At 64.0% G+C, this 57,671-nt stretch carries 47 protein-coding genes and 4 tRNA genes; 22 read left to right on the top strand and 29 right to left on the bottom strand.

The genetic code is table 11. The features are described from left to right. Positions 1–5: 5 nt before the first annotated feature. Entirely contained in the window at positions 6–479 is a 474-nt protein-coding gene (mce, locus tag ACFWAD_RS29280; protein WP_037131968.1) for a methylmalonyl-CoA epimerase, read from the bottom strand. A gap of 107 nt (positions 480–586) precedes the next feature. Here mce and ACFWAD_RS29275 point away from each other — a divergent pair, with 107 nt between their 5' ends. The 3 genes from ACFWAD_RS29275 to ACFWAD_RS29265 all read left to right on the top strand — a co-directional run bounded on the left by ACFWAD_RS29275 (position 587) and on the right by ACFWAD_RS29265 (position 3,245). Then, the gene (locus tag ACFWAD_RS29275) at positions 587–1,780 is read left to right on the top strand and encodes an acetyl-CoA C-acetyltransferase (protein WP_378550231.1); all 1,194 of its coding nucleotides are present in this window, start codon (positions 587–589) and stop codon (positions 1,778–1,780) included. A 100-nt stretch (positions 1,781–1,880) separates the two neighbouring features. Beyond that, complete coding sequence (locus ACFWAD_RS29270) at positions 1,881–2,243, top strand: DUF3817 domain-containing protein (protein ID WP_230814089.1); 363 nt, start codon at positions 1,881–1,883, stop codon at positions 2,241–2,243. Positions 2,244–2,348: 105 nt separating this feature from the next. Continuing rightward, on the top strand, positions 2,349–3,245 hold the full coding sequence (locus ACFWAD_RS29265) for a co-chaperone YbbN (protein ID WP_378550250.1): 897 nt from the start codon (positions 2,349–2,351) through the stop codon (positions 3,243–3,245). A gap of 16 nt (positions 3,246–3,261) precedes the next feature. On the opposite strand, the gene ACFWAD_RS29260 is transcribed toward ACFWAD_RS29265, so the two are convergent. The 3 genes from ACFWAD_RS29260 to ACFWAD_RS29250 are packed head-to-tail and all read right to left on the bottom strand — an operon-like array spanning position 3,262 to position 8,935. Further along, a complete protein-coding gene (locus ACFWAD_RS29260; RefSeq protein WP_378550228.1) occupies positions 3,262–4,710 on the bottom strand; it encodes a neutral zinc metallopeptidase in 1,449 nt (482 codons plus the stop codon). Then, complete coding sequence (gene glgB / locus ACFWAD_RS29255) at positions 4,710–6,911, bottom strand: 1,4-alpha-glucan branching protein GlgB (RefSeq protein WP_378550225.1); 2,202 nt, start codon at positions 6,909–6,911, stop codon at positions 4,710–4,712. The genes ACFWAD_RS29260 and glgB overlap by 1 nt, the downstream gene beginning before the upstream one ends. Next, positions 6,911–8,935 carry a maltotransferase domain-containing protein gene (locus tag ACFWAD_RS29250; RefSeq protein WP_378550222.1) on the bottom strand — a complete coding sequence of 675 codons (2,025 nt, stop codon included), beginning with the start codon at positions 8,933–8,935 and terminating at the stop codon, positions 6,911–6,913. The genes glgB and ACFWAD_RS29250 overlap by 1 nt, the downstream gene beginning before the upstream one ends. 177 nt (positions 8,936–9,112) lie before the next feature. Between ACFWAD_RS29250 and glgP the strand changes: the two genes are divergently transcribed. Continuing rightward, the gene (gene glgP / locus ACFWAD_RS29245; protein WP_378550219.1) at positions 9,113–11,713 is read left to right on the top strand and encodes an alpha-glucan family phosphorylase; all 2,601 of its coding nucleotides are present in this window, start codon (positions 9,113–9,115) and stop codon (positions 11,711–11,713) included. Positions 11,714–11,781: 68 nt separating this feature from the next. Here glgP and ACFWAD_RS29240 read toward each other — a convergent pair whose 3' ends face one another. From ACFWAD_RS29240 to ACFWAD_RS29230, 3 genes are read right to left on the bottom strand one after another with little or no spacing between them, the layout of a single operon-like run. Continuing rightward, positions 11,782–13,830, bottom strand: coding sequence for an ATP-dependent DNA helicase (locus ACFWAD_RS29240; protein WP_019749155.1), 2,049 nt, complete (start codon positions 13,828–13,830; stop codon positions 11,782–11,784). A gap of 9 nt (positions 13,831–13,839) precedes the next feature. Then, positions 13,840–14,487 carry a nicotinamidase gene (locus ACFWAD_RS29235; protein ID WP_378550216.1) on the bottom strand — a complete coding sequence of 216 codons (648 nt, stop codon included), beginning with the start codon at positions 14,485–14,487 and terminating at the stop codon, positions 13,840–13,842. Then, a complete protein-coding gene (locus ACFWAD_RS29230; RefSeq protein WP_378550213.1) occupies positions 14,484–15,824 on the bottom strand; it encodes a nicotinate phosphoribosyltransferase in 1,341 nt (446 codons plus the stop codon). The genes ACFWAD_RS29235 and ACFWAD_RS29230 overlap by 4 nt, the downstream gene beginning before the upstream one ends. Positions 15,825–15,945: 121 nt before the next feature. On the opposite strand from ACFWAD_RS29230, the gene clpS reads away from it, so the two are divergent. The 7 genes from clpS (at position 15,946) to rdgB (ending at position 21,023) form a co-directional block, all read left to right on the top strand. Further along, the gene (gene clpS, locus ACFWAD_RS29225; protein WP_029255695.1) at positions 15,946–16,257 is read left to right on the top strand and encodes an ATP-dependent Clp protease adapter ClpS; all 312 of its coding nucleotides are present in this window, start codon (positions 15,946–15,948) and stop codon (positions 16,255–16,257) included. Between the two features lie 54 nt (positions 16,258–16,311). Next, complete coding sequence (locus ACFWAD_RS29220; RefSeq protein ID WP_378550210.1) at positions 16,312–16,902, top strand: DUF2017 domain-containing protein; 591 nt, start codon at positions 16,312–16,314, stop codon at positions 16,900–16,902. After that, positions 16,899–17,966, top strand: coding sequence for a P1 family peptidase (locus ACFWAD_RS29215; protein ID WP_378550207.1), 1,068 nt, complete (start codon positions 16,899–16,901; stop codon positions 17,964–17,966). Before ACFWAD_RS29220 ends, ACFWAD_RS29215 begins: the two co-directional genes overlap by 4 nt. A gap of 91 nt (positions 17,967–18,057) precedes the next feature. Beyond that, the gene (locus ACFWAD_RS29210) at positions 18,058–18,717 is read left to right on the top strand and encodes a rhomboid family intramembrane serine protease (RefSeq protein WP_378550205.1); all 660 of its coding nucleotides are present in this window, start codon (positions 18,058–18,060) and stop codon (positions 18,715–18,717) included. Between the two features lie 97 nt (positions 18,718–18,814). Beyond that, positions 18,815–19,573, top strand: coding sequence for a cyclic nucleotide-degrading phosphodiesterase (locus tag ACFWAD_RS29205; RefSeq protein WP_378449751.1), 759 nt, complete (start codon positions 18,815–18,817; stop codon positions 19,571–19,573). A 52-nt stretch (positions 19,574–19,625) separates the two neighbouring features. After that, complete coding sequence (gene rph / locus ACFWAD_RS29200; protein WP_003945332.1) at positions 19,626–20,411, top strand: ribonuclease PH; 786 nt, start codon at positions 19,626–19,628, stop codon at positions 20,409–20,411. A 3-nt stretch (positions 20,412–20,414) separates the two neighbouring features. Then, a complete protein-coding gene (rdgB, locus tag ACFWAD_RS29195; protein ID WP_378550202.1) occupies positions 20,415–21,023 on the top strand; it encodes an RdgB/HAM1 family non-canonical purine NTP pyrophosphatase in 609 nt (202 codons plus the stop codon). Positions 21,024–21,086: 63 nt separating this feature from the next. Here rdgB and ACFWAD_RS29190 read toward each other — a convergent pair whose 3' ends face one another. From ACFWAD_RS29190 to ACFWAD_RS29180, 3 genes are all read right to left on the bottom strand, one after another. After that, positions 21,087–21,467, bottom strand: a complete 381-nt coding sequence (locus ACFWAD_RS29190; protein WP_378550199.1) for a DUF3817 domain-containing protein — start codon at positions 21,465–21,467, stop codon at positions 21,087–21,089. Continuing rightward, positions 21,464–21,871, bottom strand: a complete 408-nt coding sequence (locus ACFWAD_RS29185) for a hypothetical protein (protein WP_021333455.1) — start codon at positions 21,869–21,871, stop codon at positions 21,464–21,466. The genes ACFWAD_RS29190 and ACFWAD_RS29185 overlap by 4 nt, the downstream gene beginning before the upstream one ends. A gap of 106 nt (positions 21,872–21,977) precedes the next feature. Beyond that, positions 21,978–22,955, bottom strand: a complete 978-nt coding sequence (locus ACFWAD_RS29180) for a phosphatidylserine/phosphatidylglycerophosphate/cardiolipin synthase family protein (protein ID WP_378550196.1) — start codon at positions 22,953–22,955, stop codon at positions 21,978–21,980. Positions 22,956–23,146: 191 nt separating this feature from the next. On the opposite strand from ACFWAD_RS29180, the gene ACFWAD_RS29175 reads away from it, so the two are divergent. After that, on the top strand, positions 23,147–23,866 hold the full coding sequence (locus tag ACFWAD_RS29175; RefSeq protein ID WP_378550193.1) for an aspartate/glutamate racemase family protein: 720 nt from the start codon (positions 23,147–23,149) through the stop codon (positions 23,864–23,866). Positions 23,867–23,913: 47 nt separating this feature from the next. Here the strand turns inward: ACFWAD_RS29175 and ACFWAD_RS29170 are convergent. Both ACFWAD_RS29170 and ACFWAD_RS29165 read right to left on the bottom strand, forming a co-directional pair. After that, positions 23,914–23,995 (bottom strand) — tRNA-Leu (locus ACFWAD_RS29170). 73 nt (positions 23,996–24,068) lie between these two features. Beyond that, positions 24,069–24,785, bottom strand: coding sequence for a hypothetical protein (locus tag ACFWAD_RS29165; RefSeq protein WP_378550191.1), 717 nt, complete (start codon positions 24,783–24,785; stop codon positions 24,069–24,071). Positions 24,786–25,204: 419 nt separating this feature from the next. On the opposite strand from ACFWAD_RS29165, the gene ACFWAD_RS29160 reads away from it, so the two are divergent. Both ACFWAD_RS29160 and ACFWAD_RS29155 read left to right on the top strand, forming a co-directional pair. Further along, positions 25,205–34,513 (top strand): fatty acid synthase subunit beta domain-containing protein, encoded by a 9,309-nt coding sequence (locus tag ACFWAD_RS29160; protein WP_378550188.1) that lies wholly within the window; start codon positions 25,205–25,207, stop codon positions 34,511–34,513. A 10-nt stretch (positions 34,514–34,523) separates the two neighbouring features. Beyond that, a complete protein-coding gene (locus ACFWAD_RS29155; protein WP_378550185.1) occupies positions 34,524–34,922 on the top strand; it encodes a holo-ACP synthase in 399 nt (132 codons plus the stop codon). 58 nt (positions 34,923–34,980) lie between these two features. On the opposite strand, the gene ACFWAD_RS29150 is transcribed toward ACFWAD_RS29155, so the two are convergent. Then, on the bottom strand, positions 34,981–35,682 hold the full coding sequence (locus ACFWAD_RS29150) for a TetR family transcriptional regulator (protein WP_003945379.1): 702 nt from the start codon (positions 35,680–35,682) through the stop codon (positions 34,981–34,983). A 290-nt stretch (positions 35,683–35,972) separates the two neighbouring features. On the opposite strand from ACFWAD_RS29150, the gene ACFWAD_RS29145 reads away from it, so the two are divergent. Further along, positions 35,973–37,322 (top strand): dipeptidase, encoded by a 1,350-nt coding sequence (locus ACFWAD_RS29145; RefSeq protein WP_378550182.1) that lies wholly within the window; start codon positions 35,973–35,975, stop codon positions 37,320–37,322. On the opposite strand, the gene bcp is transcribed toward ACFWAD_RS29145, so the two are convergent. Further along, entirely contained in the window at positions 37,319–37,792 is a 474-nt protein-coding gene (gene bcp / locus ACFWAD_RS29140; RefSeq protein WP_007733290.1) for a thioredoxin-dependent thiol peroxidase, read from the bottom strand. The two genes, ACFWAD_RS29145 and bcp, sit on opposite strands and share 4 nt — an antisense overlap. 145 nt (positions 37,793–37,937) lie before the next feature. Between bcp and ACFWAD_RS29135 the strand changes: the two genes are divergently transcribed. Further along, a complete protein-coding gene (locus tag ACFWAD_RS29135) occupies positions 37,938–38,159 on the top strand; it encodes a DUF3618 domain-containing protein (protein ID WP_003945299.1) in 222 nt (73 codons plus the stop codon). A 66-nt stretch (positions 38,160–38,225) separates the two neighbouring features. On the opposite strand, the gene ACFWAD_RS29130 is transcribed toward ACFWAD_RS29135, so the two are convergent. The 3 genes from ACFWAD_RS29130 to ACFWAD_RS29120 all read right to left on the bottom strand — a co-directional run bounded on the left by ACFWAD_RS29130 (position 38,226) and on the right by ACFWAD_RS29120 (position 40,006). Next, a tRNA-Lys gene (locus ACFWAD_RS29130) sits at positions 38,226–38,298 on the bottom strand. Positions 38,299–38,391: 93 nt separating this feature from the next. Then, the gene (locus tag ACFWAD_RS29125) at positions 38,392–39,822 is read right to left on the bottom strand and encodes an amidase (protein WP_378550179.1); all 1,431 of its coding nucleotides are present in this window, start codon (positions 39,820–39,822) and stop codon (positions 38,392–38,394) included. A 111-nt stretch (positions 39,823–39,933) separates the two neighbouring features. Then, positions 39,934–40,006, bottom strand: a tRNA-Lys gene (locus tag ACFWAD_RS29120). Positions 40,007–40,374: 368 nt separating this feature from the next. Between ACFWAD_RS29120 and ACFWAD_RS29115 the strand changes: the two genes are divergently transcribed. Then, the gene (locus tag ACFWAD_RS29115; RefSeq protein ID WP_378550240.1) at positions 40,375–41,544 is read left to right on the top strand and encodes an Ig-like domain-containing protein; all 1,170 of its coding nucleotides are present in this window, start codon (positions 40,375–40,377) and stop codon (positions 41,542–41,544) included. A 339-nt stretch (positions 41,545–41,883) separates the two neighbouring features. On the opposite strand, the gene ACFWAD_RS29110 is transcribed toward ACFWAD_RS29115, so the two are convergent. Continuing rightward, positions 41,884–41,956 (bottom strand) — tRNA-His (locus tag ACFWAD_RS29110). Between the two features lie 84 nt (positions 41,957–42,040). After that, positions 42,041–42,640: an oligoribonuclease gene (orn, locus tag ACFWAD_RS29105; protein ID WP_024487359.1), complete on the bottom strand. Its 600-nt coding sequence runs from the start codon at positions 42,638–42,640 to the stop codon at positions 42,041–42,043. Between the two features lie 120 nt (positions 42,641–42,760). Between orn and ACFWAD_RS29100 the strand changes: the two genes are divergently transcribed. After that, the gene (locus tag ACFWAD_RS29100) at positions 42,761–44,509 is read left to right on the top strand and encodes a helicase HerA-like domain-containing protein (protein WP_378550176.1); all 1,749 of its coding nucleotides are present in this window, start codon (positions 42,761–42,763) and stop codon (positions 44,507–44,509) included. Between the two features lie 19 nt (positions 44,510–44,528). Here ACFWAD_RS29100 and lysA read toward each other — a convergent pair whose 3' ends face one another. The 5 genes from lysA to ACFWAD_RS29075 form a co-directional block, all read right to left on the bottom strand. Continuing rightward, positions 44,529–45,872, bottom strand: a complete 1,344-nt coding sequence (lysA, locus tag ACFWAD_RS29095) for a diaminopimelate decarboxylase (RefSeq protein WP_378550173.1) — start codon at positions 45,870–45,872, stop codon at positions 44,529–44,531. 135 nt (positions 45,873–46,007) lie between these two features. Beyond that, positions 46,008–46,568 (bottom strand): hypothetical protein, encoded by a 561-nt coding sequence (locus ACFWAD_RS29090; protein ID WP_378550170.1) that lies wholly within the window; start codon positions 46,566–46,568, stop codon positions 46,008–46,010. A 49-nt stretch (positions 46,569–46,617) separates the two neighbouring features. Further along, the gene (cmrA, locus tag ACFWAD_RS29085; protein ID WP_019749133.1) at positions 46,618–47,421 is read right to left on the bottom strand and encodes a mycolate reductase; all 804 of its coding nucleotides are present in this window, start codon (positions 47,419–47,421) and stop codon (positions 46,618–46,620) included. 19 nt (positions 47,422–47,440) lie between these two features. Continuing rightward, complete coding sequence (locus ACFWAD_RS29080; RefSeq protein WP_378550167.1) at positions 47,441–49,471, bottom strand: FAD-dependent oxidoreductase; 2,031 nt, start codon at positions 49,469–49,471, stop codon at positions 47,441–47,443. After that, on the bottom strand, positions 49,468–50,058 hold the full coding sequence (locus ACFWAD_RS29075) for a PadR family transcriptional regulator (protein ID WP_378550165.1): 591 nt from the start codon (positions 50,056–50,058) through the stop codon (positions 49,468–49,470). The genes ACFWAD_RS29080 and ACFWAD_RS29075 overlap by 4 nt, the downstream gene beginning before the upstream one ends. Before the next feature lie 128 nt (positions 50,059–50,186). Here ACFWAD_RS29075 and ACFWAD_RS29070 point away from each other — a divergent pair, with 128 nt between their 5' ends. Beyond that, positions 50,187–51,548 carry an MFS transporter gene (locus ACFWAD_RS29070; protein WP_378449687.1) on the top strand — a complete coding sequence of 454 codons (1,362 nt, stop codon included), beginning with the start codon at positions 50,187–50,189 and terminating at the stop codon, positions 51,546–51,548. Here ACFWAD_RS29070 and ACFWAD_RS29065 read toward each other — a convergent pair. The 3 genes from ACFWAD_RS29065 to ACFWAD_RS29055 form a co-directional block, all read right to left on the bottom strand. Next, complete coding sequence (locus tag ACFWAD_RS29065) at positions 51,538–52,359, bottom strand: acyl-CoA thioesterase (RefSeq protein ID WP_378550162.1); 822 nt, start codon at positions 52,357–52,359, stop codon at positions 51,538–51,540. The two genes, ACFWAD_RS29070 and ACFWAD_RS29065, sit on opposite strands and share 11 nt — an antisense overlap. Positions 52,360–52,434: 75 nt before the next feature. Further along, entirely contained in the window at positions 52,435–53,274 is an 840-nt protein-coding gene (locus tag ACFWAD_RS29060) for an alpha/beta fold hydrolase (RefSeq protein WP_378449689.1), read from the bottom strand. 35 nt (positions 53,275–53,309) lie between these two features. After that, positions 53,310–54,005: a TetR family transcriptional regulator gene (locus tag ACFWAD_RS29055; RefSeq protein ID WP_378550159.1), complete on the bottom strand. Its 696-nt coding sequence runs from the start codon at positions 54,003–54,005 to the stop codon at positions 53,310–53,312. 168 nt (positions 54,006–54,173) lie between these two features. Between ACFWAD_RS29055 and ACFWAD_RS29050 the strand changes: the two genes are divergently transcribed. From ACFWAD_RS29050 to ACFWAD_RS29040, 3 genes are read left to right on the top strand one after another with little or no spacing between them, the layout of a single operon-like run. Next, a complete protein-coding gene (locus ACFWAD_RS29050) occupies positions 54,174–55,307 on the top strand; it encodes a ferredoxin reductase (protein WP_378550156.1) in 1,134 nt (377 codons plus the stop codon). A 35-nt stretch (positions 55,308–55,342) separates the two neighbouring features. Beyond that, on the top strand, positions 55,343–56,515 hold the full coding sequence (locus ACFWAD_RS29045) for a fatty acid desaturase family protein (protein ID WP_378449692.1): 1,173 nt from the start codon (positions 55,343–55,345) through the stop codon (positions 56,513–56,515). Between the two features lie 13 nt (positions 56,516–56,528). Further along, positions 56,529–56,774 carry a hypothetical protein gene (locus ACFWAD_RS29040; protein ID WP_283304040.1) on the top strand — a complete coding sequence of 82 codons (246 nt, stop codon included), beginning with the start codon at positions 56,529–56,531 and terminating at the stop codon, positions 56,772–56,774. 132 nt (positions 56,775–56,906) lie between these two features. Here ACFWAD_RS29040 and ACFWAD_RS29035 read toward each other — a convergent pair whose 3' ends face one another. Both ACFWAD_RS29035 and ACFWAD_RS29030 read right to left on the bottom strand, forming a co-directional pair. Further along, complete coding sequence (locus ACFWAD_RS29035; RefSeq protein ID WP_003945367.1) at positions 56,907–57,074, bottom strand: hypothetical protein; 168 nt, start codon at positions 57,072–57,074, stop codon at positions 56,907–56,909. 243 nt (positions 57,075–57,317) lie between these two features. Beyond that, the gene (locus ACFWAD_RS29030) at positions 57,318–57,461 is read right to left on the bottom strand and encodes a hypothetical protein (RefSeq protein WP_003945326.1); all 144 of its coding nucleotides are present in this window, start codon (positions 57,459–57,461) and stop codon (positions 57,318–57,320) included. Between the last annotated feature and the right edge of the window lie 210 nt (positions 57,462–57,671).

Below are 57,671 nucleotides of genomic sequence, written 5' to 3'. Positions count from 1 at the left end.
GTCTGCTAGTGGCTCGCGTCGGGTTCGACCAGTTCCACCAGGACGCCGCCGGCGTCCTTCGGGTGAATGAAGTTGATGCGCGAGTTGGCGGTACCGCGTCGGGGAGCGTCGTACAGCAACCGAACCCCGCGGTCGCGAAGCTCGGCGGAGATGGCGTCGATGTCGGTGACTCGGTAAGCAAGCTGCTGGAGTCCGGGGCCGCTTCGGTCGATGAACTTGGCGATGGTCGAGTTCTCGTCCAGCGGCGCGAGCAGCTGAACGGCAGTGGATCCGGCGGGGGAGCCGACGACGGAGAGCATGGCCTCACGCACGCCCTGAGATTCGTTGATTTCCTCGTGGGTCGACACCATGCCCAGGTGCTGCGTGTACCACGCGATTGCCACGTCGAGATCGGGCACCGCGATTCCGACGTGATCGATCGCGACGACGAGGTCGGAGGACAAAGGCGCGAGTGCAGAACTGGGGGAGGTCTGTGTCATACCTTTCACGGTAGCGCTACCGTTTGAGGAGTACACGTCGGGATGTGACTTGGCTCTTAGGCCGCACGGAACCGACGACTATGTCTCTTTTGCAGCCGGAGGAAATCGTGACCAGTTCTGTGATTGTTGCGGGAGCTCGTACCCCGATGGGTCGACTCCTCGGATCGTTGAAAGACCTCTCCGGGTCCGACCTCGGCGGCATCGCCATCAAAGGCGCCCTCGACAAGTCCGGAGTCGCACCCGAGCAGGTCGAGTACGTCATCATGGGACAGGTCCTCACCGCCGGCGCCGGCCAGATGCCCGCCCGCCAAGCCGCCGTCGCCGCCGGCATCCCCATGAACGTGCCCGCCCTGAGCATCAACAAAGTGTGCCTGTCCGGCATCGACGCCATCGCCCTCGCCGACCAGATGATCCGCGCCGGCGAATTCGACATCGTCGTCGCCGGCGGGCAGGAATCGATGTCCCGCGCACCCCACATGCTCGAAAAAAGCCGCGAAGGCTTCAAATACGGCGACGTCACGATGCGCGACCACATGGCCTACGACGGCCTCCACGACATCTTCACCGACCAGGCCATGGGCCTGCTCACCGAACAGGTCAACCAACACGAGAGCGCCCACATCACCCGCGCCGAGCAGGACGCCTTCGCCGCCGCCTCACACCAGAACGCGGCCCGCGCCTGGAAAGACGGCTACTTCGACAACGAAGTCGTCCCCGTCTCCATCCCCCAACGCAAGGGCGAGCCGATCGTCTTCGCCCAGGACGAAGGCATCCGCGCCGACACCACCACCGAATCCCTCGGCAAACTGCGTCCCGCGTTCAGCAAGGACGGCACCATCACCGCCGGCTCCGCCTCCCCGATCTCCGACGGCGCCGCCGCCGTCGTGGTGATGAGCAAAGCCAAGGCCGAAGAACTCGGCCTGACCTGGATCGCGGAAATCGGTGCTCACGGCGTCGTCGCCGGACCCGACTCCACCCTCCAGTCCCAGCCCGCCCGGGCCATCGCGAAGGCCTGCGCCAAGGAAGGTATCGACCCCACCGATCTCGACCTCGTCGAAATCAACGAAGCGTTCGCCGCCGTCGGGATCGCCTCCACCCGCGAACTCGGCCTCGACCCCGCCAAGGTCAACGTCAACGGCGGCGCCATCGCCGTCGGACACCCCCTGGGCATGTCCGGTGCCCGCATCGCCCTGCACCTCGCCCTCGAACTGCAACGCCGCGGCGGCGGCATCGGCGCAGCCGCACTCTGCGGCGGCGGCGGACAAGGCGACGCACTCATCATCCGCGTCCCCAAGGCCTGAGTGTCTAAATACACCTGAACCAGCGCTCTCGCTCTGCGACGCCCCGTGGTTTTCCTCACACAACTACGGGGCGTCGTAGTTGTTCGGGCACAATGGCCTCATGGCGAACATCTTTGACGTATCCACTCCCGCGAAACGCTTCCGTCTGGTGGCGTGGTGGGAAGCTGTGACCTGGGCGGCCTTGCTGGTTGCCATGTTCTTCAAGTGGGTTCTCGGACACGAAGAAGCGATTCGCATCCCCGGAATGGTCCACGGCACCGCTGGCTTCCTGGTGTTCATCGTTGTTGCGTTGCTGACCGCGTGGTCGCTCAAGTGGGACATCAAGACGACGATCCTTGCTCTGATCTCGAGCGTTCCGCCGTTCGGCACCGTCATCTTCGAACGCTGGGCAGTGCGAAACGGCAAGCTCGGTGAGCTGTCCACGGAGTTCGAGGCTGCCAAGGGCAACGCGGCGCTCGTCTGAGTGCTGCATCCCTCTACGTAGCTTCGCGCAACTCGTGACAAACTGGGAGTCGTGACTCGACCAGGTTCCAGGCCCCCCGCGCGTTCGTCCGCAGTTGCTGCCGCCATGAGCGGCGCAGTCGACTTGTCCGCCTTCAAAGAGCGGGCCACGGCCCCACCACCGCCGCGTAACACCAGCGGCGACGGGGCCGTTTCTGCTGTCTCCGGGGCAGTGATCGAGGTGACCGAGGAGAACTTCGAAAGCGAAGTCCTGCTCAAGTCGAGCCAGGTCCCGGTCATCGTCAACATCGGTGGCCGCGCATACGAGCCCTCGGTTGTCTTCACCGAAGTTCTCGAATCGTTTGCAGCGCGTGCCGGCGGCAAGTGGATTCTTGCCAACGTCGACGTCGACGTGAGTCCTCGCATCGCGCAGGCTTTCGGCGTCCAGTCGGTGCCGACGGTTGTTGCCGTCGCGGCCGGTCAGCCGTTGGCCGATTTCCAGGGCGCTCAGCCGGAGGCGCAGCTGAGCCAGTGGTTCGACGCAGTGCTCCAAGCTGTCGAGGGCAAGTTGAGCGGTCCTGCCCCCGACGGTGACGAACCGGTGGAGGAGGTCGAGGATCCTCGATTCGTGGCCGCTGAAACCGCGCTGGACGAGGGTGATCTCGACGGTGCCATCGCCGCGTACCAGGTGATTCTCGACGCCGAACCCAACAATGCGGAGGCCAAAAGCGCTGTCCGCCAGGTGAAGTTCATGGCTCGGGTGCAGGGCGTCGACCCCGAGTCGATTGCGGCCGCGGATGCTGATCCGTCCAATCTCGAACTGCAGTTCGCAGCGGCCGATCTGGAAATGTTCGCGCAGCAACCCGAGGCGTCGTTCGCCCGCTTGATCTCGGTGGTCTCGCGAACTGCCGGCGATGACAAGGCCGCAGCTCGCACGCACCTACTCGAACTGTTCGAACTGTTCGACCCGGCAGAACCGATCGTCATCGCGGCCCGCCGTAAGTTGGCTTCCGCTCTCTACTGAAGTGGACCGGCAGCCGCTACTCCGTGTAGCGGCTGTCGCACACTTCCCGGCCACCGAGCACGCCGGTCCGGAACGCGTCGACGCGCGCAAACCCGCTCGGAACCGTCTCGCCGTTGACGTCACTGGCGGCGAGGCCGTCGGTCAGCAGTCCTGATACGGCTTCGTCGAGGTCGCCAGGGGAGAGCGTGACCTGAGCTCCGGATGCCGCGGCGTTGGTGGGGCTGAGCGCTGCGGTGATGACGCCGGACAGGCACGCGGCGCGCAAGGCGGTCTGCGGGGTGTCGAGTGATTGGCCGTTCTCCTTCTGCATCGCGAGGGTGTATCGCGACGCGAGCAGGACGTAGGCGTTGTAGTCGCCGGTGATGTTGGTCTGGATCAACTCGCGTCGTCCGACGCGGCCAGGCGTGCCGCGCTCGGCAAGTTCGTCGACGCTGATTCCGATGGTGTTCGTCGACGGGCAGTACGAGACAGGTTCGGTTGCAACAGCGTCGCTGCACCCGGTGTCTGCGCCGGTGAACACGACCTTCGGCGGCTCGGGTAGATCGAAGATCGCTTGGAAGGTCTTCACGAACTCGTCGAGGGTTGCCTCGGTGACCGGCAGTTCTCCGGAATCGTTGCCTTCGGCGAACTGCTGCGGGAGGTCTGCGCGTCGTGACTCGATCTCGTCGGCGTCCATTTTCGCGCAGGCGCCGGCGCCGTCGGTGAATCCGATCTGAGTGGCGGTGACGCGCTCGAAAGCCGAACCATGGTGGCTCTCAGGATCATTGGGGTCTTCGTCGCGGATGGCGACGGCCGAGGCCAACACCTTGTTGAGACCGTCGGAGGTGTTCATGGTGAAGTGTGCGGCCTTGTCCTCGGCGACGTGCCGCAAGAACGCTCCACCGAAACAGTCGGCTTGTTGTTCGCGCACCAGGGCGGCATCTCGTTTACCGCCGACGATCCCGGCTTTGCGCTGAACGGCGTGGCCGTACTCGTGCGCGAAGATGAAGGCAACGGCCACTTCACCGAACTTCTCGCGTACCTCGGGCAGCAGCAGTTCGCGATCCCAGCCGATGGTGTGATCGATGCTGCAATACCCGGCGTTGATGAGTTCTTCGGTGGTCTCTTCACAGAAGTCCGGGCCGTTCGATTCGGTGGGGTCCCACGAGATCAGCTCGTCCACCGGTTCGAAGGGCTTGTCGAACAGAGCCGGGTACTCGGCGGCCCAGTAGGTTTCGATGTCGGTGATGGCGTTGGCTGCCAGGGCGTCGATGTCCCCGCCGTCGGTGCCGGTGATCGCTCGGTCGGCATTGGGGGCTCCCGGGCGCAACCCACTCGGTCCCGCTGTTGCGTCGAGTCCGGCGACGCGGAACGGATCGTGATAGATCGAGACGGCGTGGCCACTCGTACCGTGGGCACAACCGGCGAGCAGTGCGGCCACTGCCAACAGTGACGACGTGACAATGACTACTCGCCGGCCGACCATCAACGCTCCAGACTTATCCAAATCGCTCCAGCAGCTGGCAGCGCCACCTGTGCGGAGGCTGGCCGACCGTGCCACGAACGCGACGTTGCCGTGACCGCTCCGAGGTTCCCGACTCCGGAGCCGCCGTACACCTCGGCATCGGTGTTGAGAATTTCCACCCATCGGCCGGGCTCTGGTAGCCCGACGCGGTAGCTCGAGTGTTCGCTGCCCGAGAAGTTGAACAGGCAGGCGACAATCGAACCGTCAGTACCGTAACGCAGAAAACTGAGGACGTTGTTCTCGGTGTCGTTGGCGTCGATCCAGGAGTATCCGCCGGGGGAGGTGTCGAGTGTCCACATGGCCGGATGGCGTCGGTACGCGGAGTTGAGATCGCCGACCAGTCGCTGGACGCCGCGATGGAGAGTGCCTGTGTACTGATCGTCGAGCTGCCACCAGTCGAGGCCGCGTTCTTCGGACCATTCCGCGCTCTGGCCGAACTCCTGTCCCATGAACAGCAGTTGCTTGCCAGGATGCGCCCACATGTACGCGAGCAGTGAGCGCAGGCCGGCCGCCTTGGCGAAGTCGTTGCCGGGCATCCGGGTCCACAGAGTTCCCTTGCCGTGCACCACTTCGTCATGGCTGATCGGTAGCAGGTAGTTCTCACTCCACGCGTACATCAGCGAGAACGTGATCTCGTGATGGTGGTAGGTCCGGTGCACCGGGTCGTGACCGAGGAACCCGAGGGTGTCGTGCATCCACCCCATGTTCCACTTCATGTTGAAGCCGAGGCCGCCGACATTGGTTGCCCGTGTGACTCCAGGCCACGCCGTCGACTCCTCGGCGACGGTAACGACTCCTCGATGATTCTTGTGGACAGTTGCGTTCATCTCCTGCAGGAACGCAACGGCTTCGAGATTCTCGCGGCCACCGTGAATGTTGGGAGTCCATCCACCTTCCGGACGTGAGTAGTCCAGGTACAGCATCGATGCGACGGCGTCGACGCGCAGTCCGTCGATATGGAACTCCTCGAGCCAGAACAATGCGTTGGCGACGAGGAAGTTCCGGACCTCGCGACGTCCGAAGTCGAATACGTATGTGCCCCAGTCTAACTGCTCGCCGCGACGCGGATCGGCGTGCTCGTACAGGGGAGTTCCGTCGAAACGAGCCAGGGCCCATTCGTCTTTGGGGAAGTGTGCAGGCACCCAGTCGACGATGACGCCTATCCCTGCGGCGTGCAAGTGGTCGACGAACCAGCGGAAGTCATCCGGGGTGCCGAAGCGGGAGGTCGGTGCGTAGTACGAGGTGACCTGGTATCCCCACGATCCACCGAACGGATGCTCGGAGACGGGTAGCAGTTCGACGTGGGTGAATCCGGTCTCGGTGACGTAGACGGCGAGTTGCTCGGCCATCTGCCGATAGTCGAGTCCCGGACGCCACGATCCGAGGTGCACCTCGTACACGCTCATCGGGGACTGCGAAGGATCGACACCGGCGCGGGTTTCCAGCCAGGCCGCGTCGTTCCACACATGGGAACTGGTGGTCACCCGCGACGCCGTCGCCGGCGGGACCTCGGTACCGAACGCCATGGGATCGGCCTTGTCGCGAACCGAGCCGTCGTGACCGTGGACCCGGAACTTGTACAGCGAACCGACTGCGATGTCGGGCAGGAAGATTTCCCAGACTCCGGTGGAACCGAGGACTCGCATGGGGGCGAATTGCCCACTCCACCCGTCGAAGTCGCCGACGACGGTCACGCCGCGGGCGGCCGGAGCCCAGACGGCGAACGAGGTGCCGTCGACGGGTCCGTCCGGTGTCTCGTAAGAACGCGGATGTGCGCCGAGGATGTCCCACAGTCGTTCGTGCCGACCTTCGCCGAACAGGTGAAGGTCGAGTTCACCGAGAGTCGGCAGGAATCGGTAAGGATCGGCTGCGAGAACCGTGTGGCCACCCGGGTACGTCACGGAATAGCGATAGTCGATCAGGTCGGGGTAGGGGACCAGAGCCGCGAAGATCCCGTTCGAAACATGTTCGAGAGGAAAGGTTTTGCCGCCGATGACGGCGTTGACGGACTCGGCGTTGGGACGCAACGCGCGAAGAACGGTGCCGTCGGCGTGGGGATGGGCGCCGAGGACACTGTGCGGATCGTGATGTTCACCGCGCGCCAACAGTTCCAGATCGTGATTGTCCGGTGCGATACCGGAAGTGGACTTCTCGGTTGACATCACTTGCCTCCACCTGCGCGGTGCGCGTTGCGTGCTTGGTAGGCCAGAGAGATCCGGGCCGGATACGGAACGGGTGGGAGTGCGAGGATGTGCGCCACCGAACGCCAGGGCTCGAGGCGGACGAAATTGGCTTGGCCCCAATTGAACTGCTCACCCGTCACCTCGTCGAGCACGGTCATGTGGTCGTGCCATTCACGTCCGAGTGCCGGCATGTCCAACCAGACTGTGCCCTCTTCTGCCGCGAACGGGTTGAGGTTGATCACCGTCAAGACGGCGTCGCCGGTCGCGGCGTCGAACTTCGAGTAGGCGATCAAAGCGTCGTTGTCGATGTGGTGAAAGTGCAGGTTCCGCAACTGCTGCAGAGCAGGATGCGCACGCCGGATGCGGTTGAGCGCGGTGATCCACGGCTCGAGAGATTCGCCTCGCGCTGCGGCTTCGGCGAAGCGGCGCGGACGAAGTTCGTACTTCTCGGAGTCGAGGTACTCCTCGCTGCCGGGGCGGACCGCTTGATGCTCGTAGAGTTCGTAACCGGAGTAGACGCCCCAGGTCGGCGCCAGGGTGGCGGCGAGAGCTGCTCGTAGCGCGAACATTCCGGGCCCACCGTGCTGGAGGGACTCGTGCAGGATGTCCGGTGTGTTCACGAAGAGGTTCGGTCGGGCTTCGTCGGCCTTTGCCGCCAGCTCGTTGCCGAATTCGGTGAGTTCCCACTTCGCCACTCGCCAGGTGAAGTACGTGTACGACTGGGTGAATCCGCGTCGCGCCAGACCGTACATGCGCGCCGGACGAGTGAATGCCTCAGCGAGGAACAGAACGTCGGGGTCGGTCTTCTTGACCTCCGAGATGAGCGTCTCCCAGAAGTTGGGCGGCTTGGTGTGCGGGTTGTCGACCCGAAAGATCTTGACACCGGCGCTGATCCAGTGTCGGACGACTCGCAGAATTTCCTTGTCCAGGCCGCGAGGATCGGTGTCGAAGTTGATCGGGTAGATGTCCTGATACTTCTTGGGTGGGTTCTCGGCATAGGCGATGGTGCCGTCGGGAAGGACGTTGAACCACTCCGGATGCTTCTTGGCCCACGGATGATCCGGGGCGCACTGCAGCGCGAGATCCAGTGCCACTTCGAGATCCAGCTTGCGGGCCGTGGCGACGAAGGCCTTGAAATCCTTGAGCGTGCCGAGTTGCGGATGGACTGCGTCGTGCCCGCCGTCGACCGAGCCGATGGCCCACGGCGAGCCGACGTCACCGGGTTCGGGGGTGAGGGTGTTGTTGCGTCCCTTGCGGTTGATCTCGCCGATGGGATGGATCGGCGGAAGGTAGACGACGTCGAAACCCATTGCGGCGATGCGAGGCAGATCCTCGGCCGACGTGCCGAACGTCCCGTGTTGCGGCACCCCGTTCTCGTCCCATCCACCGGTCGAACGGGGGAAGAACTCGTACCAGGATCCGAACAGCGCGCGGTTGCGATCGACGACGACGGGGTGAGACTCGCCCTTGGTGACCAGTTCACGGAGCGGTGTGGCGCGGAGCAGTTCGGCCACGTCGGAGGCGAAGGCCGGAGCGACGCGAGCAGTCAGTGCCTGATCGCTGCGCAGCGACGCGGTGACGGCTTCGAGCCTGGACCGGTTGGCCCGCGGCACCTCGTGCGCGGCCTGTTCGAACAGGCGCGCACCGATTTCCAAGTCGTTGGCCAACTCGGCGGCGCCTTGCCCGACGGCCAGTTTTGCTTCCACCGCGTGCTTCCAGGTGGCTATGGGATCGCTCCACGCCTCGATCCGGAACGACCACATGCCTTCGGCGGACGGCGTGAAGACTGCATCGACGGTGTCCGGTTCGGTGCCGGGATCCATCGGAATGCGCAGCGGCTTGGTACCGCGCGGACCACGCACGACAAGAGTGGCGGAAATGGCGTCGTGGCCTTCTCGCCACACGGTGGCGTGCACCGGGAAGACTTCGCCGACCACGGCCTTTGCCGGATAGTTACCCGAGATCTCGGGTACCACGTCGTCGATACCGAGGCGTCCTGACACGGGAAGCTCCATTTCTGATGATGGATCGCGGTAAAACTTTCTTTCGCCGCGTTCAACCGTAGTGGGTGCGGCGCCGGAGTGCTGATAACGACGAATTCGGGTCTGTCGGTGGTCAGGTCGGGTCGGGCATCAAGTTCCACCAGACAGAGTCCGACGAACTCGACTAGGGTTCGCGGGGTGAAAGCCTTGCGTCGGTTCACTGTCCGAGCCCACCTTCCGGAGCGCCTTGCCGCGCTCGGCCCCCTGTCCACCAACCTCCGGTGGTCGTGGCATCCCGAGACACAGGATTTGTTCTCGCGACTCGACCCCGAACTCTGGCAAGCAGTCCAGTTCGATCCGGTCCGCATGCTCGGGGAAGTCGACCCCGCCCGGCTCGACGAACTCAGCAGTGACGAGGCATTCCTCGGTGACCTCGACACTGCAGCAGCCGATCTCGACGCCTACCTGAGCACACCGCGCTGGTATCAGTCCCAGCAGGCCAAGGGCACGTCGCTGGCTGGCGGAATTGCGTACTTCTCCATGGAGTTCGGCGTCAGTGAAGTTCTGCCCAACTACTCGGGCGGATTGGGCATCCTTGCCGGCGATCATCTCAAGGCCGCGTCCGACCTGGGTCTGCCGCTCATCGGCGTCGGATTGCTCTACCGATCCGGCTACTTCCGCCAGTCCCTGACTGCCGACGGTTGGCAGGCCGAGCATTACCCGCCCCATGATCCTCAAGGGTTGCCTCTTCGTTTGCTGACGGACGCAGGCCCGGCTTCCGACGACGGATCGCCGGTCGTCATTCACGCCGCGATGCCCGGTGGACGAGTCCTGCGTGCGCGAGTGTGGATTGCTCAGGTCGGACGAGTGCCGTTGCTGCTGCTCGATTCCGACATCGCCGAGAACGACGCGGACCTGCGCGGCGTCACGGACCGTCTCTACGGCGGGGACCAGGATCACCGCATCAAGCAGGAGATCCTTGCGGGTATCGGCGGCGTCCGCGCGGTGCGTGCCTACACCGCGGCCTACGGATTGCCCGATCCCGAGGTGTTCCACATGAACGAGGGGCACGCCGGATTCCTCGGCATCGAACGGATTCGGGAACTTGTCACCACCAGCGGTCTGGACTTCGATTCGGCTCTGGCCGCGGTTCGCGCCGGAACCGTCTTCACGACGCACACGCCCGTTCCCGCCGGAATCGACCGCTTCCCGTCGGATCTGGTCCGTCACTACTTCGGTGGCGCGAACGGCGAGAACGAATCGACCCTGCTTCCCGGTCTGACCGTCGACCGCATCGTCGGTATGGGGCGCGAATCCGATCCGTCGATCTTCAACATGGCGCACATGGGCCTTCGCCTGGGTCAGCGCGCCAACGGCGTCTCGAAGTTGCACGGCATCGTCAGCCGCGACATGTTCAACGGACTCTGGCCGGGCTTCGACGCCGACGAGGTGCCGATCGGTTCGGTCACCAACGGTGTTCACGCGCCGACGTGGGCGGCGCCGGAGTGGATGGACGTGGCCAGGCGGATCGTCGGTCAGGAGCAACTCGAAGAAGCACGCGGGTGGGAGCGCCTGCACGAGTTGTCGGCCACCGAACTGTGGGAAACACGTAATGCGTTGCGCGGCAAGTTGGTCGACGAGGTGCGTCGTCGCGTCCGCGCGTCGTGGCTCGAACGGGGCGCCACCGAAGCCGAACTCGGCTGGACCGCTGGAGTATTCGATCCGAACGTCTTGACCGTCGGCTTCGCCAGACGCGTTCCGACGTACAAGCGGTTGACGCTGATGCTGCGGGATCCCGAGCGTCTGCGTGCGATGTTGCTCGACGAGAAACGTCCGGTGCAGTTGGTGGTGGCCGGCAAGTCGCACCCCGCCGACGACGGCGGTAAGGCACTCATCCAGCAGGTCGTGCGGTTCGCAGACGAAGCGGATGTGCGTCACCGCATCGTCTTCCTGCCCGATTACGACATGTCGATGGCCCGCTACTTGTACTGGGGCTGCGACGTGTGGCTCAACAACCCGCTTCGCCCACTCGAGGCGTGCGGTACTTCCGGCATGAAATCCGCGCTCAACGGCGGCCTCAACCTCTCCATTCGCGACGGATGGTGGGACGAGATGTACGACGGCGAGAACGGGTGGGCCATTCCGACGGCCGACGGTGTCCTCGACGACGTTCGTCGTGACGATCTGGAAGCCAGCGCACTCTACGAACTTCTCGAGCATGCGGTTCTGCCGACGTTCTACGACCGTGATGCTGCCGAACTGCCGACGCGCTGGGTCGAGAGGGTTCGTCATACCCTCGAGAATCTGGGCCCGAAGGTGTTGGCATCACGCATGGTTCGTGACTACGCGGTCGACTACTACGCGCCTTCGGCGGAATCTGCTCGCGCTGTGGTGGCCGACGATTTTGCCGGCGCCCGTGAGGTGGCCGAGTTCCGTCGCCGTATCGAATCGCAGTGGCCGTCGGTCGCCGTCGAGCAGGTGGACGGTTCCGGTTTGCCGGACACCCCGGAGATCGGTGCGACCATCTCGTTGAAGGCCAAGGTTCGCCTCGGCGGCCTGTCGGTCTCGGATGTCGAGGTCCAGGCGGTCCTCGGGCGCGTGAGCCCGGGCGAGGAACTCACCGACGTGGTGACATTCCCGATGACGCACTTCGGCGCCGAGGACGGAACCGAGATCTTCGAAGCCGAGGTTGCGCTTCCCGTTTCAGGTTCCGTGGGCTACACCGTGCGGGTGCTGCCGCATCACCGGTTGTTGGTCAATGCGTCCGAACTCGGATTGGTGACCACTCCAAACGCCTGACGTAATACATTCTGCCCCGGTCCGTTCGGTCGGTACCGGGGCAGAACTGTGCCCACGTGAAAACCGGGTCAGGGACGTGAGTCGCGGATGCGGGTGAGCGCTTTACGGACGACTTCGGGGTTGGTCGTCTCCCAGAACGGAGGCAGTGATGCGCGAAGGTAACCCGCGTATCTGGCCGTTGCCAGACGTGGATCGAGCACGGCCACCACGCCCTTGTCGTCGGTGCTGCGAAGCAGACGGCCCACGCCCTGTGCCAGGAGCAGTGCGGCGTGATTGGCCGAGACGCTGAGAAAGCCGTTACCGCCATGGGATTCGATAGCTTGCTGACGAGCCATCAACAGTGGATCGTCCGGGCGCGGGAACGGAATACGGTCCAAGATGACGAGGCTCAGCGAGGGCCCCGGGACGTCGACGCCCTGCCACAAGGACAGTGTGCCGAACAGCGACGTGGGTTCGTCCTTGGCAAATGCCTTGACGAGGGTGCCGGTGGCGTCGTCGCCCTGGCACAGGATGGGGGTGTCGAGGCGTTCCCGCATCGCCTCGGACGCCGCTTTCGCGGCGCGCATCGACGAGAACAAGCCGAGGGTGCGTCCGCCCGCAGCCTCGACAAGTTCGGCGATCTCGTCGAGATAGACCGGAGAGAGGCCGTCGCGGCCGGGGGTCGGCAGGTGCCGGGCAATGTAGATGATACCGGCCTTGGCGTGGTCGAACGGCGACCCGACGTCGAGTGAGTTCCAGCGGAAAGCCGAAGCGTCAGAAGGGGCTTCGGTGCCGATGGCGGTACCCGAATCGGGGCGCACCGACGATTCCGCGGGCAGACCCCAGTTGACGGCGAGCCCGTCGAACGATCCGCCGACGGTCAGTGTCGCGGAGGTGAGAACGACGGTCGATTCGGCGAACAGTCTCGAGCGCAGCAGACCGCCGACGGAAAGCGGAGCCATCCGGACCGAGCGCCGCACCGATCCGCGGAACTCGTCCGAGGACAGCCAGACGACGTCCTTTCGCTTGGCCGGGTCGGGTTCGTCGAAGGCTGTGAGGATGCGAACGGCGCTGTCGTGGACGTCGTCGACGGATGAGAGCGCGGCGTTGCGGGCGGCAGCCGCTTCGGGGTCTGCTGCTGCCATGCCAGGTTTGGCCGGGCCGATCGCCGTTCGTAGCGACCAGGCGGCGTCGCGGATTGCGGCCAGTGCGGGCGCCGCCCCGTCCGGGAGGCCTTCCCATCGACCTGGACGCAATTCCTCGAGGAGCCCCGCCCAACCCTCGCCGGCAGCTTCGAGTCGGTCGGCGTCCTGTTCTTCGGCGATCTTGCCGCAACGCCTGGCCGCCGCACTGATCGAAGAGGCGGTGAGATCGGCCGTCGCCACGCCCGTGACGCGGTCGACCAACTCGTGAGCTTCGTCGATCACCACGACGTCATGGTCGGGCAGGATCTGAATGCCGGTGATGGCGTCGATGGCGAGCAGTGCGTGGTTGGTGACGACGACGTCGGCCTTCGACGCCTCGACGCGGGCGCGCTCGGCGAAGCAGTCCTCACCGACGGGGCACTGGTTCTTGCCGATGCATTCGCGGGAGGTGACGCTGACCTGCCGCCACGCCTGATCGGACACACCTGGCACCAATTCGTCACGATCACCGGTTTCGGTGTCGGAGGACCATTCGGTGAGGCGGACAACCTCCCGGCCGAGACGCGAGACCGTGAACGGATCGAACAACTCGTCCTCGGGTGGCTGCTCGGACGCACCCGTGTGAATCTTGTTCATGCACAGGTAGTTGTTGCGGCCCTTGAGGATTGCGAACTCTGCGCGTCGGCCGAGTGGCTTTTTCAGGGCATCGGCGAGCCGTGGCAGGTCTCGATCGACGAGCTGACGCTGAAGCGCGATGGTAGCGGTGGACACGACGACGGTGCGCCCCGATTCGACCGCGTGGCGCAGGCTCGGAACGAGGTAGGCGAGTGACTTACCGGTACCGGTGCCGGCCTGAACGGCCAGATGCTCGCCCGTGTCGATCGAGTGCGCCACGGCCGACGCCATCGTCAGCTGGCTGGTTCGTTCGGCACCGCCGAGCGACCGCACCGCTGTCTGGAGCAGTTCGGGAACGTTCGGGAGTTGATCGGCCACCCACGAAGGTTAATGGATCCCTACGTCAGAAACGTCCACGGATGATTCCCGGGGTAGTTCCCCGGCAATCGAGTCTTCTTCCGACGCGGCCTCGTCTCGCCCGATCAGCTGCACTCCCGCCTCCCGCATCTGCACCAATGCCGACTCGATCGTGGCGGTCGACACACCAGCGGTGAAGGGGAGAAGGACTGTCGTGCCGAATCCTGCGCGCGCCGCATCGATGGCTGTGGCCTTGACGCAGTGATCGGTGGCAATGCCGATCACGTCGACGTCGGTGATCTCGTGGGCGCGGAGCCAGTCCTCGAGCGTCGTGCCGTCCTCGGCCGCTCCTTCGAAACCGGAGTAGGCCGCGCTGTAGGCGCCCTTGGAAAAGATCGCCGAACCGGCGACGGAGGCGTCGAATGCCGGATGGAACTCGGCGCCGGCCGTCCCGACGACGCAGTGAACCGGCCAACTGTCGACGAAGTCGGGAGTTTCGGAGAAATGTGCCCCAGGGTCGATGTGGAAATCGCGGGTCGCGACTACAGCGTCGTACTCGTGTGAGTTCACGAAATCGCTGACGGCTCCCGCAACCGCAGCACCGCCGTCGACTGCGAGGGCGCCACCTTCACAGAAATCGTTCTGAACGTCGACGACGATCAGCGCTTTAGCACTCACCGGTGCTCACCTCCGGAGAATCGAACGGGCACAGCCGAGTCTCCGCGTGAAAGCTTGAGCCCTTCCCACGGCAGGCTCACGAGCCCGGCTTTCAGAACTGCACGGCTCTCTTCGAGCGTGCGTGCATTCTCGACGACCTTGCCTTCCCGAACCAACGGGATCAACAGTTCGGTCGCGCCGTCCGCTTCGGAAACCGGTGACGGTGAGCCGGCGGGGTAGATGACTTCTTCGACGATCGTTCCGGTCGGGCGCACTACGCGCAGTGCTTTCTTGGCGCCGCCGCGAGATGCCTTGTTGGTACTTCTCTTCTCGACGGCAATCCCGTCGACCTCGACAAGTTTGTAGACCATGCCAGCGGTGGGGGCTCCTGATCCGGTGACCAGGGAAGTGCCGACGCCGTACGAGTCGACGGGTTCGGCGCGCAGGGCTGCGATTGCGTACTCGTCCAGGTCGCCGGAGACGACGATGCGAGTCTTGGTGGCCCCGAGGTCGTCGAGTTGTTGGCGTACCTGGCGAGCAAGGACGCCGAGGTCGCCGGAATCGATGCGCACTCCGCCCAGTTCGGGACCGGCAACGGCGACAGCCGTTTTCACACCCTCGGTGATGTCGTAGGTGTCGACCAACAACGTGGTGGACACGCCGAGAGCGGCGACCTGACCGCGGAATGCCGCCGCCTCGTCCGGACCGTCTTCGGTGGTGTGCAGCAGGGTGAAGGCGTGCGCACTCGTTCCCGCGCTGGGCACGTCGTGACGCCGCGCGGCTTCGAGGTTGGAGGTGGCGTCGAAACCGGCAATATACGCGGCACGTGAAGCGGCAACCGCTGCCTGTTCGTGTGTACGACGCGAGCCCATCTCGATCATTCGTCGACCGCCCGCTGCACTGACCATCCGGGCTGCGGCCGAAGCGATCGCGCTGTCGTGGTTGAGGATCGAGAGAATCAAGGTTTCGAGGATGACGCACTCGGCGAACGTTCCGCGGACCGAGAGGATCGGTGATCCGGGGAAGTAGAAGTCGCCCTCACGGTAGCCGTCGATGTCACCGGAGAATCGGTAGTTGCGCAGCCACTCGACGGTCGTGTCGTCGAGGAATTTCGCAACGATCGCCAGTTCCGGTTCACCGAATCGGAACTGCTCGAGCGCGTCGAGTAGGCGCTCGGTACCGGCGACGACGCCGTAGCGGCGGCCGTCGGGCAGCCGCCGTGCGAAGACCTCGAAACTGCAGTTGCGGAAGGCAGATCCGTCGGCGAGAGCCGCCGAGAGCATGGTGAGTTCGTACTGATCGGTGAGCAGTGCGGTGCTGGCACCGGCGTCGCGGATGTCGGAAATTTGCGTAGGCACGCACACAACTCTAGGCGCGAGACGACGTGGGTGGGTGTTGTCGCCTCTCGCCGCGCCGTACCCTGGATACATGGTTTTCGGCGGCGCGACCGTGTCCGACACTTACTCGGCGAACGTAACGATGAGAGGCGCTACGGCTTCCTCTCCTCAAGCCACGCCCGAGCAGTCGGAGGCTGTGGCGACCATCGAAGCCGCCGATCGGCCCTGGGTGACCATCGTCTGGGACGACCCGGTCAATCTCATGCACTACGTGACTTACGTGTTCCAGAAGCTGTTCGGCTACAGCAAAGCCAAGGCCACCGATCTGATGATGCAGGTTCATTCGGAGGGCAAGGCCGTGGTCTCGAGCGGTTCGCGAGACAAGATGGAGGCCGATGTGCGTCGCCTCCACGCGGCCGGTCTCTGGGCCACCATGCAACGCGACGACACCTGAGAACCATTATTTCGACCGAATTGTTCGCCCAACTCGTAGACGGGAGTCCGACGCGTGCGGACGTGGAGTAGGAAGAGTTCACTCGGCGGAGTGAAGTTCAAGTCCGAGATGGACGGTCACGAAGCGGCGGTTCTACGCTCCCTCGTGGAGTCGGTGACCGGGCTTCTCGACGAGCGTGCGTCTTCGGCGCCGCAAGACGAGCTCGCCGCGCTGACCGGCCTTCGGACCGGCAATTCCGAGACACCCGACAATCCGGTGTTGGCGCGGCTGCTTCCCGACTTCCAGCGCGCCGACCCGGACAAGGTCACCCCGAACAGTGACGATCTCGACGACGCGGGTGCCAATGTCAATGGTGCGCTGCGCAGTTTGCACGAGCCCGAGATCATCGACGCCAAACGCGAGTCCGCCCGTACGCTGTTGGCTTCGCTTCCCGAGGCCGGCGGCAAGGTCGTTCTCACGCAGGAACAGGCCGATGCCTGGTTGTCCTCGCTCAACGACGTCCGTCTCGCGCTCGGAACCAATCTCGGCATCGACGCCGACACCCCGGAGAGCCTCGAACCCGACGACCCGCGTGCCCCGCATCTCGACGTCTATCACTGGTTGACGTGGATGCAGGACTCCCTCGTCCAGGCGCTCATGCCATGACTACGACGCGGACCGGGCCCACTGATTCACTGACAGATGTCGCCGGCCTCGCAGTCGGCCATCACCACAAGCTCGACGATGGCGTCACCCTCGGAAGCGGCGCAGCCACCGGGTGCACAGTCGTGCTCGCGTCGGCCGGTGTGGTTGCCGGAGTCGACGTCCGGGGCGGCGGGCCTGGTACCCGAGAGACCGACCTTCTCGACCCGAGCCATTCGGTTCAGCAGGTCAACGCAGTGCTGTTGACCGGCGGTAGTGCCTACGGATTGGCCGCGGCCGACGGCGTGATGCGCTGGCTCGAGGAACACGATCACGGGATCGCGATGGGGGCTCCCGGTCAGGTGGTACCGATCGTCCCCGGCGCCGTGATCTTCGATCTGCCGGTGGGGGACTGGACCGTTCGTCCGACTGGAGACTTCGGATTCCTCGCTGCCGACACCGCTTCGCGCGAATTCGCCACGGGCACGGTCGGTGCCGGAGTAGGCGCGAGAGCCGGAGCGCTCAAGGGTGGGGTGGGAACGGCGAGCGTCGTGATCGCCGACGGCCCCGCCGAGGGCACGACGGTCTCCGCTGTGATCGTGGCGAACCCGGTGGGTTCGGTCTTCGACCCTCGAACAGGTTTGCCGTGGGGCGTCGGCTCGGACGGGGCGGAGTCGTTCGGCCTCAGGCGCCCCGACGCGTCCGAACTCGCGGCGGCCAATGCCGTTGCAGCCAAGGGCACCGTCCTCAACACCACGATCGGCGTCGTCGCCACCGACGCTGCCCTGACCAAAGCCGGGTGCCGACGCGTCGCTGTCGCCGGTCACGACGGTCTGGCGCGAGCGATTCGGCCCGCACATTCGCCGCTCGACGGCGACACGATCTTCGCGCTCGCCACCGGTGATCACACTCCGAATTCGGAGATCGCGGTTCCGGCCGCTTTCCCGAGCGATCTGCCGATACTCGACGCGGTGTGCGCGGCTTCGGCGCAGGTGGTCGAACGGGCGATCGTGAAGGCGATTCTGGACGCCACGTCGGTTGCCGGAATCCCGAGTTATCGCGAACTCTTTCCGTCCGCATTTCTCTAGGCATCGCTCCTGGAATCGGCGGTAACCTCGAATTGAGCCTGGTTGCAAGTGACCGATCAGAAAACCGGATCGACGGTGGAGGACGCACACGATGACGATGGATTTCAACAGTCCGGATTTCGGCACCCGAACGCCGGCACCGAAATCCGGTCCGCCTTCGGTGTGGAAACAGTCGGCCGTGTTGGTGGGCGGCTTCGCGATCATGCTCTACGTGATCGAGATCGTGGATGTCATCTCCGGTCAGAACGTCCAGAATGCCGGCATCACCCCGCGCACGCTCGACGGACTGTGGGGAATCCTGTTCGCCCCAGTGCTTCACGACGACTGGGGTCACCTGATCGCCAACACCATTCCGGTGCTGATCCTCGGATACCTCGTGCTGGTGTCGGGAATCGCGCGCGGACTCGCGGCTACCGGCATCATCTGGGTGATCGGCGGTGTCGGAACCTGGTTGTTCGCCGGTTCGAACTCGAATCACGTCGGTGCGTCCGTGCTGATCTTCGGCTGGGTGACCTACCTGTTGGTGCGCGGATTCTTCACGCGAAGTTTCACGCAGATCCTGATCGGTGTTGCTGTCTTCGTCGTGTACGGCGGAGTGCTGTGGGGCGTTCTGCCGAGCGATCCTCGAGTTTCCTGGCAGGGACATCTGTTCGGAGCGATCGGCGGCGTGGTGGCCGCGTGGGCACTGACGTCGGGGGAGAGGGCCAAGCGCTCAGGTTCGGCACCGGCCGTTCGACCACCCAGTTTCTGAACGGACGTGGGTCACACCCACACTGCGGTGTGACTTCGACGCGCCAAAACGACCAAGAGCTTTTTCCCAGACGGGTAGACGTGGCAGCATGACCGGTATGCGCATGACCGTCCTGGGGTGTTCCGGCAGCGTCACGGGTCCGGATTCACCGGCTTCGGGATACCTGCTCACGGCACCGGGAACTCCGCCGCTCGTGATCGACTTCGGCCCGGGCGTTCTGGGAGCGTTGCAGCGATACGCCGATCCGGGCGAAGTGACGATCCTGCTCTCGCACCTTCATGCGGACCACTGTCTCGACATGCCCGGCCTGCTCGTCTGGCGGCGCTATCACCCCAACCCGCCGGTTGGCCGCGCTCTGGTCTACGGCCCCACCGATACCGCCTGCCGCATCGGAGTGTCCTCCGCCGAGTGTGCCGGCGAGATGGACGACATCTCCGACACCATCGACGTCCGGCTCTGGGCCGAGAACGAGCCGGTGTCCTTCGGAGAACTGAGCGTCGTCGCGCGCCGGATGAATCACCCGCCCGAGGCTTACGGTTTCCGGATCACCGGCGCCGACGGCCGCGTGCTCGTCTATACCGGCGACACCGGCATGTGTGACAACGTCGTCGAACTCGCGCGCGATGCGGACGTGTTGCTCTCCGAAGCGTCGTGGACCGACAGTCCCGATCGGCCAGAGGGAGTCCATCTCTCCGGCAAGGAAGCCGGCCGAGTGGCCGCTCTCGCCGGCGTCAAGGAGCTTCTCCTCACGCACATCCCGCCGTGGACATCCCGTGAAGACGTGATCGCCGAAGCGAAATCCGAATTCTCCGGACCGGTCCATGCAGTCTCCGCCGGAAGCGTCTACGACATCTGATTCCCCTCACATTCGATGCAGCTCCGAGCGGGCGACCGCTAGGCTCACGAAGGTGACTACACGAGAAGACGGTAGGGCGGACGACGAGCTCCGCACGGTCAAGATCACCCGCGGGTTCACCAGTCATCCGGCCGGATCCGTTCTGGTCGAGTTCGGGAACACACGCGTCATGTGCACGGCCAGCGTCGAAGAGGGTGTTCCCCGCTGGCGCAAGGGTTCCGGTTTGGGTTGGCTGACAGCCGAATACGCGATGCTTCCCGCCGCCACGCACACACGTAGTGGCCGCGAATCGGTCAAGGGCAAGGTCGGCGGCCGCACTCAGGAGATCAGTCGACTCATCGGCCGATCACTTCGAGCGTGCATCGACCTCGCGGCAATCGGCGAGAACACCATCGCCCTCGACTGCGATGTCCTTCAAGCCGACGGCGGCACTCGCACCGCGGCAGTGACGGGGGCGTACGTGGCCCTGGTCGACGCCGTGACGTACCTGCGCGCTGCCGACCTGCTCTCCGACCCGCAGCCCATCTCGTGTGGCATAGCGGCCGTCAGCGTCGGCGTCGTGGACGGACGAGTGCGTCTGGATCTTCCGTACGAAGAGGATTCGCGTGCCGAGGTCGACATGAACGTCGTGGCCACCGATACCGGCACTCTGGTGGAAATCCAGGGAACCGGTGAGGGCGCCACGTTCCCACGCTCGACGCTGGACAAGCTGCTCGACTCCGCGCTCGCTGGTTGTGAGCAACTTTTCGAGATCCAGCGTCAGGCGTTGGCCGAGCCGTATCCCGGGGTGCTCCCCGAACCGAAGAATCCTGAACCCAAGAAGAAGTTCGGTGCCTGAGCTGTGAGCGTACGAGTATTGGTTGCAAGCCGAAACGCCAAGAAGCTGAAGGAACTTCACCGAGTTCTCGATGCCGCCGGAGTGAACGGAATCGAGCTGGTCGGGCTTGACGAGGTTCCGCCGTTCCCCGAGGCTCCCGAGACCGGCGCGACATTCGAGGAGAATGCGCTCGCCAAGGCGCGTGACGGCGCTACGGCAACCGGAATGCCGTGCATTGCAGACGATTCCGGTGTCGAGATCGATGCGCTGAACGGTATGCCGGGTGTGCTGTCCGCGCGGTGGTCGGGCACTCACGGAAACGACGGCGCGAACACCGCCCTGGTGCTGGCTCAGCTGGGAGACGTGCCAGACGAGCGGCGCGGCGCAGCCTTCGTCTCCGCCTGTGCACTCGTGATTCCTGGTGGCGACGAGATCGTGGTGCGCGGCGAATGGCGTGGGGTGATCGGCCGCGAACCGGCCGGAGACGGTGGCTTCGGATACGACCCCATCTTCCGTCCTGACGGTGACACCCGCTCTGCCGCAGAACTCACCCCGGCCGAGAAGGATGCGGCGTCACATCGGGGGAGAGCGCTCGTGCAGCTCGTTCCGGCGTTGGCCGCACTGGCCGGCTGATCCGAATCCGAAAAGTACAGCCCTGAACGCATCTGCGTTCAGGGCTGTACTTTGTCGAAACTCTCAGAGCTGGTAAGCCTGCTTCACCTGGGCGGTTCGCTTGTGCTCGAACACGAACGACAGGAACGGGATCGTGCCGGCCAGCGCGGTGGCAACCGTCGTACTGGGCTTCCACCGGGCCTTGATCGCGAGGTCGATCGTGAAGACCAGATAGAGCATGTAGAACAGACCGTGGATCTGGCCGATGTAAAACAACCACGCCGGTGCATCCGCAGAATTGTCCAGAATCAGGTACTTGTAGACCATCTCACCGGTCAGGAACAGCAGCCACAGACCCGTGATCCAGGCGAGAACGCGGTATCGGACGAGCGCCGACGCAACCTTCTTCTGCTTTTCTGCGTTGACTGCGGGGGTAGCGATGCTCGCTTCCGAACCGGTACTCACGTCGTGCTCCTATCGGACTCGCGAGCGGCGAGCTGCGCAAGGTAGTCGTTGTATTCGAGCATTTGGCGGGCTTCGGGATCGTCGACGTCGAGGTTCACATCGTCGAACTCGGCCTGCGGGCGTTGCGGCAAGAGGTCGGCGGGAATTTCACGCGGCTCCGCGGCGGCTTCCTCGGCTTCGGCCTCTTCCGGGTCCACGTCTTCGAGCTGAACGAACTTGCGGTACGCGTACACGACAAACGCCGCGAACAGCGGCCACTGGAACGCGTACCCGAGATTCTGTCCCGAGCCTCCGACGGCTTCGAAGCGCTCCCACTGCCACCAGCCGAGCGCGAGGCAGCCGGCGGCTGACACGATGACCAGCAGAATCAGCGCAGGTCGGCGTTTAGTAGCGTTCTTGGACACACTAAGACGGTACCTGAGAGCTATAGTGCCTCGCCCTGCGATCTCCGACACGGTGTCGTAGGGCGTTTCAAATCGTCGTGTCCGATACACATCGGAGGTCCTGGACTCACGTCACATCGATTTTCCACAGTGCGAAAAGCGATGATCGCAAAATGTCGCCTGTAACCTGACGGGGATGGTCGAGCCGTGGGTTGGATGCCCCGGTATCCCTCAGTCTTTGATTTGCTTCATCCGCTGGAATGGCCACGTCCGCAGTTCGGTAGGAGAGAACGAAACCGACGTCGCCGTTTCCTCCTGGAATGGGGATCGCATCTGACTTCACGACTGCTGGTGGGTGCAGCACAGTATCGATTCGACCTCGTGCGAGCGTGCGCGTATGAGCTAAGAACAAGACGTCGCCAAGTCTGAACGGAGCGGCACCCGTATACCGGTACCAGTCGAGCCAGTACTTTTCGCGAGGGCCGGTGCTGCTTCGCGCACGCACCTTACTCTGGCGGCGGATCTTCTTTTCGGCCTCGGACACCTTGTAAGCGGCGCTTTCGTCGAGAAAGACTCGGGTTATCGGTACTGGAAGAAATTCCGGTTCGGGTGTGGTCTGGCCGGCGACGCCGACAATATCGGCGCCCTGACCCTCATTCCAGACCTTGCGTGCGTGAACAAGGAAGTTAGCGTCGAGTTCCGTCGACTGAGCAATCAGGTTCATGACAAAGTCCCGAACCTGTTTGATCACTGACTTTTGATCAGTGATGATTGTCGCTTCATCCGCACGCTCGGAATTAGCTGAAGCGTTCGCTGATCCGACGACCGCGAAAAGTTCAGTAGCAATGACCTTCGCATGGAGCGTGCCCACCGAGACGACACGCACACCACGTTCTATGAACTCCTCGATGGCATCTGGGGAAGTGGCGTGTGCGCGAATAGAACGGTCTGAGGCGTTCACCACCAGAACATCTCGTGATTTCAGAGGTAAAAGGCGCGGCGCATCTACGCCGAGGTAGGCCACTGCGACGTACCGGGGGCCGCGAGTCTTGACGGCTTTAGTTATTTCCGGCCAAGGGTTCGGCCCAAGGAATTTCGTAGTCATAGCTGTGATCTAACTGCATTCAGTTGGATTAGCGTGAGATTTGCGACTCATCAATGCAATTTTCGGTGATCTGGACGATGGACTTGTTGTGCGCTATGCCCATCCTCACCAGCAACGCCAGGCACTGACCACATTCTCCCGGCGGTGATGCATCGATAACCTCGGGCATATCCGACAACAGGGGAGTGTTCATGCACATCAGAGTGATTCGTCCGGTCATCGACACCACACTCACGCCTGCTGTGACAGCCGAGGTGGAGCACTGGGCAGCGCCCGGTACGACGGTCGACGTCGTTTCGCTGCGCTCCGGCACGGCGAGCATCGAGAGTGAGTACGACGAGGCCCTTGCCGGTCCCGGGATCGTGCAGAGGGTCGAAGAAGCGGCAGTCGACGGCGTGGACGGTGTGTTCATCACATGTTTCGCCGATCCCGGAGTGCATGCCGCCCGCGAGATCATCGACGCACCGGTGGTCGGCGGCTTCGAGCCGTCATTTCTGACAGCGATGAGTCTGGGCGATCGGGTCGGTGTCGTGACCATCTTGCCGAACGTCGTGCCGATGCTCCGATCGCTCACTCGGCGGTACGGGTTGGACAATCGGCTGGGCAGTATTCGAGTCGTGGACATGCCGGTGCTCGGACTAACCGATCGCGAGGTGCTGATCGATCGACTGGCCGATCAGGCGTCTGCAGCAGTGGAGAACGGCGAGGCCGACTCCGTCGTTCTCGGTTGCACCGGCATGCTCGGTGTAACCGGCGCGGTCCGAGACAGGCTGCATGGCAAAGGGGTTCATGTTCCGGTGGTGGATCCGACGGCAGCGGCGATCACGTGGTTGGAGAGCTCGGTCCGTCTGGGGCTGACGCCTAGTCGGACGACGTACATGACTCCACCGGACAAGGATCGAAAGCGCTGAGAACTGGAAAGGCCCCGCCGGATCAGATCCGGCGGGGCTCTTCGTTGTGCGCGAGGGGGGACTTGAACCCCCACGTCCTGAGACACTGGAACCTAAATCCAGCGCGTCTGCCAATTCCGCCACTCGCGCGCGGAATTCAAAGGATACGCGAGTGGAATCGCTCGCGGGAACACCACCCTGGTCGGGATGCGCCCGCCTGCTCTCAGGCCGATTCGGCCAGTGGATCCGCTGCCGGCGGGGTGGTGGTTTTCTTCGACCGGCGCGGTTGCTCAGCCGTGCGTTGATACCGCCACGCAGCGTGGGTGAGTGTCCGAACATCGACGTCGAGGTGTTCCGACACCGCAACAAGCAATTCGGCTGCGTCGGTGCTCGACAACAATTCCTCGCTGCTGCTCGCCTCGGTGGCGAACCGTGCAAGCAGATCTATCGAGGTTGCGGTCAACTTCCCGGACAGGAACACCAGCGTCTCGAAGGTCCTCGGGCCGAGGCCCGGAACGGAGACGACTGCCGAGCGGAGGCTTTCGGTGTCCTCGACGTCGGCACTGGACCGGCAACCGGCGTCGACGAGCGCCTTGGCTGCGCGAGCGACACCTTCGGCCTTGGTGGAGTAGTTGCCCGGCACGCGCTGGCGATTGCCGAGAACCGTTGCGAGTTCGTCGCCACGGTCGTTGAAGGCGGCGAGAGCGGACAAGTTGTCGAGATGTTCGCCGGCCTCCACCGACCGGTGCGTGCGCCAACGGTCGACGACAGCGCGGACTCCGGTCTTCGGCGTTCCGTACGCGGCGCGTGACGAGAAGATCGCGTCGAGAAGGGCCGCTTCGGACTCGAGCGGCCAGCCTTGATTCCAGTGCGGCCACGCCTCGCGCGGAAGTTCGGCGCCGATGAATTCGACGGCTCTGACTACGTCTGTGTCTTCCATGATTTCTCCCCCCGAGAAGTTGTCCTGTGTGGACGCGCTGAACGTAGCGAGGGGGTCCGACAGATTGTGGCCGCAAACGCACGGGATCGACCGTCCGTCAAGGAGGTCACGAATTGGTAACAATAAATATGAGGGGTTCCTCAGGTTTCTGAAAATCCCGGTAACAGTCCCAGGCAGGGCGTTCGCGACCTACTCGCGAGTCACTTTCTCGAACTCTCGTGAGGAAGATCACGGCCCTGAAAGTCCAGATTTCGAGGGCGTCGACAAACGTGAGGAAATCCTCATGATTCTGTGTAAACCTTGTCTTGCACGAACGCCCTGACTCCGTCGATTCTCTCGACGAATTCGCGAGCACTTCAGCCGGGCGGCACACCGCAAATCCCACCTCGCCGCAGAGGTGACCAGGAGAGGACGTACGCGTGACGATCGATGACACGACACCTACAGGAAACGGACGCGACTCGAAGGGTGGACGCCGTTTCGGCGTCGATGGGGGACAGTCCCGCACGACCAGCAAAGGTGCCCTCGTCGATTCGCTGAACAACGGCGTTTCCTACGCAATCGCTTTCGGTGGACAGGGCGCTCCCTGGCTCACCTCGCTCGAGGAGCTCAGCCGTGACAACGGCCTGGAACCCGTTCTGACCGATCTGGTCAATGATGCAGCCGCACGCCTTGCACCCGTCGCACAGGATCTCCTCGTGGTTCGCCCGGTCGGATTCGATCCGATCGCGTGGATGCTCGAAGCCGAGATCGTCGACGAAGAAGAAGGTGAGAAGTCGGCGGGACCTTCCGCTGCAGCGCTCACCGCAGCTCCGGTGTCGCTTCCCGGTGTCTTCCTCACGCAGCTTGCGGCGTTGCGTGCCCTCTCCGCTCAGGGTCTGGATGTGGCCGGCAACCCGCCTGCTGCTGTCATCGGCCACTCGCAGGGCCTTCTTGCCACGGCTGCCGTAGCCGCCCAGGGCAACGACGACGGTGAGCTCCTCGCCGTCGCACAGCTCGTCGGTGCTGCTGCCAGCTTGGTCGGCCGTCGCCGCGGCGTCATCGCCGGCGCCTCCGCGAAGCCGATGGTCGCGGTCTCGGGCGTCGATCCCGAGCGCCTTGCTGCCATCGTCGCCGAGCTTGCCGAGGGTGTCGCTCCCGAGCGTTCAGCTGTCCTTGCCATCCGCAACGGCCGTCGCCGTGTCGTCCTTGCCGGGCCGCCCGCTCAGTTGGCGCGCGTGCAAGAGCGCTGCGAGCAGATCGAAGCCGAAGAAGCCCGCGAGCGTGAGGGCAAGAAGCGCGGCGGTTCCGTCTTCGCTCCGTCCTTCGATCCCCTCGACACCGAAATCGGCTTCCATCACCCCGCGTTGGCCGAGGCCGTCGAACTGGTCGGCAGCTGGGCAACCCGTTGCGGTCTCGACGCGGACCGTGCGCGCGAACTCGCGCAGGGTGTCCTCGTCGATCCGGTCGACTGGGTCGAGGCTGTCGACGGTGCAATTTCCGTCGGCGCCAAGTGGATTCTCGATCTCGGACCCAGCGATCAGCTGACCCGCATGACGTCCTCTTCGCTGCGTGGACAGGGCGTCGGCATCATCGCCGCAGCCACCCGCGGTGGACACCGCAATCTGCTCACTCCCGGTGCTGCGCCTGAGGTCTCACGTTCGTGGTCCGAATTCGCGCCGAAGCCCGTTGCGCTTCCCGGCGGCCGCATCGGCGTCGAGACCGCGTTCACGAAGCTGACCGGTCGTTCGCCGATCCTGCTCGCAGGCATGACGCCGACGACGGTCGACGCCAAGATCGTTGCCGCGGCAGCCAATGCCGGTCACTGGGCCGAGCTAGCCGGTGGCGGACAGGTCACCGAAGAGATCTTCGAAGACCGTGTCGCAGAACTGAAGATGCTGCTCGAGCCGGGCCGCGCGGTCCAGTTCAACTCCCTGTTCCTCGACCCGTACCTGTGGAAGCTGCAGCTCGGTGGCAAGCGCCTCGTGCAGCGTGCCCGCACTGCCGGTGCTCCCATCGACGGCGTCATCGTCACCGCCGGTATCCCGGAACTCGAAGAGGCTGTTGCCCTCATCGACGAGCTGTCCGAGATCGGCATCACCAACATCGCGTTCAAGCCCGGCACCGTGGCGCAGATCCGCTCCGTGATCCGCATTGCCAACGAGGTTCCGAACTTCCCGGTCATCGTCCACATCGAAGGCGGCCGCGCCGGCGGACACCACTCGTGGGAAGACCTCGACGACCTGCTCCTCGACACGTACGCCGAGTTGCGCACGCGTCCGAACCTGGTCATCTGCGTCGGCGGCGGCATCGGAACACCCGAGCGCGCAGCTGATTACCTGACCGGCCGCTGGTCTGCCGCAGCTGGTTTCCCGGCCATGCCCGTCGACGGCATCCTGGTCGGTACTGCAGCCATGGCGACTCTCGAGGCCACCACCTCTCCCGAGGTCAAGCAGCTTCTCGTCGACACACCCGGTACGCCGGACTGGGTCGGTGCCGGTACTGCTGAAGGCGGAATGGCCTCTGGCCGTAGCCAGCTCGGTGCCGACATCCACGAGATCGACAACGCGGCTTCGCGTACCGGACGCCTCCTCGACGAGGTTGCCGGCGATTCCGAGGCAGTGGCCGAGCGCCGCGACGAGATCATCGCCGCCCTCGACGTCACCGCCAAGCCGTACTTCGGCGACGTCGAGACCATGACGTACGCCCAGTGGCTGCGTCGTTACCTCGAGCTGACCGTCGGGATCGACGCCGCCAAGGAATTCGACTGCGGCGCAGATATTCAGGACGCCATCGTCGAGGCGACCTCGAGCCCGTGGCTCGACATCACCTGGCGTGCTCGTTTCGGCGAGATGCTCCAGCGCGCCGAGGCGCGACTGCACCCGGTCGACCGCGGTCCCATCCCCACACTGTTCGGCGATGCCGAGACCCTCGAGCGTCCCGAGGCTGCGATCTGCGCACTGCAGGCTTCGTACCCGGACTACTCGACGACCGTTCTGCATCCCGCAGACGTCTCGTTCTTCATCTCGCTGTGCAAGACACCGGGCAAGCCGGTCAACTTCGTTCCCGTTGTCGACGGTGACGTGCGTCGCTGGTGGCGCAGCGACTCCCTGTGGCAGGCACACGATCCTCGCTACACCGCAGATCAGGTCTGTGTCATCCCCGGCACCGTTGCCGTCGCCGGCATCACCCGTGTCGACGAGCCGGTCGGCGACCTGCTCGATCGTTTCGAGAAGGCCACCTACGACGAATTGGTTGCTGCCGGAACCACTCCGGTTGCACTTGCGAGCCGTCGCCACCAGGATTCCGCACCCGGACTTCTCGACGCCGTCCTCTCGGCTCCTGACCTCCAGTGGGCCGGCCGCCTGACCCAGAACCCTGTCCGTCGTCTCGGCGACCTCGAGGAGTGGAGTGCGGAGTCTGCCGACAAGGCAGTACACGGCACCACCGGGTCCAGCCTGACCGTCGTCGATTCCTCGCACGTGCTGCTCTCGGTTCCGTTGGTGGCAGACAAGTCCGTCGACATCACGATCACCATCCCCGAGTCCGTGATCGACGGCGGCGCTCCGGTTGTCACCGAGGCAGACGCCGAAGGTGCGATGTCCGCGCTGCTGGCAGTTGCTGCCGGACAGGAACTTCCGACAGTCAAGAACGGCAAGGCCCGACTCAACGTCGCGTGGGTTCCCGATCGCATCGCCGATCACGCCGGTGTCACCGGTTCCGGCCTGCCCGCCACGCTCAGTGTCAGCGGCAAGGCTGTTCCGGACGTCGTCGTCGGAGCATGCTGGCCCGCCGTCTTCGCCGTCCTCGGCGCAGCCAAGCTCGACAGTCTTTCTGTGATCGAAGGCATGCTCGACCTGGTCCACCTCGACCACACCGTCGACTTCGTCGGTGAGCTTCCCTCCGAGACAAGCATTCTCGTCGTCAACGCCGAGGTCGCCTCGGTTCTCGACACCGACCTCGGTCGCGTCGTCGAGGTCAAGGTCGAGGTCGGTGCCATGCTCGGCGAGGGCCTCGACGCCCCCGCAGTCGTCACCATGACCGAGCGTTTCGCGATCCGCGGACGCACCGGTGCCGGAGAACTCGCCGACCCGGCTCGCGCCGGTGGATCGATCAGCGATGCGGCTGTCGACACCTCACGTCGTCGTCGCCGTGACGCGAAGATCCTCGCGCCGGTCAGCATGGGCGCATTCGCTCAGGTTTCCGGTGACCACAACCCGATTCACACCTCCGACAACGCCGCTCTGCTGGCCGGCCTCGGAACCCCGATCGTGCACGGCATGTGGCTCTCCGCCGCAGCGCAGCAGGTTGTCACCGCAGTCGACCCGGCCGAGACCCGCGTTCCGCCGCGCCGCCTGACCGCCTGGACCGCCCGCTTCCTCGGGATGGTTCGCCCCGGCGCCGAGATCGACGTCCGCGTCGACCGTGTCGGTATCGACCAGGGCGCTGAAATCGTCGAGGTCGGCTGCCGCATCGACGGCGAACTGGTCATGGTCGCCACCGGTCGCACCGCGGCACCCAAGACCGTCTACGCCTTCCCCGGCCAGGGCATCCAGCGCCCGGGCATGGGCCTCGACGCCCGCGCCCGCTCCAAGGCCGCGCGCGACGTCTGGGAGCGTGCCGACAAGCACACCCGCAAGGCACTCGGTTTCTCGATCCTCGCTGTCGTGCGCGACAACCCGGTGACCGTCAAGGCCCGCGGTGTCGAGCACAAGCATCCCGACGGCGTCCTGCACCTGACGCAGTTCACCCAGGTGGCCATGGCCGTTCTCGGTGTTGCTCAGGTTGCCGAGCTGCGCGAGTCCGGAACCTTCATCGAGGATTCGCTTCTGGCCGGTCACTCGGTCGGTGAGTACAACGCACTCGCCGCTGTTGCCGAGGTCTTCCCGCTCGAAGCACTTCTCGAGGTCGTCTTCCAGCGTGGCTCCGCGATGCACCAGCTCGTTCCCCGTGACGAAGCCGGACGCTCCGACTACCGCATGGCCGCTATTCGCCCGTCGCAGATCGGTGTCTCCGACGACGACGTGCAGGGCTTCGTTGCCGGTGTCGCCGAGGCTTCCGGTGAATTCCTCGAAATCGTCAACCTGAACCTGCGTGGCAGCCAGTACGCCATCGCCGGTTCGGTAGCCGGTCTCGACGCACTCGAGATCGAAATCGACCGTCGTCGCGCAGAATTCGGCGGCAAGCGGGCATACATCCAGGTCCCCGGCATCGACGTGCCGTTCCACTCCACCGTCCTTCGCGGCGGCGTGGCGGACTTCCGCGTCTGCCTGCAGGACTTGCTCCCGCACGACATCGACCCGGACATCCTGATCGGCCGCTACATCCCGAACCTGGTGCCGAAGCCGTTCTCGCTGCGTCGTGACTTCGTTCAGGAAATCGCCGACTTGGTGCCGTCCGAGCCGCTGCAGGAAGTCCTCGCAGACTTCGAGCGCTACGCAACGGGCACTCACGAGTTGTCCCGCATCATCCTGATCGAGCTGCTGGCGTGGCAGTTCGCCAGCCCGGTTCGCTGGATCGAGACGCAGGACCTGCTGTTCGGCGACGAGTCCGAAGGTGGACTCGGGGTCGAGCGCTTCGTCGAGATCGGTCTCGGTGCTGCCCCGACCGTCGCGAACCTGGCGTCGCAGACCCTCAAGCTGCCGGGCCGCTTCGGTTACCCGGTCGAGGTTCTCAACGTCGAGCGCGAAGCTGCGATCGTCTACGGCGCCGACGTCGATCCGGCCGTCGATGACGACGACGAGATCGAAGCCCCTGCCGCGCAGGCTGCCCCGGTCGCCGCAGCTGCCGCTCCGGTCGCTGCTGCTCCCGCTGCACCTTCGGGCGGACCGCGTCCGGACGACCTCACCTTCAAGGCTCCCGACGCCACGAAGGTCCTGATCAGCCTGTGGACCAAGCTCCGTCCCGATCAGGTCGGCCCCGCCGACACGATCGAGGCACTGTGCGACGGCGTCTCCTCGCGTCGTAACCAGCTCTTGGTCGACCTCGGCTCCGAGCTGTCTCTCGGCGCCATCGACGGTGCCGCAGACGCCGACATGGGCTCCTTGGGAGCAACCGTCGACAAGCTCGCCCGCACGTACAAGCCGTTCGGACCGGTGCTCTCCGATTCGATCAACGATCACCTGCGCAAGGTCTTCGGCCCCTCGGGCAAGCGCCCCGGCTACATCGCCGACCGCGTCAAGAAGGTCTGGGAACTGGGCGACGGCTGGGCACACCACGTCACCGCAGCAGTGGCTCTCGGTACCCGTGACGGCGCCAGCATCCGCGGCGGCGACCTCGGTGGCCTGAGCTCCGGCGCATTGGCCGACGCTGCAGCAGTGGACGCAGTCATCGACAGCGCAGTTGCCTCGGTCGGGTCTGCTCGCGGAGTCAGCGTCTCGTTGCCGGCTACCGGCGGCGGAAGCGGCGGAACCGTCGACGCAGCCGCTCTGGGTGAGTTCACCGAGAACATCACCGGTCGCAACGGCGTTCTGGCCTCGGCCGCACGCCTGGTGCTCGAGCAGCTCGGACTGAACGAAGAAACAGCAGTCGCGACGGTCGAGGACACCGAACTGGTCGACCTGGTCTCGGCTGAACTCGGCTCCGACTGGCCGCGTTTGGTCGCTCCGGCATTCGACGCGCAGAAGGCAGTGCTGCTCGACGACCGCTGGGCAAGTGCGCGTGAGGATCTTGCGCGTATCTGGCTGGGCAGTGAGACCCTCTCGGTCGAGAACTTCATCGGATCCGGTAACACCGTTGCCGCCCAGGCGAAGTGGTGGGCTGCCCGTGCAACCGACGAAGGCCGCACGGCGCTCGCCGAGGTCTACACCCGCATCGCTGATGCGGCTACGGCGGCAGAATCCGACGCACCCGAATGGGCAGGCGAGGTCGCAGTCGTGACCGGCGCCAGCAAGGGCTCCATCGCGGCAGCGGTCACAGGCAAGCTCCTTGCCGGTGGCGCAACGGTATTCGTGACCACCTCGCGACTCGACGGTCAGCGTCTCGGTTTCTACCGCGACCTGTACCGCGAGAACGCCCGCGCCGGTGCCGCCCTCTGGGTGGTTCCCGCGAACATGGCGTCGTACACCGACGTCGACGCACTGATCGACTGGATCGGCAACGAGGCCACCGAGAACGCAGGCGGCGCAAAGAAGCTCATCAAGCCGGCCATGACGCCGACGATGCTCTTCCCGTTCGCAGCTCCCCGTGTCGGCGGTGAACTTTCCGACGCCGGCGCTCGCGCCGAAATGGAAATGCGCGTGTTGCTCTGGTCTGTGGAGCGCCTCATCGGCGGTCTCTCGAAGATCGGTTACGACAGCGACGTCGACACGCACCTGCACGTGGTGCTGCCAGGTTCGCCGAACCGCGGAACATTCGGTGGCGACGGTGCTTACGGTGAGGCCAAGGCTTCGTTGATCGCCGTGGTGAACCGTTGGAAGGCCGAGCGCAACTGGGCCGAGCGGGTCACGTTGGCACACGCCGTCATCGGTTGGGTTCGCGGAACCGGACTCATGGGTCACAACGATCCGATCGTCGACGCGGTCGAAGCAGCGGGCGTCCGCACCTGGTCCACCCAGGAGATGGCGACACAGCTACTGAAGACGGCAACGCGTGAGTCGCGTCGCGCTGCTGCAGAGGCTCCGCTCGAGGTCGACCTGACCGGCGGACTGTCCGAGGCCAACCTGGATCTGGGTGCTTTGGCCAAGGAAGCTGCCGAGGTTGCCGAGATCGCCGAAGCTGTCGACGAGGCAGTGGACGAGTCCAGCATTCTGGCACTGCCCGCGCCGGCTCGCATCGACGACTCGGTCAAGGCTCCGAGCTGGCCCGAACTGGACGTCACCCCCGCGGACCTCGTGGTCATCGTGGGCGCCGGAGAGCTCGGACCCTACGGTTCCTCGCGTACTCGCTTCGAGATGGAGGTCGACGAGCAGCTCTCTGCCGCAGGCGTTCTCGAATTGGCGTGGAACACCGGACTCATCGTCTGGGAGAACGACCCCAAGCCGGGTTGGTACGACGTCGAATCCGGTGACCTGGTACCCGAGGCGGAAATCGCCGACAAGTACCACGACGCAGTTGTCGAGCGTTGCGGCATCCGCCGCTACGTCGACGAGGGCGCGATGATCGACAACACCGCTCCGCTGCTCACCTCCGTGTTCCTGGACAAGGATCTGAGCTTCGTGGTCGGCAGTGAGGCCGAAGCACAGGCCTTCGTCGAATCCGATCCGGAGAACACGACGGCGACGGTTTCCGCCGAGTCCGGAGACTGGACGGTCACCCGCCGAGCAGGCACCGAGATCCGCGTCCCGCGCAAGATGAAGCTGACTCGTAGTGTCGGCGGCCAGATCCCGACCAACTTCGACGTCACCAAGTGGGGCATCCCCGCGGACATGGCAGATTCGGTCGACCGCGTCGGTCTCTGGAACATCGTCGCAACGGTGGACGCCTTCCTCACGGGCGGCTTCACCCCGAGCGAACTGCTCCGTTGGGTACACCCGAGCCTGGTTGCCAACACGCAGGGCACCGGCATGGGCGGTATGACCTCCATGAGGAGCCTGTACATCGACACGCTGCTCGGCGAGAACCGCCCGAACGACATCCTGCAGGAAGCGCTGCCGAACGTCATTGCCGCGCACGTCGTTCAGTCGTACGTCGGCGGCTACGGTGCGATGGTTCACCCCGTCGCCGCCTGCGCCACGGCAGCGGTATCCGTCGAAGAAGGCGTCGACAAGATCCGACTCGGCAAGGCGCAGTTGGTTGTTGCCGGCGGGTTCGACGATCTGAGCACGGAAGGCATCATCGGCTTCGGTGACATGTCGGCCACTGCGAAGACCGAGGACATGCACGCCAAGGGCATCGAAGATCGCCGCTTCTCGCGGGCAAACGATCGTCGCCGCGGCGGATTCGTCGAGTCGGCCGGTGGCGGAACGATTCTGCTCGCTCGCGGTGACCTGGCACTCGAGATGGGTCTGCCCGTCCTCGGTGTGGTCGCCTGGGCCGGGTCGTTCGCCGACGGTGTCCACACCTCGATCCCGGCACCGGGACTCGGAGCACTAGGCGCCGGACGTGGGGGAGCGGATTCACAGCTCGCACTCTCGCTCAACGCTCTCGGAGTGAGCGCCGACGACATCGCCGTGATCTCCAAGCACGACACCTCCACTGCCGCCAACGATCCCAACGAGGCAGAGCTGCACGAGCGCCTCGCCGGGGCATTGGGACGCAGTGAAGGCGCGCCGATGTTCGTGGTCTCGCAGAAGAGCCTGACCGGTCACGCGAAGGGTGGTGCCGCAGCCTTCCAGCTGATCGGACTCTGCCAGGTACTGAGCCAGGGCATCGTCCCGCCGAACCGCAGCCTCGACTGCGTCGACGACAAGATGGCCGAGTTCGAGCACCTCGTGTGGGCGCGTCAGCCGCTCAAGTTCGGTGAGCAGCTTCCGCTGCGCGCCGGCCTGCTGACCAGCCTCGGCTTCGGTCACGTTTCCGGACTGATCGCAGTCGTGCACCCGCAGGCATTCGTCGAGTCGGTTCCGGCCGACAAGCGCGCGGATTATGTTGCGGCGGCGCAGCAGCGGACGATCGACGGTCAGCGTCGCCTCACCAAGGCGATGTGCGGCGGCGACAGCCTCTACGAGCGTCCGGCGGATCGTCGCCTCGGCGCCGACGGAACGCCGGCCAAGGCGTCGCGTCAGCTCGAAGCGGACATGCTGCTGAGCGAGGACGCACGACTCGGCGCAGATCAGGTGTACCGCTCGAATCTGCCCGGCTGCAAGTAATAATCACGGTATGGGAGTTCTGGGTATCGGCTTCGACCTCGTGACGGTGTCGGAGTTCGCCGAGCAATTGAACAGGCCGGGAACGGCAATGCTCGACAACTTCACACCGGGCGAGCGTCGAGACGCCGCTACCCGGAGCTCCGAACCGGCACGACACTTCGCGGCGCGGTGGGCAGCGAAGGAAGCAGTGATCAAGGCTTGGTCGGCTGCTCTCTTCGCCAGCCCGCCGGTGCTGGGGGAGATGATCCACAATCAGATCGAAGTCGTCTCGGACGCCTGGGGTCGCCCCGGCATCCGGCTTCGCGGTGACGTGGCCAAACACCTCACCGGAGTGAAGATCCACATCTCACTCACTCACGACGGAGACATGGCCGGCGCCTTCGCAGTCATCGAATCCGAACCTGGGTAACACCACTGGACACGAAAGAGTCGGTCTCCCAAAGGGAGACCGGCTCTTTGTCGTTCGACTAGTCCTTCGTGCGCGATTCCTTCTCGGCAACAAGGAGATACGCGATCATGAGCCTCTTCAGTTCGGCGACCGCGTCGGCATGTGACTGACCGTCCTGAACCGAGAAATTGAGCATCGAATACACTACGTGGACAAGGACTTCCGCCATCATCAGGCGACGATCTCGCCGCGTACGCGGCGTCAACGGGCCCAACATTTTCGCGACCGTCTCGGCGAACTGCTTCTCGTGAATGACGCCGGTGGCCCGCGTGGACGGTGTCGACTGCATCGCCAGCCAGACCTCGCGGCGCGACGGATCAGACGTCCACAGCCCGGCCATGTGATCGACGAAACTGTTCAGGAACCGCAGCCAGTCGAGCGAGGGCACTTCGCCGCCGAACTGGGCAAGCTCGTGCTGGACCCCGACGAGGTCCTGGCGGTTCAATTCACAGACGATGACGTATTTGTTCGCGAAGAACTGGTAGAGCGTCCCAATCGGGACGTCAGCACGCGCCGCGACTTCTTCACAGGTGAACGATTCGAATCCGACATCGGTGAGGAGTTCACGTGACGCCGCCAGGAGGGCGTCGAATTTACGCTGGCTGCGTTCTTGCGTCGGACGCTTGCGCGGCAGCAGTTCCTGCGGTTCTTCGAGGCTCTGGGGATTCTCCAGTGCAGGGTCGACTCGCCGCCGCGCGCGGTGACGAGTCGTGGGCTGCACGTCTTCCAGGCTATCGGTGTTTTCTGTCGAATTTGGGACTTGTGCGTTATCCGGTGTCATCGGCCACCTACTTCGGCGGTCGTGATCGGTCGAAACGCACCGCGCAGGTGCGCGCACACGAGTCCCGATGCTGTTGCCACACCTCGATACTAGGTGACCACCTGTCCAGTAGCCGAAGAGGTTGCTGCGCGGTGTGGCGCAGCGGCGATCCTGCCGACTCCGTTCGTCTGATTCGGGCAGACTGAGATTCTTCGGGCACACCGAGATTCGATGCCGAGGAGAGGGAGACGATGACGGAAGAACTGCGAACCGCGGTACGCGAACTCATGGCGCGCGCCCGTGAAGATCTGAGTGCACTTGTGGCGATGAAGTCCGTCGCCGATGCACGGCAGTACCCGCCGGAAGAATGCGCAGCCGCGGCACATTGGGTGCTGGAGGCATTCCGTGATCAGGGTTTCGCCGATATCGAGGCGATCGAGACCTCCGACGGTTCGGCCGCGGTCGTCGGGCGTAGACCAGGCCCGGCCGGTGCCCCGACCGTTCTGCTGTACTGCCACTACGACGTTCAGCCGCCCGGAAACGAAGAGCTCTGGGGCTCGCCGCCTTTCACGCTCACGGAGCGCGACGGACGGTGGTACGGACGCGGTGCTTCCGACTGCAAGGGCAACGTCGTCATGCATTTGACGGCGCTGCGAGCGCTTTCCGCTGCCGGTGTGGATCCGAGCGCGCATCTGACGATCGTCGCCGAAGGTTCGGAGGAGATGGGGACCGGCGGTCTCGAGGATCTGGTGCGCGAGCGGCCGGAACTCTTCGCGGCAGACATGATCCTGATCGCCGATACCGGCAACACTGAAGTTGGGGAGCCGACGATCACGACGTCACTACGCGGGATCGCCAACGTGGTGGTCCACGTGTCGACGCTCGAGGGTGAGATTCACTCCGGTGTCTTCGGTGGGCCGGCGCCCGATGCGATCACCGCGCTGGTGCAGATTCTGTCGACGTTGCACGACAGTGCCGGAAACACCACCGTCGAAGGCTTGACCAACGACCAAGAATGGGCCGGGGTCGGCTACGACGACGATCAGTTCCGCTCCGATGCGGGAGTACTCGACGGTGTGCAGCTGACGGGTTCCGGTTCGGTCGCCGAGCAGGTGTGGGCTCGTCCGGCATTGACCATTCTGGGTATCGACTGCCCGCCGGTCGTGGGCTCGGCGGCGGCGATCACGCCACGCGCGTCCGCACGCCTGAATCTTCGCGTCCCGCCCGGCACGGATCCGGCGCAGGCACAGGAGTTGTTGACCGACCACCTCCTGGCAGCGGCGCCGTGGGGCGTCCACATCGAGGTCGTACCGGAATCGACGGGATCGCCGTTCTCGTCCTCGACGGAGGGGTCAGGTTTCGCGCAGCTGAAGTCCGCGCTCACCGATGCCTACGGCCGCGAAGTGGGATTTGCCGGACAAGGGGGATCGATACCGCTGTGCAGTGCACTGGCCGAGCAGTTCCCCGACGCGGAGATCGCGTTGATCGGCGTCGAGGAACCGCAGTGCCGCATTCATGCACCTGACGAAAGCGTCGACCCGTCGGAGATCGAGAAACTCGCTTTCGCGGAAGCGCTGTTCTTGACCAGGTACGGGAGTTAGACCGACAGATCGCGTCGTAGCTTGGCGACGTGGCCGGTGGCTCGGACGTTGTACTGGGCCACCTCGATCTTGCCTTCCTCGTCGACGAGGAACGTCGAGCGGATGACGCCCTGGACCGTCTTGCCGTACATCTTCTTCTCACCGAACGCGCCCCAGGCTTCGAGCGTCGCCTTCTCGGGATCGGAGAGAAGCGGGAAGGTCAGCTCTTCGGTATCGCGGAACTTCGCGAGTTTGGCGGGCTTGTCCGGTGAGATTCCGATGACTTCGAGGCCGGCGCCGTTCAGTTCGGCGAGGCTGTCACGGAAGTCGCAGGCCTGCTTGGTGCACCCCGGGGTGCTGGCCGCGGGGTAGAAGTACACGATGACCTTGCGGCCGCGGTAATCGTGGAGCGAAACCTCGTTGCCGTCGGCGTCGGGGAGCGTGAAATCCGGCGCGACGTCGCCGGCGGACAATCTACTGTTCTCGGTCACGGGAATCGAGGTTAGTCGAGAAATTGCGCGGCAGGTGGGCGCGAGGGCATTCTGCTCCTCTACGGTAGAGCGAAGTGTCGGCGCGCTGCGTCCGCACAGCAGACCCGCACACAGAGCAGCAGAACACAGACAAGTTGGAGGACACGTGCCCAGGGACACCGAGAGCATCGAGCGCGAGATCGAGAAGGCGCGTAACCAGCTCGCGAGCACACTCGACGAACTGACGGTCCGCACCAACCCGAAGCGGCTGGTCGAGAACACCAAGAAGACGGTGCTCGCCAAGCTCAACGAGCCGGCAGTGAAGTACGCGCTGATCGCAGTCGGTTCGGTGGTGGGACTACTCGTGGTCCGGAAGATCATTCGCTGACCCGAGTTTTCGTAGGCAGTACATGAAGAAGGCCCCCACCTCGTGAGGTGGGGGCCTTCTTGCAAGTGCGCCCACAGGGACTCGAACCCCGGACCCAGTGATTAAGAGTCACTTGCTCTACCAACTGAGCTATAGGCGCTCGCTCTTGCGAGACAGAACATTAGCCGACAGGCTCAGGAGTTTGCAAAACGCGTGTTCATCGTGGTGACGATGGTTACATAGCCTCTGCAATTCACGAGTGTGGCGGGCGCGAATCCGGCCAGCGGACGGTGCTTTCCAACTGCTGTGCGACGGCGAGAATCGTCGGTTCGCCACCGCTGCGCGCAACCAGTTGGACGCTCAGGGGGAGTCCGCGTTCGGAGAAGCCGGCGGGTACGGCGGCTGCCGGATTACCGCAGACATTCCAGATCGAACAGTAGGCGGCGATCGGCAACGCCTTACGGACTGCGGACAGAAGGCCGGTTCCTTCGAGCTGTCCGATCGGGCGCGGCAAGGCGGGCGTCGTCGGCATCAGGACCAGGTCGAAGGTGTCGAAGACCTGGTTGACCGTCGCTGCAATTCGCTCACCTTTGCGGTACGCGAATTTCCCGACGCGCTCGGGGGCGGCAATCCGGCCGATGGTTGCGAGTGCGCGCGTGCGCTTCTCGAGGAGCGCCGGATGATCGACGCGCAGTGCCTCGTCGCGGACGCCGCCGAGCACCTGGGGGAGAAATGCCGCAGTTGCATCCGGGTACTCGGGGTCGTGTTCTTCGACGTGATGTCCCAACGCGCTCAACGTCTCTGCGATCGAGTGCACCGCGGCAATAACCTCCGGTGACGGGCGGACTCCCCGGACCGGACTCCGGGTGGACACCGCGATGCGAAGCGGCCCGGGAGCCGACGCGGCCGACTCGGCAAAGCTGGTGCCGAGCGTTTCGGCTGTGTAGTCGTCGGTCCCGGTGGTGCCGGTGATCGCGTCGTACACGAGTGCGCTGTCCTCCACGGAACGAGTGAGAGGGCCGAGCGTGCCGAGTCCGCGCCAGAGGTTTCGGTTCGGCGCGGTGCTCACCCGGCCACGCTGCGCTTTCAGTCCGAACAGGCCGCAGAAAGCCGAAGGCAACCGAATGGAACCGCCGCCGTCGCCGCCTATCGCCGCCGCGACCATTCCCGAGGCGACGGCCGACGCAGATCCTCCGCTCGATCCGCCGGTGGATACGCCAGTGTCCCAAGGGTTTCTGGTGTAGCCGTTTGCAGCAGTCTCCGTGAAGGGCCAGATGCCGAACTCGGGCATCGTCGTCTTGCCGACGATCACCGCGCCGGCCTCGCGCAACCGCCGGACGATCTCCGAGTCAGCGGAGGCGATGCGGGTTGCCGCCGCACCGCCGTACGTCGTCGGCGTTCCGGCGACGTCGTTCTCGTCTTTGATCGCGATCGGGACTCCGTGCAGTGGGCCCAGGCTGTGGCCGTCGGCCTGGCGCTGATCGAGCCGTGCCGCCTCGTCGAGCGCTTCGTCTGCGAGAACTCGCACGAAAGCATTGAGCGTCGAATCGAGGCGTTCGATACGGCGAAGTGTGTTCTCGGTGAGCTCGCGGGCGGACAATTCGCCGGACCGGATCAGAGCGGCCTGACCCGCCACCCCGGCAAATGCCAGCTCGCTGCCCGGTGTGGTCTCGCGCTCGGTCATCAATCCTCCAGGCCGTGGTTCCGGTAACTGTGAAGTCTATTCACCACAACCTGTTCACCACGACACAAAGAAAAATCCCCACCTTCCGAAGAAGGTGGGGACCTTTGCAAGTGCGCCCACAGGGACTCGAACCCCGGACCCAGTGATTAAGAGTCACTTGCTCTACCAACTGAGCTATAGGCGCTCGCTCTTGCGAGACAGAACATTAGCCGAATCGCCGGTTCGGGAGCAAATCGCCAGGTGGAGGCTTCACTGCCGTAGTCCGATCGGAGGAAACCCGCGACAAGCGGTAACAAAACGGACGGTTCGGAGCGATTGATACTTGAACGTTACTGACGGCGTGGCCCTTCATGACCGTTGGTAACGAGCGCGCCTGGCATCATTGGTGCAGCGCAGTCATACCGCAAGTCCCACTTGCCTTCCGGTAAGTGGGATTCGCATGTGACGCGGAAGTTAGTCGGAGAAATTGTGAAGCGGAGTCGAACGATGAGTCGTCAAAGGTGGGGTCTGTCCGTGCGCGGGGGGAACGATCGAGCGTCGAAGGGCGCGGCGATGATCGCGGTGTCACTCGGTGCGCTCGTTCTGATGACCGCGTGCACGTCGGGTGGCAAGGACGTCAGCACCGAGGGGTCGGCGCCGATCGATTCCAATCCGCTCACCGAACTCATCAAGCCGAAACTCACCTCGACCGCCGCCGACGGGGCTGTCGGCTTCTCGCCGGGTGACCCGGTCAAGATCAACGTCGCCGACGGCGCCCTGTCCGACGTGACGATGGTCAATCAGGACGGCAAGGCAGTTGCCGGCGCTATCACCGCTGACGGTGCGTCGTGGACGACCACCGAGCCGCTGGGATACAACCGCAAGTACAAGATCGAAGCCCGCGCGTACGGATTGGGCGGCGCCAGTACGACGGTCACGTCCTTCACCACCAGCGCGCCCGGCAACGTCACCAAGCCGTACGTCTTGCCGAACGAGGGCGACGTGGTCGGCATCGGTCAACCGATCGCGGTGCAGTTCGACGAGAACATCCCCGATCGCAAGGCTGCCGAGGCGGCGATCACCGTCACCACGACTCCGGCCGTCGAAGGTGCGTTCTACTGGGTCAACAATCGTGAGGTCCGCTGGCGTCCGGAGAACTACTGGGCACCGGGCACCAAGGTCGACGTGAGCGTCAACGTGTACGGGCGCAATCTCGGAAAGGGAGTCTTCGGGCAGGAAGACGCGAAGAGTTCCTTCACCATCGGTGATGCGGTTATCGCCACGGCAGACGACAACACCAAGCAGGTCACTTTCCAGGTCAACGGTGAAACTGTCATGACCATGCCCACCTCGATGGGCAAGGACAGCACTCCCACCGACAACGGCGTCTACATCATCGGTGACCGCTTCGCGAACATGATCATGGACTCGTCCACGTACGGCGTCCCGGTCACCTCCGCTCAGGGCTACAAGACCCCAGTCGACTGGGCGACCCGAATGTCCTACAGCGGCATCTTCTTCCACTCGGCACCGTGGTCGGTCGGGCAGCAGGGCTACTCCAACACCAGCCATGGCTGCCTCAACCTGAGCCCGTCCAACGCCAAGTGGGTCTACGACAACACCAAGCGCGGGGACATCGTCGTCGTCAAGAACACCGTCGGCGGCACGCTCTCCGGCACCGACGGCCTCGGCGACTGGAACATCCCGTGGAGTGTCTGGAAGACCGGCAACGCGGACGTCTGAGCGCGCCGCTGAAGCACTGAACGTCAGAATGCCCCCGACCGTCCGGTTGGGGGCATTCTGCATCTGCACCACCTTTCGCGAGCGAAAGTGCCTCTCGGTCCATCTGAGGCGACCAGAGGTACGTTCGCTCTGCCCGGGCACGGGTTGCTCGGGTGCGCGCGATTTGTCGCGGTCGCCACCCCACCCACTTCGGGTGAACGTATCGCTGCCCCTGTCAGAAAAGGGGAGCGATACGTTCACCCGGCTGTGGAGGGGGAGTTTAGGGATGGGATGGGGTGGGGGGCACAAACCAAAAGAACCCCCGAAGATGTCTTTCGACATTCTCGGGGGTTCCGCTTGGGTGAGCGACGGGACTCGAACCCGCGACAGCCAGGATCACAACCTGGTGCTCTACCAACTGAACTACGCCCACCATTGCCTCGGCCACCGGTTTGACCCGGCTGCTTTGACGAAAGAGATACTAGCGCGAAAGTCGGTCAGGATGCCAATCGGCAGGTCAGGCGGGACCCAAGCCCTCTACGACGGCTGCGATCTCCGCGCTTGACGGTCCGGGCGCCGCGACAAATGCAGTGCCGCGGTAGTACTTGAGTTCGCGGATGGATTCCTTGATGTCGGCGAGCGCTCGGTGGGCGAGACCTTTTTCGGGCTGACCGAAGTAGATTCGCGGGTACCAGCGGCGGGAGAGTTCCTTGATGGAGCTGACGTCGATCATCCGGTAGTGCAGGTAGGTGTCCAGCGCCGTCATGTCGCGTGAGATGAACCCGCGGTCGGTGGCGATGGAATTACCTGCCAAGGGCGCCGTACCGGCGACGGGAACGTGTTTGCGGATGTACGCGAGCACTTCTTTCTCCGCCTCGGCGAGGGTGACCGTCGACTTTCGGACCTCTTCGGTCAGTCCCGACTTTGCATGCATCTTCTTCACGACGTCGGGCATGGCAGCCAACGCGTCGTCGTCGGCGTGGATGACGATGTCCACACCTTCGCCCAAGATGTTCAAGTCGCTGTCGGTCACCAGAGCCGCAATCTCGATGAGTTTGTCGGACTCGAGTCGCAGCCCGGTCATTTCACAATCGATCCATACCAATTTGTCCTGCACCAGGAACACAGTAGTGCGCGTGGGCGCGGGATAAGGTCTGCGGTGGAAACTCGGGTGCGTGCAGGACTGCGCTCGGGTGATGACAAGAACTTCGCCGCATTGCAACGAGGAGGGCTTTCGATGACCGTGGATCCGAAGGACGGAGCCGCGCCGCTGACGCCGGCGGAGAAGGCGAAAGCTGCAAAGGCCGCCGCTGCCGAAGCCGCTCGGATTGCCGCTGAAGCTGCCGCCGCTGCTGAGGAAGCGGAGAAGGAAGCCGCTGCCGCTGAGGCCGAAGCATCCGCAGGAGCCACCCCCGACACCCCCGCTGCCGCGACGCCGTCGGGTGCTTCAGCTGAAATCGCGGCGGGCTACTCATCCGAGGGGCGGGCACTCGAGCTCGGCTCGGTGGTGATCGACGGAGTGGCAGATCCCTCCGCGCGGGTGCGGATTCCGTTGGCGACGATCAACCGTCACGGCCTGATTGCCGGTGCGACGGGTACCGGCAAGACCAAGACGCTGCAGGGCATTGCCGAGCAGCTGTCCGCCGCGGGTGTGCCGGTCGTGATGGCCGACGTCAAGGGCGACCTCTCGGGGCTGTCGAAGGCGGGGGAACCAAGCGAAAAGATGAAGGCTCGCGCAGTCGAGACGGGCGACGATTCGTGGACTCCCGCAGGGATGCCGGTCGAGTTCTTGTCGTTGGGTACTGACGGAATCGGTATCCCGGTGCGCGCGACGATCACCAGCTTCGGGCCGATCCTACTCAGTAAAGTGTTGGGCCTCAACGAGACACAGGAATCGACTCTCGGACTGATCTTCCACTGGGCCGACACTCAGGGCCTCGCACTGCTGGACCTCAAGGATCTGCGTTCGGTCATCGCCCACCTGACGAGCGCTGAGGGCAAGGCGGATCTGAAGGGTATCGGCGGAGTTTCCTCGGCTACGGCAGGAGTGATTCTGCGCGCGTTGGTCAACCTCGAAGCCGATGGCGGTGACACCTTCTTCGGCGAACCGGAACTCGAAACCGAGGATCTGCTGCGGGTCGTCGGCGGTGCCGGTGTGATCACGCTGTTCGAACTCGGTGCCCAGGCGGCTCGCCCGGCGATGTTCTCCACCTTCCTGATGTGGGTGCTCGCGGATCTGTTCCAGACGCTGCCGGAAGAGGGAGATCTGGACAAGCCGAAGCTGGTGTTCATCTTCGACGAGGCGCACCTTCTGTTCGCGGACGCGTCGAAGGCCTTCCTGCAGCAGGTCGAACAGACGGTCAAGCTGATTCGCTCGAAGGGCGTCGGCGTGTTCTTCTGCACGCAGCTTCCGACCGATATTCCCAATTCGGTTCTGTCGCAGTTGGGTGCGCGCGTCCAGCACGCTCTTCGTGCGTTCACGCCCGACGACCAGAAGGCACTCAACAAGACTGTCCGCACCTACCCGAAGACCGAGCACTACGACTTGGAGAAGGCGCTGACTTCACTCGGCATCGGTGAAGCCATCGTGACCGTGCTCTCGGAGAAGGGTGCGCCGACGCCGGTGGCCTGGACCAAGATTCGTCCTCCGAGGTCGCTGATGGACACCATCGGCAACGACGCGATCAAGGCGGCTGCGTCGTCGAGTCCCCTCAATCAGAAGTACGGCCAGACGATCGACCGCGAGTCGGCGTACGAGAAGTTGACGGCGAAGGTGGCCGGTGCTCCGACGGCGGATCAGTCCCTGGATCTGCCGTCGCTACCGGACCTGCCACCACCGCCGCCGGCCGAACCGGAGGGCCCCAATATCGCCGAGCAGATCTTGGGCAACTCGGCCGTCAAGAGTTTCCTGCGCTCCGCGGCTTCGGCTGCGGGACGGGAGATTTCGAGAAACATTTTCGGGACCGGTAGCCGCCGCAAGCGCTGAGGGTTCGACGCCCGCGAGGTCAGATACCGACCTCGCGGGCCAGCAGGTCGTTGATCGATTCGCGCCTGATCAACGGCCGCGCAATACCGCCGAGCACAGCGACGACGGGCGGCCGGCCGACGCTGTTGTAGGTGGACGCCATGCTGTGGTGGTAGGCACCTGTACACGGCACTGCCAGCAGGTCGCCTTCGTGTAGGTCGGCGGGAAGCCTGGCGCCAACGGCGATTTCGTCGCCCGATTCGCAGTGCCGCCCGGCGACCGTGACCTCCTGGAGCGGTGCGCTCGAATGTCGGTTCACCAGTTCGACGTCGTAACGGCTGTTGTACAACGACACCCGCGGATTGTCGCTCATCCCGCCGTCGACGGAAACGAAGGTCCGTCCGCCGCTGATCGACTTGATGTTCTGTACGCGATAGAGCGTGACTCCGGCGCGCGCAGCGATCGCCCGGCCAGGCTCGAGCACGATTTCGGGGCGAGGGAAGCGGTTTCGGGTGCAGGCGTCGTCGAGGGTATCGTCGATGACGTGAGCGAGGCGGGTCAGATCTAGTTGGGCATCTCCCGGTAGGTACGCGATCCCGTGGCCGCCACCGAGATCGAGTTCGGTGAGGATGATTCGGTGTGTGCGTCGAATGTCGTCCATCTGCGCGATCATCGTCTCGATCGCGGGTCGGAAGTGTTCGGGATCGGTGATCTGGGAGCCGAGATGGCAATGCAGGCCGATGAGTTGCAGGTGCGTCGCGGTGGCGACGACGGACACGGTACGTTCCAGTTCTTCGGAAAATGCTGGTAAACCGAACTTTTGGTCCAAGATGCCGGTGGACACTGCCTTGTGTCCGTGTATGTCGACGCCGGGTGTGACTCTGATCAGCACCTTCTGAGGGCGGGTGCACACCGACGCCAAGCGTACCGCTTCGCTGGGGGAGTCGAGGACGATCCGGCCGACACCGGCGTTGACCGCTGCTCTCAGTTCGGCAACCGATTTGGCGTTGCTGTGCAGGATGATTCGCTTCGGGTCCACGCCCGCGGCAAGAGCAATGGCAAGTTCGCCGGCCGAACAGACGTCTACCCCGAGGCCCTCGTCGGAGACCCAGCTAGCCATCGCACGGATCATCAGCGCCTTGCCGGCGTACACGATCTCCGAGTCGGGGAAGATCTCTCGATACGTGCGGCAGCGGTGCCGCACGTCCGCCTCGTCGACAACGTACGTCGGTGTGCCGTACTGGTCCGCGATCTCTTCGAGGGAGACGTCGCCGATGCAGACACGCCCGCTTTGATCGTGGCGAGTGCTGATGGGCCACAACGCAGGATCCATACGAGGCGTCATTGCGCCGCGTAGGGAGGGGAAGATTTCGAGTAGCGTCACGTCGATCTCCTGAAGGTGTCCCGCCGTGTTGCGGGCTACTTTCAGATCTACTCCCGACGATCGCCGGTGGGAGGAGTCTTGACGCTTACTTGACGCGCCGTCGAACGAGGTTGACGCGGCTCTGACGGCCTCGACTCACTGTTTCCCTCGCCGCTTCCATCCGAACCAGCCGAGCACCGCGAGTAATGCCACTGCCACGGTTCCGCCGATCACCGCCGATCTGTCGACGGATACGCCAACGGACTGAACTCCGCCGGCGCGTGGGGCGTAACCGGGGCCGTACACGGACTCGACCGTCGCGTGGATGTCGAACCCGGTTTCGGTGGCCGGTCCGCAGCTGTATCCCTCGTGTTCGGCGTCGACGTCGTACGGCGCCGAAACGAACATCAGTTGCTCGGTTCCGAGTACGTAGCTTGTGCCGCAACCGTTCCCGTTCGCGAGTGTCCCCACCGACGTCACCGACGCAAGATCGCCTTTGTAGACGCGGCTGACGTCGAACAGATAGGTGTCCTCGAACCCGTCCGAGGTTTTCTCCGTCGGAGTCCCCAGGAAGACAGTGCTGGAGACGCTCACTGCTTCTTCCGGTGAGGCCGATGACGCGCACGAGCACGCGTTCGCCGTCGCAGGCAGCAGTAAGGGCAACCCTCCGGTCACAAGAAGGATTGCCCCTACCGCCAGTGTTCGTCGCATCGCCATTAACCGACTATATGGTCTGCTATGGCGTGGTCTAAGAAGTTTGCGTGAATCAGCCGCCGAGCTTCTTGTAGAACGTGCCCACGATGGGCGCCACGACGGCGCGGGGGCTGTAGCCGCCGGCGACGGACATCGCCTTGCTCAAGATGCCCGGTACGACGCGCATCTTGTTCTCGGCCAGGCCGTCGAGCGAGACCTTGGCGGTGTACTCGCTCGAGATCCAGAAGAAGTCCGGAACGAGCTTGTCGACGATGGACGCTTCGGCCGGGTCCGGAGTTTCGGTCCGGACAGGGCCCGGGGCGAGGAGGGTCACGTTCACCCCGGTGCCCTTGAGTTCACCACGCAACGATTCCGCGAACGTGTTCACGAACGCCTTCGTGGCGGCGTACGTCGCGTTGTTGGGGATCGGCATGTTGCCGGCCGCGGAACCGACCATCAGGATCGCTCCGGACTTGCGGGCGAGCATGCCGGGCAGTACGGCCAGGGTGAGGTCGTGAACCGCGACGGCGTTGAGCTCGACCTGGTCACGCTCGTACGCGGGGTCCAGTTCGGCGATCGGGCCGAAGGTGGCGATCCCGGCGTTGTTGCACAGAATGCTGATGTCGCGGCCACCGAGTTCCTCGACGAGAACGGCACGCGCCGCGCTGTCGGAGAGGTCCGATGCACGGACTTCCACCTCGACGCCGTGTGCGGCGCGAAGCTTCTCGGCGAGGACCTCCATGACCTCGCCGCGACGGGCGACGAGGATCAGGGAGTGTCCGCGTGATGCCAGATCAGCGGCCAGTGCCTCTCCAATGCCGGAGGAGGCGCCGGTCACGACGGCGCGGGCTGTGGTTGTGGGTGTCGGCAGGCTCACGATCAGTCAGCGTAGCCGGTCAGATCTTCGCGGCCAGTCGTGTGCCCTGTTCGATGGCACGCTTGGCATCGAGTTCTCCTGCCACATCGGCGCCACCGATGATGTGGGTCACCACACCCGCGACGGTCAGTTCGTCCACGAGGTCGCGAACCGATTCCTGCCCGGCGCAGATGACGATGGTGTCGACCTCGAGGAGCCGGGGCTTCTCGTGCTTCTCACCGAACGTGATGTGCAGACCGGCGTCGTCGATGCGCTCGTAGTTGACGCCCGAGAGTTCGTGCACGCCCTTGTTCTTGAGGGCTGCCCGGTGGACCCAGCCCGTGGTCTTCGCGAGTCCGGCACCGATGCGTCCGGGCTTGCGCTGGAGGAGGTAGACCTCACGTTCGGAGAGTTCCGGTACCGGTGTGGTGAGCGCGCCCGGCGCCATCTCGGGTTCGGTGACGCCCCATTCCTGCTTCCACTCCTTCAGATGAAGGGTGGGGGAGGTCGGATGGGTGAGGAATTCACTGACGTCGACGCCGATGCCGCCGGCACCGATGACGGCGACGGACTTACCGACCGGCTTGCCCTCTCGGACGACCTCGGCGTAAGTCAGCACCTTCGGGTTGTCGATGCCGGGGATCTTGGGAACGCGCGGTGTCACTCCGGTGGCAACCACCACTTCGTCGAAAGAGCCGATGAGATCTGCTGGTGCGACGCGGGTTTCGAGCTTGACGGTCACTCCGGCGACGTCCAGCATGCGCGTGTAGTAGCGAATGGTTTCGGCGAACTCTTCTTTGCCGGGAATGAGTTGTGCGATCCCGAACTGTCCGCCGATCTTGTCCGAAGCCTCGAACAACGTGACCGAATGACCACGCTGAGCAAGATTGAGTGCCGCGGAAAGTCCGGCGGGGCCGGCGCCGACGACGGCGAGGTTCTTGGTCCGCCGAGTGGGGGAGAGGATCAGTGTGGTCTCGCGGCCCGCGCGCGGGTTGAGCAGGCAGGAGACCTGCTTGTGCACAAATGCGTGGTCGAGGCACGCCTGGTTGCAGGCGATGCACGTGTTGATCTCGTCGGAGGCTCCGCGCTCGGCCTTGTTTACCCAGTCGGGATCGGCGAGCATCGGCCGGGCCATGGAAATCAATTGTGCGTCACCGCGGTTGAGGATCTCTTCCGCAGTCTCAGGCATGTTGATCCGGTTCGAGGCCGCTACCGGAATGTCGACGTGCTTCTCGAGCTTGCCGGTGATGTCCACGAAGGCTGCTCGGGGAACCGAGGTGACGATGGTGGGCACCCGTGACTCGTGCCACCCGATGTCGGTGTTGATGATCGTGGCGCCGGCAGCTTCGACTTCCTTTGCCAGTGAGACGATTTCATCCCAGGTCTGACCACCCTCGACCAAGTCTGCCATGGACAACCGGAACACGATGATGAAGTTCGGGCCGACAGCCTTGCGTGTGCGTCGCACGATCTCGACAGCAAGGCGTCGACGGTTCTCGGAACTACCGCCCCACTGGTCGGTGCGCTTGTTCGTGCGCTCGCAGAGGAACTGGTTGATGAAGTAGCCCTCACCGCCCATGATTTCGACGCCGTCGTAACCCGCGGACTTGGCCAGGCGCGCGCAGCGAATGTAGTTGCGAATCTGCCAACGCACCCCGCGGCCGGTCAGCTTGCGCGGACGGAACGGGTTGATGGGCGCCTTGATCGACGACGCGGACACACTGAACGGCTGATAGCTGTATCGGCCCGCGTGCAGGATCTGCATAGCGATCTTCCCGCCCGCGTCGTGAACCGCCTTGGTGATCCGGCGGTGACGGCGCGCTTCGACGCGGTTGGTCAGCTTGGCGCCGAACGGCAACAGCCAACCGGTGCGGTTCGGTGCGTACCCGCCGGTGATGATCAGACCCACACCGCCACGTGCGCGTTCGGCGAAGTACTCGGCCAAGCGGTCGGTGTCCTTCGCGCGATCCTCGAGGCCGGTGTGGATTGATCCCATGACGACGCGGTTCTTCAGCGTCGTGAATCCGAGGTCGAGCGGTTCGAGCAGGCGGGGGAACTGTGTATCCGTCATGGCTGGGAAATTCCTTCCGTGGCGTTCTCGCCAGTGTCTTCGTTGGCGTACACGCCAGTGGGTAACGCGTCCAGAACTTCTTGGCACCAGTCGGTGAAACCTTCTTCGACGCGGATACCACCGCGAAGTACGAGGTACTGGTGCAACGAAGAGCCGGAAAGTGCTGCTGGATTGGGGAAGTCACGCTTCTCGATGAGTCGGTAGACGTCGAGGCGGGCGGCGTGGCCGTCGCGGTGGCGAGCGACTTCGCGTCGTAGAGCGGGAAGATCGGCGTGCGCTGCGGCCCTGATCTTGATGGCCAACTCGTTGCGCAAGTGGTTCGGTTCGGACGGCTCGGCGATCCATCGGGTCAGTTCGGCGCGGCCGGCGTCGCTGACGCGGTACATCTTCTTGTCCGGGCGGCCGTCCTGCGCAATGGCCTCCACCTCCACCCAGCCGGCCTCGTCCATTCGCTTGAGGACTCGGTAGATCTGCTGGTGCGTCGCGCTGTGGAAGAAACCGATCGACTTGTCGAACCGGCGTGTGAGGTCGTATCCCGACGCATCCTGTTCGGAAAGGGAGACGAGCAACGCATGTTCGAGTGCCATGTCAAAAGTATCTATGCACTCAGGTGCGTATGCAACTAAGTGCATACTAACTCGAGTGCATAGAACGCCCTGTATGTCGACCTCGGAGAGAGGCGCCGAGTCGCCTGCGCACAGTTAGGCTTCGCCGTATGAGCGCCGAGTCCACAAGCACGCAGGCCGAGCCACCCGCAGGCATCGGTGGTGCGGCCACGAAGAGTCAAGTGTTCGCGTGGGGGCTGTGGGATTGGGGATCGGCCGCATTCAACGCCGTGATCCTCACGTTCGTCTTCTCGGTCTATCTCACCGACGCGGTCGGCGACGACCTGCCCGGCACGATTTCGGCAACGACATGGCTCAGTTGGGCTCTCGGAATTGCCGGCTTCTTCATCGCCATACTCGCTCCGATCACCGGACAGCGTTTCGATGCGTCGGGTAAACGCAAACTCTCGCTTGCGATACTTACCGGCATCACCGTGCTCTCGATGGCGGGCCTCTACTTCGTCGAAGACAACTACCGCTACCTATGGCTCGGATTGGTACTGCTCGCAATCGGTTCGGTGATCTTCGAGCTTGCCGGCGTGCCGTACAACGCCATGATGCGGCAGGTGTCGACGCCGGAGAATCTGGGTAGAGTCTCCGGCTTCGGCTGGGCCATGGGATATTTCGGCGGAATCGTGCTGCTGTTGCTGTGTTACTTCGGGTTCATCGTCGGCGACGGCGACACTCGGGGATTCCTGGGATTGACCACCGACGGCGGCATGAACATCCGGATGGTGGCACTGCTGGCCGCAGTATGGTTCGCGATTTTTGCGATCCCGGTATTCTTCAAGGTTCCCGAGTTACCCAGCCCCGCGGTCGATCCGGGAGCATCGAAGGCCGGATTCCTCGACTCCTATCGGGTGTTGTGGCGTGATCTGCGTGAACTCTGGAACGTCGACAGGCGCACGATCTGGTACCTGATCGCGAGCGCACTCTTCCGCGACGGACTCGCGGGTGTGTTCACCTTCGGAGCCGTGCTGGCCGTCAACGTCTACGGAATCAGCGCAGCAGACGTCCTGCTCTTCGGTGTTGCCGCCAACGTGATTTCCGCGATCGGCGCCCTGGTGGCCGGACGCTTCGACGATCGGATCGGACCCAAGCAGGTCATCACCGTCTCGCTCGCGTCGATGATCGTGGTCGGCGCGATATTGATCGCGGTGTCAGGGCCGGTGATGTTCTGGATCTTCGGACTCGCGCTCTGCCTGTTCGTCGGACCTGCTCAGTCGTCGGCACGAACGTTCTTGGCGCGCATCACCCCGCCCGGGCGTGAAGGTCAGATGTTCGGCCTGTATGCGACAACAGGCCGAGCAGTGTCGTTCCTCGCGCCGACACTGTTCGGCCTGTTCGCATGGCTCTTCGGCGCCGACCGCGCCGGCATCATCGGACTGCTGGTAGTGCTCGGTGTCGGCCTCGCCGCCCTGTCGATGGTCAAGGCGCCGGAAGGGGACAGTGCGGTGATTGTCAGTCCTTGAAGTAGACCAACTGGTGTGTCGTAGCGAGCAATGCGCCGTCACTGCCCCATATTTCGGCCGACTGATCGAAGTACCCGTTGCCGAACCGCTGAGTCCGCGCGGTGCCCAGGACTGAATTGTCCGCCTGTTCGGTCAGCGCCTGAGTGTCGGCGTGGAAGTAGATGGTCATCGAGACCGTTCCGGCCGGTGCCATCTTGCCTCGGCGCAGGAAAACTCGTGGGAAGAAGACATCGCACAGTGCGGTCAACGACGTGTAGTCGAGAGCGCGTGCCGGCTGATCGCGCACCCAGAGCGTCGTAGTCGAGTCGGGGTGCTCGCCCGACTCCAGGTCGGGGATCGCACCTTCGACAAACCGCATCTCGTAGTTCTGTGCCCAGGCGATGAACTCGGGGAACGGCAGCAGTGCAACGTCTTCGGCCGACGGAACCTCCGGCATCGTGATCTCGGTCGACGACCACGTCTCACGCCTCGTGCCGAACACTGCCGTGGCGGTCGTGGCGACGGTGCCGTCCTGAGACAGTTCGATCGACCAGTGCTGCGTCGAGCGGTTGGTGCGCACCGGGCGGGCGGAGATCTCGAAAGCGCCCTCGGTGATCGGACCGGCAAAGTTGACGGTCAACGACAGCGGATCGCCCAGTCGCTCGGGGTGCTTCAATACCGATTCGAGCAACGTGGCAGCAGTGACGCCGCCGAAAGGTCCGACCATGTTGTTGTACGCCGCATTGGTTTCGCCGGTCGACAAACCGGCGGTGAGCGACGTCAAGCCGACAGCAGCGTCAAAAGGATGGGGTGTTGCAGCGGTCTCGGTCATCGCAGAACTCCTGGTGGTGGAATCAATTCGGCTCTATGTATGACAACATACATAGAGCCGAATTCTTCGCTTCGGTCAGGATCCCGCACGTGCGAGGATGGCCTCGGCCAACTCTTCGGCTCGCTCTTCCGGGACCCAGTGACTCCCGCCTTCGAGGACGACGAACTCGTAGGGCGCGTCGACGAATTCACCGCAGCGTTCTGCGCCTGCCCGGCCGAGCGCCGAGTCGCCGGTGCTCCAGACGTACGTGGTCGGCACCGTGGTGCGATCGATGTCGCCGAAGTCGCGCGTCATCGCGCGGTACCAGTTCAAGGCGCCGGTCAGCGCGCCCGCCCCGCTCAGGACACGAATGTGCTCGTCGGCGAATTCAGGATCGATCTGGCCGTCGAACATGGCGCGCAGCCGGCGGAAGTTGTCCTCCGACAACACTTCCTCGGCTTTTCCTTCCTGCCGGAGAAGTCCGATGTACGACGAGCGTTGCTTCTGGTCCTCGTCCTCGCGTAGTGCCCAGCCGAAAGCTGTGGGGTGGGGGACCGAGATCGCGGTCAGGCTGCGGATCCGGTTCGGATGGCGACCGGCGACCTGCCAGGCGACCGCCGAACCCCAGTCGTGGCCGACAAGGTGTGCGTCTGGCAGACCGAGTGCGTCGAGCAATCCGACGACGTCGGCTACCAGGTGCTCAATGCGGTAGGCATCGACACCTTCCGGGCGTGCGCCCGCGGAGTATCCGCGCTGATTCGGTGCGATCACGCGGTATCCCGCAGCGGTCAGTTGCGGCGTGACCTTGCCCCAGGATGCGGCGCTCTCCGGGAATCCGTGCAGCGCTACCAGCGGAATACCGTCGTCCGGGCCCGAGATCAGTACGTCGAAGGTGAGGTCGCCAACGGGGATTTCGAATGTACTCGTGGAAGACATGGCTCTCACCGTACGTCGAAAAGGTGAACCCGAGGTCAGTTTCGAGGTGGATTCCAGGTGGCCATTCCGAGCATGATGATCCGCAGCTGCTTCTCTGCTCGTGTGATGACGGCGGCTTCGTCGCGATATCCGGCAGTCCCGGCGTCCAGGAGTTCGACGACGGCACCGAACATCGTCGAGACGATCAGATCGGCGGCCATTTCCAGATCGTCCGACGACCAGCTTTCGAGTCCGGGAATTCTGGACAGATCGAGGGTCAATTCGCTGACGAACAACCGCATTTCGGTGGCTATCGCGCGTCGCACCTCGCTGACGCCGCTGTAATGTTCACGGCAGAGGAACCGAAACTGTCGTTCGTGTGTATGCACCTGTCGCACAAGGATACCCAGTGACGTAGTGGCGTCCTTCGTACTGGGGTTGCGCCTGGCGTCGCGCAGCATCTGACGCAACATGCGCATGCTTTCCTCGACGAGGACAACGCCGAGATCTTCCAGTGAAGCGAAGTGGCGATAGAACGCAGTCGGAACGATCCCGGCTTCCCTGGCGACCTCTCGCAAGCTGATTCCGGCGAAGCCTCGGTCGGCCGAGAGGTCCATTGCCGTGTCCAAGAGGGATTGGCGCGTGCGCTCCTTTTTGGCGGCACGGCTTTCCGGTTCCCTGTTGTCGGGTTCCCTGTTCTCTGGGTTCACCGGTCCGGCCTTCGTCACGACGTCGAGTGTAGGTACAGGCATCCCGGCTCCTTTCGGCAACTCGTGTAACTCGGGTCACATTCTTGTTGACATGTACTTGTGTGCACCTGTCACACTATCTTCGGTGAACATTTGTACACTGAATTCACGCAGTCGGGGGAAGCCAGCCCGGCAAACGATTTACCCGGCAATCGAAACACGAGGAGGGTCATGACAATCGCATCTGCTCCTGAGAACACGACACCGAAGCCCGCATCTCGGCGCGGACTGTCCTTGGTGGGACTGATCGAAGCCATGGCCGCCCCACATCAGATCGATCGCTACCTCGAGCTGATCAACCCGATGGCGACCGTTCGTGACATTCGCGCACAGGTTGTTTCCGTCGACTATCCGACCGCAGACTCCGTCACGCTGACGCTGCGTCCGACTCGCCAGTGGCGTGGATTTCAGGCGGGCCAGTTCGTGCAGTTGGGCGTGGTGATCGACGGTATTCGTCACACTCGGTGCTACTCGCCGGCCGGGGGCGCGTCTACGCGCAACGGGCTGATCGAGCTGACCGTGAAGGCTCATCCGGGTGGATTGGTGTCGCAGTATCTGTACGCCAACGCTGCGCCGGGACTTGTAGTCAGTCTTTCGCAGGCAGACGGGGTGTTTTCCCTCCCGGTCGACCGCCCGCGTCGGGTGTTGCTGATCAGTGGTGGCAGTGGAATCACCCCGGTGATGTCGATGCTGCGGACGCTCGTGGACGAGGAGCATTCGGGCGAGATCGTGTTCGTGCACTACGCGAACACCGATGCCGACGTGGCATACACGCGCGCCCTGAAAACCATCGCCGAGCAGAACTCGAACGTGAAACTGGTACTCGTGTACACCGAAAGCGGTGGAGGTGATCTCGAAGGTTTCTTCGACCGCGGGCACCTCGACGCGGTGGCCCCGTGGATCGCTGATCCGGAAACGGTCGACGCCCAGGCTTATCTCTGTGGGCCTCCCGGACTGATGCGGGGAGTGCGCGAGGTGTTCCGTGAGGTCGACGTCGAACACTTACTCCATACCGAGGAGTTCGCACCCGCGGTGGCCGAGCCAGGTGAGGCCGGCGGCGAGGTGTCATTCACCAAAAGTGGAGTGGCGGCCGAGAACTCCGGCGAAACACTGCTCGAACAAGCAGAAGCTGCGGGCCTCAATCCCGAATACGGATGCCGGATGGGAATCTGCTTCTCCTGCACCTTCGTCAAGAAGGCGGGTCGTACCCGCAACGTGCGCACCGGTGAGACCGACGACGAGCCGGACAAGAAGATCCAGCTCTGCGTCAGCGCTCCCGTCGGCGACGTCACCGTCGACATCTGAAGTCCCATTTTCCTCACGACTGTCTGGAGACCGACATGTTTGGACTTTCACTTCCCACCCTCCCTTTCCTCGGCAACGGTTCCGATGCGAAGAACGACGCTCCTGTTGTTCTGACGTACGAGCAGGTCGAGGAGATCGGCCGCGAGTTGGACGCACTGCGTGATCGCACCGTCGCCTCACTCGGTGCTGAGGATCGGGAGTACATCTACAAAATCATCAAGGCGCAGCGTGGTTTCGAGGTCGCGGGTCGCGGCTTGATGTACCTCGGCTTCCTCCCCCCGGTATGGCTCGCGGCCGTCGGTGCACTGAGTGTGTCGAAGATTCTCGACAACATGGAGATCGGCCACAACGTCATGCACGGGCAATACGACTGGATGCGTGAACCCGGGCTCAATTCCGAAGTCTTCGAATGGGATACGGTGTGCCCGGCCGACCAGTGGCGCCACTCGCACAACTACATGCACCACACGTACACCAATATTCTCGGCAAAGACCGCGACATCGGATACGGAATCCTGCGTATCGACGACGCGCAGAAGTGGAACCCCTATTACCTCGGTAATCCGGTCTGGGCTTTTGCCTTGATGGTGCTCTTCGAGTGGGGCGTGATGATGCACGACCTCGAGATCGAGAACGTCATCCAAGGTAAACGCAAGTGGCACGACGTCAAGCCGTTACTCAAGGGTTGGTGGAACAAGGCAGGCAAGCAGGTCCTCAAGGACTACGTCATCTTCCCGGTTCTCACGGGGCCGCTGTTCGTGACCACTCTGGCGGGCAACGTCACCGCCAACCTGGTGCGAAACGTGTGGACCTACTCGATCATCTTCTGTGGCCATTTCCCCACCGGCGTCCAGAGCTTCACCGAGGACGAGACGGCTGACGAGACTCGCGGTCAGTGGTATGTCCGGCAGATGCTCGGCAGTGCCAACATCGAGGGAAGCCCGCTCTTCCACATCATGTCCGGCAACCTCTCGCACCAGATCGAGCATCACCTGTTCCCGGACTTGCCTGCGCATCGTTATCCGGAACTGGCTCCCGAGGTGAAAGAATTGTGTGTGAAGTACGGTTTGCCGTACAACACCGGTGGGTTCTTCAAGCAGATCGGTTCGGTGTGGGGCAAGATCTTCAAGCTCGCTCTGCCGCCCGGTCTGGTCAAGTCGAAGACCCCTCCCGGTGTTATCGTCGAGCGCCAGCGAACAGCAGCCTGAGAGGCACACTTTGATGGTCGGGAAATTCGAACGCCGCAAGGACACCGTCCAGGAGTTGACGGAAAGTGCAGCCAACCACGTCGGCTCCATCGCGATGATCATCGCCGGGGCAGTTCGAGACGTGACGCGCGAGATCGGTGACTGGGTGTCCGACGGTATCGAGATGCGAGAAGCGGCGAAAAAAGCTGCGGCTGACGATCGTTCGGAATCCGTGACTATCGAACACGACGACACCGATCCGCCTGAAGACTGGCGTTGATCCGATTGCGCCGTATCCGTTCGGCGTGACCGACGACGTTGCCCTCCGTCCTTTGTGGCGGAGGGCAACGTCGGTTTCATGGACTGCATACCGATCAATGGCGGTGAATCAGCCACTCATCAGTGGGAGATGCTATGCAGCGCTCCCGAGACTCGCCGAGTCGAAGCTGCCGAGCCCGGTGCTACCGAGCCCGCTGCTGCCGACCCCGCCCAAAGCGAGCGCGTTGCTGCTGCCCGCGCTCAGTAGCTGGACGATGATATTGATGACGATGGGGTCGCCGGTGAGCGGGATTGTAGGCACAGGGAGACCTGCTTTCTGTTTCGAAATGTGGTGAGAATGTGAGCGGCGACGGGATCGTCGACGTAGTCAGGACGGCTTTTTCAGGCACTTCCGGTGCTGCCGAGCGACACGATCGAGCCGTTGCCGAAGCCGAGTGCCCTGGAGAGCGAGCCGAAGTCGATAACCAGGCTGCCCTGGGTGTGCGGGTTTATCACGGTGATTCCTGTCTGCGCCGCGACGTTGTGGTGCGAGCGGGTAAGTCGATCAGGGAGCAGGCGTCGTGGGAGTTTCGCCGCCGCCGCCGATCGGAGAGTTGTCGGTGTAGAGGAAGCTGCTGCCCGCGTTGAACATCTGAAGGACGGTGTTCAAGACGACGGCCAAAGCGCCTGTGGTTGGTGCGGCGATCATGTGCTGGCTCCTGGTTTCAGCGATGGCGACATGGTGGTCACCGTGGTCACCGCCCTCACAGTGTCAGGCGGCTTGGAGCGGGGGCCCGGCGGGGGAAAAACCCACCGGGGCCGCCCATAGGGCGAGGGGAAGCCCCCCCCCACCCGGCCGGCCCGGCCCGGGGGGGCCCGCGGGGATATGAGCAAGGTGGTGTGGGAAAAATGACCCAGC

The organism is Rhodococcus sp. NPDC059969, assembly GCF_042738325.1.
In the GTDB taxonomy this organism is placed as follows: Bacteria; Actinomycetota; Actinomycetes; order Mycobacteriales; family Mycobacteriaceae; genus Rhodococcus_F.
Note: the sequence above shows the minus strand (reverse complement) of the source record. Positions and strands in the feature narration are given on the sequence as shown.

Bases quoted from the DNA above. Each gene is read 5' to 3' on its own strand.
- ACFWAD_RS29270 (WP_230814089.1), top strand. From the start codon at position 1,881: ATGGCGAACATCTTTGACGTATCCACTCCCGCGAAACGCTTCCGTCTG.
- ACFWAD_RS29215 (WP_378550207.1), top strand. From the start codon at position 16,899: ATGACTACGACGCGGACCGGGCCCACTGATTCACTGACAGATGTCGCC.
- ACFWAD_RS29145 (WP_378550182.1), top strand. From the start codon at position 35,973: ATGACGGAAGAACTGCGAACCGCGGTACGCGAACTCATGGCGCGCGCC.
- ACFWAD_RS29180 (WP_378550196.1), bottom strand. From the start codon at position 22,955: ATGACTACGAAATTCCTTGGGCCGAACCCTTGGCCGGAAATAACTAAA.
- ACFWAD_RS29045 (WP_378449692.1), top strand. From the start codon at position 55,343: ATGTTTGGACTTTCACTTCCCACCCTCCCTTTCCTCGGCAACGGTTCC.
- ACFWAD_RS29050 (WP_378550156.1), top strand. From the start codon at position 54,174: ATGACAATCGCATCTGCTCCTGAGAACACGACACCGAAGCCCGCATCT.
- ACFWAD_RS29265 (WP_378550250.1), top strand. From the start codon at position 2,349: ATGAGCGGCGCAGTCGACTTGTCCGCCTTCAAAGAGCGGGCCACGGCC.
- ACFWAD_RS29175 (WP_378550193.1), top strand. From the start codon at position 23,147: ATGCACATCAGAGTGATTCGTCCGGTCATCGACACCACACTCACGCCT.
- glgB (WP_378550225.1), bottom strand. From the start codon at position 6,911: ATGTCAACCGAGAAGTCCACTTCCGGTATCGCACCGGACAATCACGAT.
- ACFWAD_RS29040 (WP_283304040.1), top strand. From the start codon at position 56,529: ATGGTCGGGAAATTCGAACGCCGCAAGGACACCGTCCAGGAGTTGACG.
- clpS (WP_029255695.1), top strand. From the start codon at position 15,946: ATGAGAGGCGCTACGGCTTCCTCTCCTCAAGCCACGCCCGAGCAGTCG.
- ACFWAD_RS29205 (WP_378449751.1), top strand. From the start codon at position 18,815: ATGCGCATGACCGTCCTGGGGTGTTCCGGCAGCGTCACGGGTCCGGAT.
- ACFWAD_RS29260 (WP_378550228.1), bottom strand. From the start codon at position 4,710: ATGGTCGGCCGGCGAGTAGTCATTGTCACGTCGTCACTGTTGGCAGTG.
- ACFWAD_RS29090 (WP_378550170.1), bottom strand. From the start codon at position 46,568: ATGGCGATGCGACGAACACTGGCGGTAGGGGCAATCCTTCTTGTGACC.
- ACFWAD_RS29100 (WP_378550176.1), top strand. From the start codon at position 42,761: ATGACCGTGGATCCGAAGGACGGAGCCGCGCCGCTGACGCCGGCGGAG.
- ACFWAD_RS29210 (WP_378550205.1), top strand. From the start codon at position 18,058: ATGACGATGGATTTCAACAGTCCGGATTTCGGCACCCGAACGCCGGCA.
- ACFWAD_RS29165 (WP_378550191.1), bottom strand. From the start codon at position 24,785: ATGGAAGACACAGACGTAGTCAGAGCCGTCGAATTCATCGGCGCCGAA.
- ACFWAD_RS29070 (WP_378449687.1), top strand. From the start codon at position 50,187: ATGAGCGCCGAGTCCACAAGCACGCAGGCCGAGCCACCCGCAGGCATC.
- ACFWAD_RS29030 (WP_003945326.1), bottom strand. From the start codon at position 57,461: ATGATCGCCGCACCAACCACAGGCGCTTTGGCCGTCGTCTTGAACACC.
- ACFWAD_RS29155 (WP_378550185.1), top strand. From the start codon at position 34,524: ATGGGAGTTCTGGGTATCGGCTTCGACCTCGTGACGGTGTCGGAGTTC.
- ACFWAD_RS29065 (WP_378550162.1), bottom strand. From the start codon at position 52,359: ATGACCGAGACCGCTGCAACACCCCATCCTTTTGACGCTGCTGTCGGC.
- ACFWAD_RS29125 (WP_378550179.1), bottom strand. From the start codon at position 39,822: ATGACCGAGCGCGAGACCACACCGGGCAGCGAGCTGGCATTTGCCGGG.
- ACFWAD_RS29060 (WP_378449689.1), bottom strand. From the start codon at position 53,274: ATGTCTTCCACGAGTACATTCGAAATCCCCGTTGGCGACCTCACCTTC.
- ACFWAD_RS29075 (WP_378550165.1), bottom strand. From the start codon at position 50,058: ATGGCACTCGAACATGCGTTGCTCGTCTCCCTTTCCGAACAGGATGCG.
- mce (WP_037131968.1), bottom strand. From the start codon at position 479: ATGACACAGACCTCCCCCAGTTCTGCACTCGCGCCTTTGTCCTCCGAC.
- ACFWAD_RS29080 (WP_378550167.1), bottom strand. From the start codon at position 49,471: ATGACGGATACACAGTTCCCCCGCCTGCTCGAACCGCTCGACCTCGGA.
- ACFWAD_RS29055 (WP_378550159.1), bottom strand. From the start codon at position 54,005: ATGCCTGTACCTACACTCGACGTCGTGACGAAGGCCGGACCGGTGAAC.
- ACFWAD_RS29115 (WP_378550240.1), top strand. From the start codon at position 40,375: ATGATCGCGGTGTCACTCGGTGCGCTCGTTCTGATGACCGCGTGCACG.